This window comes from Saccharothrix sp. NRRL B-16348 (assembly GCF_001280085.1).
Classification (GTDB): Bacteria; Actinomycetota; Actinomycetes; order Mycobacteriales; family Pseudonocardiaceae; genus Actinosynnema.
The window spans coordinates 1-57671 of record NZ_LGED01000276.1 but is presented as its reverse complement, the minus strand read 5'-3'; the positions used below and the strand labels follow the sequence as shown (position 1 = coordinate 57671).

Below are 57671 nucleotides of genomic sequence, written 5' to 3'. Positions count from 1 at the left end.
ACGTCGTCTTCGAGGTTGTTGATGTGCGCTGCGATGTTGCGCAGGCGCTTGAGCATCTTGCCCTCGCCAGCGCGGAGCAGTCGGGACAGCACCATCCGGGTCGACCTCATTACCTCATCGCGACGCGCCCGGGGGACGGGCGCCTTCCACAGGGGCTCACCACGGCCATGGCGAGCCTTCACCACTAGCCATCGTAGGCAAGTCGTGAAGGTGTGTGCACAGACACAGGTAGGAAGCCCTCCCGAAGACGCCTCCGGGGCGCTCCGGAGACGTCCGATCCGAGCGCCACGGGGCGGCCGAAGATCGCGTTCCGTGACCAGGGCACGTCGACCCGCCACCCGGACGGACGCAAGACGGCCGGTCTCCCCCGGTGCACGCGGCGAGATCGGCCCAATTCGCCCGATTTAGAGACAAATCCCACGCCGGCCGGCCCGGCGGACTTCGACGGTCGTCCAAATACGCCGCCGGTGACCGGTTCGCAAGGTCACACCGGTCGTTCGTGACACATTTTCCGGCGATCACGGCTTTCGATCACGGGAAACGCGGTTCGCGCATCGCGACCCCCGGCGCTCAAGACGCCGGGGGTCGCGTGAAGGTCGAGTGAGGGGACCGTGGTCAGGCGGCTCTCAGGCCAGCCTGATCACGCCGTAGTCGAACCCCTTCCGGCGGTAGACGACGCTCGGACGGCCGCTGTCGGCGTCGGAGAACAGGTAGAAGTCGTGGCCGACCAGTTCCATCTCGTAGAGGGCCTGGTCGACGGTCATCGGCTTGGCCGTGTGCTCTTTCTCGCGCACGATCTGGCCGGGCAGGTTGTCCTCGATGCCGTCTTCCCAGCGCTGCGCGGGCACTTCCGCGATGCCCTCGCGCGAGGATTGCGGCTCGGCCGCTTCGAGCACGGCGGTGTGGCCGAGCCACATGCCCTGTGCCTGGCCGCCGTCGCTGTCGGGGCGGAGGGGGAGGGACTCCCCGAGTCCGCTGGTCGCCTCGGCGACCGATGCCGGGGCACGTCGCCCGTGGTGCACGCGCCTGCGGTCATGCGAGCGCCGCAACCGGTTCTCGAGCTTGCTCACCGCGGAGTCCAGGGCGGCGTAGAAGTCGCCCGCACATGCTTCGGAACGAACCACCGGACCGCGTCCCTTGCCGGTGATCTCGACACGCTGGCAGTTCTTCGACTGCCTGCGGTTCGGCTCGTGGAAAAGCTCCACGTCGAAGCGGATGACCTTGCGGTCGTAACGCTCAAGCCTGGCCAGCTTTTCGGCGACGTGAACCCTGTAGTGATCGGGCACCTCGACGTTGCGGCCCTTAACGACGATGTCCATACACGACCTCCCTCGCTTTGCTGCGAGCAATGGCTTTGGATCGCTTGGGCGCCGGATTCGCGATCATGTTCGCGGACTTTGTCGCTGAGGGTGGCCCCTCAGCGCCTCACCGGCGCCAGGGTCATGGGCTGTTCGCCTCCTCCCCGCGTGCCGGGAACGCTGATAGCGGTGCACGTTAGCCCGGTATTCGCCGCTGCGACAGCCCCCGGGGCGGGGGAACTCCAAGATTTTCTTGTCGTAACGCAGAGCGACGAAAAACTGCCGCCGACGGCGCGCCACGCGGGCGCGCTCGGACGCCACACCGCCGGCCGCTCACCCGAACGGCCGAGACCGGCACAGGCACCCGTCAGCAGAGTGGTTACGGCGAACGGCCTCTGCGCGGGCGTCATAACCGGCCAACGGGCGAGCGTCCCGGGAGGTTCCCGGTGGGATTCACCCGTGTGGGTGGGTTCTGCGTGCTGTCGTGAGCGTGAGAACGGCGGGTACCCCGAATCCGGCCGCTTTCAACACCGAAACGCAGGCGCGTGCCGTCGAACCCGTCGTCACCACGTCATCCAGCAGGACGACCGGTGTGCCCGGTGGTGGCAGGCGATACGGGACGAGTCGGACACGGCCCGCCAGATTCGCCTGTCGAGACGCCGCGTCGAGCCGCACCGAATCACGAACTCCTCTCGTGAACGCGAGCGCGGGCGCCGTGGCCAAGCCGGACGCACGGGCCATTCTCAGCACGTGGGAACCGCCGCGGGCGCGGGCGGCCGACGCGCGCGACGGGGCGGGCACGAGCCACGGGTCGGGCCCCACGCCGGGCAGCCGGGGCACGGCGGCGGCGACCAGCGCGCCGAACACGGCCGCCAGCTCGCGACGGCCCCGCTCCTTGAACGCGAGCACCAACTCACGCGCCGCGCCCGCGTAGGCGGCCAGCGCGAACACTGGCGGACCGGCGCCGGGCACGCGCTTCGGCATCCCGAAGAGGGCCAGGCAGCGGGCGCACAGCCGCACTCCCCACGTGCCGCAGCCGGGACAGCGGGGCGGGAACAGCAGGTTGATCAGCATGGCCGCGACGATGCCGGCGACCACCGACAATCCAGACCCCTTCGCCGAGGTCCTCGCCTTGCACGATGGGGTGAACTCGCGAGCGTTCGCGAAGTGACCCGCGAGTCACCACCCCGCGAGGTCACGCCGCCGGAGGCGGCGCCATCCAACTCAGCCTGGGTAGAAGGCCTGGGTGCCCGCGTCCACCTTGGTCGTCGACGCACGCCACACGTCGCCCACGTCGTTCGCGCTCCACAGCCCGCTCTGGTCGACCGCCAGCACGTTGCGACCGGGCGCGGCGGTCACCGAGGCGACCGGGACGGTCAGGTTCGACGTGTTGTACCGCTCGACCCGGACCCCGTCGATGTTGACCTTCGCGATCGGCCACGCGGCCAGTGACGTGCTCACCACCAGCACGTCCTGCGCCAGCCAGTCGAGCGCCAACGCGCTCGTGCCGAGCTGCGACGGCTGCAGGTGACGGGGCGACCGCAGCGACACCGCCGAGTCCTGGCCGCCCACGACCGCCGCCACGACGAGCTTGCCGTCCACCACAGCCGCCACGCGCGTCCCGTCGCGGGACAGCCGCAGTTCGGTGATCCGCCCCAGCTCCGCGAGCTCGGAGGCGTTGACGGCGTTCGCCGTCCACCCGCTGTCGGTCTTGATCACACGCACCACGTTGGCGCCGTCGGCGACCGTCCACACCTCGGTGGCCGGCTCGCCCTGACGGCCGCTGAGCAGCCACGTCGGCCTGGTCAGCGTCGACGCGCGCAGGTCGACCTCGGGCAGCTGCTCCTGCACCGGCCCGACCCGCAGCCGCACGGCGTCGCCCGCCACCCGGCTCACCACGGCCAGCCGGCTGCCGTCCAACGACTGCGCCGCGCTCAGCACCTGGTAGTCACCGGCGCCCGCCGGTCCGGGCGCCGGGTCGCCGTTGATCTGCTTGACCCGCCCGTTGCCGACCAGCATCCCGGTCAGGTCGGCGTTGGGCGTGGTCAGCTCCTCACCGGTCTGCACGTCCGCGGGCCGCCACTCGTGCTGCTCGTTGCTGATCGACTGGCCCTCGACGAGCAGCCTGATCCGGCTGCTGGTCACGCCCGCGAGCGACTTCACCACCTGCGCCGCGATCTGCTTGCCGACCTGGAGCGTGATGTCGCCGACCTTCGTCAGGTCGACTTCGAGCGCGCCGTCGTCGGCCTCGGAGGTGTTCTTGCGCTGCGCCGCGCCGTTCGGGACGGCCGTCGCCAACGCGCCGCGCATCCCCACCGACGGTCCCTTGAGCAGCAGGCTGGTCACCCGGCTGGGGATCGACGTGGACGGCGCGATGACCACCCACCGCGGGTCGGGCACGAGCACGCTGAAGTCCGGGCTGTAGAAGAACAGCGTCACCCGCCGGTAGTTCTGCTGGAACCCGCCCAGCGGCACGTAGATGCCGTCGGGCGGCGCGGAGATGCGCCACTGGTCCTCGGCGTCGCGCTCGATCCCGATCGGCGTGTCGAGGGGGCCGATGAGCTGGATGAACGAGTTGTCCTCCAGCTGCAGCCGGCCGACGTTGCGCCCTTGCAGCAGCACGATGCGGTGCTTGTCGTCGGTCGTCACGCCCGGCGTCGGCACGGTGTTGAACGTCGTGTCGATGATCGTCGGCGTGCCCTTGGTGTTCCACGCCTTCTTCGCGTCCTCGGTCAGGTACGCCTTGGCCGCCGCGTAGTCGCCCTCGGGGTTGGCCGAGGCGTTGACGAACTCCCGGACCAGCGTCAACGGGTCGATGTCGTTGATCGGCTTGGGCGCGGCCGCCTCGCTGGCGTTGCCCACCGACGGGTTGACCGCGATCGGCGAGGTCTCGGTGGGGATCGCGGCGCAGCCGGCGGCCACGAGCACGGCCAGGAGCACCGCGAGGAGCCTCACCGGACCTCCTCGCGTTCGCCGGTGACCGGTTGCGCGGGCTGCCACGTGATCTCCTCCTCGGTCAGCTCGACCTCCTCCACCGGCTCGGGCGCGCCGGGCTCCGGCTCGACCACGGGCGGCAGGTCGGGCGGTTCGAGCGGCAGCGGGCTGGACGTCAGCTCGTGGCCCAGCCGGCACGGGATGGTGAGCCGGAACACCGCGCCGAGGCCGCGTTCGCCCCACGCCTCCAGCCAGCCGCCGTGCAGCCGCGCGTCCTCCAGGCTGATGGACAGGCCGAGGCCGGTGCCGCCGGTGCGGCGGTTGCGGGACGGGTCGGCGCGCCAGAACCGGTTGAACACCAGGTCGGCCTCGCCGGCGCGCAGGCCGACGCCGTGGTCCCGGACCGTCACCGCGACCGCTTCGCCGTCGCCGCGCAGCGTCAGCTCGACCGGCAGGCCCTCGCCGTGGTCGATGGCGTTGGCGAGCAGGTTGCGCAGGATCCGCTCGACGCGGCGGGAGTCCAGCTCGGCGGTGACCTCGTGGTCGGGCAGGTCCATCACGATCGTGGTGCCGCTGCTGTTGGCGATGGCGCGCACCGCGTCGTGGGCGCGCCGGGCCAGCACGCGGATGTCCACCAGCTCGGCGGCCAGCTCCTCCACGCCCGCGTCGAGCCTGCTGATCTCCAGCAGGTCGCCGAGCAGCGACTCGAACCGGTCCAGCTCGTCGACCAGCAGCTCGGTCGACCTGGCCAGGCCGCCGGGGAACTGCTCGCGCGAGGCGTGCAGCACGTCCGCGGCCATCCGCACGGTCGTCAACGGCGTGCGCAGCTCGTGCGAGACGTCGGACGTGAACCGGCGTTGCAGCTGGCCGAACTCCTCCAGCTGGTGGATCTGCCGCTGGATGCTGGCGGCCATCTCGTTGTACGACTCGGCCAGCCGCGCCACGTCGTCCTCGCCGACCACGGGCATCCGCTGGTCGAGGCTGCCGTCGGCGAACCGCTCGGCGATCTCGGCGGCCTGCCGCACGGGCCGCACGACCTGCCGGGTGACCAGGTTCGCGATCATGGCGAGCAGCAGTAGCAGCACCACGCCGCCGACGACCAGGGTGCTCTGCACGACGTCCGCGGTGGCCTGCTCGCTGGTCAGCGGGAACAGCAGGTACAGGTGCATCGGCCGGGCGGAGCTGTTCACCGGTTTGCCGACGACGAGCAGCGTGGTGGGTCCGGCCTCGCGTTCCACGGTGGTGATCTGGTAGCCGGCGCTGCCCCGTTCGAGCATCTTGAACAGCCCGTCCGGCACGTCCTCGTACTGGCCGACGGCGACCGGCATGCCGTCGGAGCCGGTGCCGACGGGGTCGCGGAGCACCGGCTCGAACGCGCCCGCGCCGGAACTGGTCGGGTCGAGGTCGACCCCCGACGTGTTGATCTTGTTCAGGGCGGTGGTGAACCGGGTCTTCACGCTGTCGGGGCCGGGGTTGAGGCCCGCGAGGTCCGGCTGGATCGCCGCCGCGCTCGCCTCGGCCTGCCGGACCGCCGCGTCGATCTTGGTCTCCAGCAGCTGGCCGGTGATCTGCACCTGGAGCACCATGCCGAGCACGAACACCACGGCCGACGACAGCGCCAGCGTGCTGACCACGACGCGCAGTTGCAGCGAGCGCCGCCACAGCTCGCCGAACGAGATCGCCTGACGACGAGCGCGCTCGACCCCGCGGCGCACTTCGCGCACCACGGGGTCGAACCAACGCTGCGTCATTTCCAGTGCGTTCCGATCACGGAGGGCCGGCCTTGTACCCGACGCCGCGCACGGTCAGCACCACCTCGGGGTGCTCCGGGTCGCGCTCGACCTTGGAGCGCAGCCGCTGCACGTGGACGTTCACCAGCCGGGTGTCCGCCGCGTGCCGGTAGCCCCACACCTGCTCCAGCAGCACCTCGCGGGTGAACACCTGGCGCGGCTTGCGGGCCAGGGCCACGAGCAGGTCGAACTCCAGCGGCGTCAGCTGGATCGGCTTGCCCTCGCGCAGCACCTCGTGCCCGGGCACGTCGATGGTCAGGTCGCCGATCTGCAGCACCTCGGCGGGCTCCGCCTCGGTGCGGCGCAGGCGGGCGCGGATGCGCGCCACCAGCTCCTTCGGCTTGAACGGCTTGACCACGTAGTCGTCCGCGCCCGACTCCAGGCCGAGCACCACGTCCACCGTGTCACTCTTCGCGGTCAGCATCACGATCGGGACGCCCGACTCGGACCTGATCGCCTTGCAGACGTCGATGCCGTTCATGCCGGGCAGCATCAGGTCCAGCAGGACCAGGTCGGGCTTCAACTCCCGCAGCGCGGGCAGCGCGCGGGCGCCGTCGGCCACCACAGCGGTGTCGAAGCCCTCGCCCCGCAGCACGATGGTCAGCATCTCCGCCAGAGCGGGGTCGTCGTCCACGACGAGCACGCGTGCCTTCATACTCAACATCGTCCCACTAGTGGCCGGGAGTCCACGCACCGCCCAGCGGTCATCGCTGCTGGTCGTCGTGCGCGTCCACTCCGTAGCCAGTCTCTGCCGCCGATCCACGTGCCCACCTCGTCCCGCCGAAACGCGAATCCTCTGCGACTCATCGGCGGAGTGGTGACGTTTTGTTACTTTCTTACACTAATGGGTGAACCACCGGTCGAGGATCGCCTCGACCCGCAGGTCAGCGGTGCCGTCCAGCACCTCCCACGGCGAGAGCCACCCGGCCGCGGCCAACCCGTCGTACACGGCGGCGCAGCGCTCTTGCAGGCCGCCGTCCGACTCGTACAGGTCGCGCCCCCTGGCCTCCGCCGCCTCGCGGTGGGCCGCGCGGTCCGCCGCCACGCCCGCGGGCACGCGCAGCAGCAGGTGCAGATCCGGGATCGGCAACCCGAAGCGGTCCACCTCCAGCGACCGCAGCCACTCGACGAACTCGCCGTCCGCGCCCTGGTGCAACCGGGCCGCGCCGTAGGCCGCGTTGGACGCGACGTACCGGTCGAGCAGCACCACGTCGTACTGGTCCAACTCGGCCCGGATCCGGTCGGCCGCCCCGCGCCGGTCCAGCGCGTAGAGGACCGACATGCCGTACACCGAATCCGTCAGGTCACCCAGCCTGCCGTGCAACGCGTCGCGCACGAGGTCGGCGTGCACGTCCTCGTCGTACCGCGGGAACGCGCCCGTGGCGACCTTCGCGCCGCGCGCGTCCAGCGCGTCGGTCAACGCCTTGGCCAGGGTGCGCTTGCCGGCGCCGTCCAGGCCCTCGATCACGACGAGTTTTCCCACGGGAACACCCTAAGGGGCACTGTCCGCTCACGATCGGCCGCATCACATCGCCCAGTCGGGTGACAAGAGATCCTTTGCGTCACCAGATTGAGTGACTACGGTGAAGCCCATTTCCGGTTGCGCGAAAGGGTGGTGCCGCGGTGACCGCGGATTCCGGGCACGCCAGACCGGTTGACGAGCAGCCGGCCCACCCCACCGGGACCCTGCCCGGCGGCCTCACCGAGACCCTCCGGTACGGGCCGTTCCACCGGGCCCTGCACGACGCCATCGCGCACCGCGGCCTGTCCCTGGCCCGCCTGCGGGCGCACCTGGAGCAGCTGGGCGTCCAGGTCGGACAGTCGACGCTCAGCTACTGGCAGCGCGGTCTGCGGCACCCCGAGGTGCCCCGCGCCATCGCCACCGTGCGCGCGCTGGAGACCGTGCTCAAGCTGCCGCCGGAGTCTCTGGTGGCGCTCGTCGGCAACCGGCCGCAGCCCCGGCTGACCCGCCCGAGCGGCTGGGTGTCGCCGGTGCCGGTGCTGTCCGAGTTCGAGGCCGTCAGCGACGTCGGCGCGAACACCGACATCGAGGTGCTGTCCGTGCACGACACCGTGCTGATCGGGCCGGAACGCGAGCAGCGGTCGATCAGCACCCGGCTGGTGGTGCGCGCGGCGAAGGCCGGACCGGACCGGTACCTGGCCGTGCACCAGGGCGACGAGGGCTGCCTGATCGACAACGCGCTCGTGCGGCCGGGCGAGGGGTGCCGGCTCGGACGGCTGCGCCGGCAGCTGGCCACCCGCGGGCTGGCGTTCGAGCTGCTGTTCGACCGCAGGCTCGCCGAGGGCGAGGAGCACGTGTTCAGCTTCACCGTGGTGGACGACACAGGCGGGCCGACACCCGGCCACCGGCGGGCGTTCCGCGAACCGTGCCGCGGTTACCTGCTGCAACTGGCGTTCAACCGCCGCGCCCTGCCCGCGCGGTGCACCAAGCAGTTCCGGCTGGACGCCGAGGCCGTGCCGGTGGACCTGGAGGAGCTGGTGTGCGGGCTGGGCGGGTTCGCCAGCGCCTACTTCGAGGACGTCGGCCCGGGCGTCGCCGGGATCAGCGTCGAGTGGACCTAGCGGAACGGCCGGGGCGCTGAGAGCACCCCGGCCGTTCGCACCGAACAGCGGCAGTTAATAGCGGTAGTGCTCGGGCTTGTACGGGCCCTCGACGTCGACGTCGATGTACTCCGCCTGGTCCTTCGACAGCTTGGTGAGCTTGCCACCGAGCGCCTCGAGGTGGATGCGGGCGACCTTCTCGTCCAGCACCTTCGGCAGGCGGTACACCTCCTTGTCGTACTCCTGGTGCTTGGTGAACAGCTCGACCTGCGCGATCACCTGGTTGGAGAACGAGTTGGACATCACGAAGCTGGGGTGACCGGTGGCGTTGCCCAGGTTGAGCAGGCGGCCCTCGGACAGCACCAGGATCGAGTGGCCGTCCGGGAACACCCACTCGTCGACCTGCGGCTTGATGTTGATCCGCCGGATGCCGGGGAAGCGGGTGAGGCCGGCCATGTCGATCTCGTTGTCGAAGTGGCCGATGTTGCCCACGATCGCCTGGTGCTTCATGGCGGCCATGTGCTCGATGCGCACGACGTCCTTGTTGCCGGTCGTGGTGATCACGATGTCGGCGCGGTCGATCACGTCCTCGAGGGTCTGCACCTCGTAGCCGTCCATGGCGGCCTGCAGGGCGCAGATCGGGTCGATCTCGGTGACGATGATCCGGGCGCCCTGGCCGCGCAGCGACTCCGCCGCGCCCTTGCCGACGTCACCGTAACCGCAGATCACGGCCACCTTGCCGCCCATGAGCACGTCGGTGCCGCGGTTGATGCCGTCGATCAGCGAGTGCCGGATGCCGTACCGGTTGTCGAACTTCGACTTGGTCACCGCGTCGTTGACGTTGATCGCCGGGAACAGCAGCTCACCGGCGGCGGCCAGCTGGTACAGCCGCATGACGCCGGTGGTGGTCTCCTCGGTGACGCCGCGGATGCCCTCGGCGATCTTGGTCCACTTCCCGTTGTCCGCGGCCAGCGAGGCGCGCAGCGTGCCCAGGAAGATCTTCCACTCCTCGGAGTCGTCCGCCTCGGGCTGCGGCACGACACCGGCCTTCTCGTACTGCAGGCCCTTGTGGACGAGCATCGTGGCGTCGCCGCCGTCGTCCAGGATCATGTTGGGGCCGCCGCCGTCCGGCCAGGTCAGCATGGACTCGGCGGTCCACCAGTACTCCTCCAGCGTCTCGCCCTTCCAGGCGAAGCACGGGACGCCCTTCGGCTCCTCCTCGGTGCCGTGGGGGCCGACCACGACCGCGGCGGCGGCGTGGTCCTGCGTGGAGAAGATGTTGCACGACGCCCAGCGCACCTCGGCGCCCAAGGCGACCAGGGTCTCGATCAGGACGGCCGTCTGCACGGTCATGTGCAGTGAGCCGGAGATCCGCGCGCCCTTGAGCGGGTAGACCTCCGAGTACTCGCGGCGCAACGCCATCAGGCCGGGCATCTCGTGCTCGGCCAGCCGGATCTCTTTGCGGCCGAACTCGGCCAGGGAGAGGTCCGCCACGGCGAAGTCGATGCCGTTGCGGGTCTGGAGCCTCTCGGCGGTCATCGCGGGTTCCTCCATCTTCGGGTAGGACGACCCGACACTACCGCCCGCCACGCCGTGCCACGGCGGTCGGCGGCATCTGCGCGCCAATGGACCAGTATGGCGAGGCTCAAGTGATGTTCGCGGGAGGATCTGTGCTGATTCCCGGCCCCGACACACGGGTGGTCGAACTGCGGGTGCACGGTGTCCAGGGCACCACCCCGCAGTCGCTGGTCGACGCGGTGGCGGCGGTGGACGTGGCGGGCGACGGGCTCGGCCGCGTCGTCCGCCCGGCCGACCGACTCCGCAGACCGGCGCCCGGCCCGGTGCTGCAGGCCGCGGGACGCCCGGTCACCCGGGTCGTCGAGGGCTACGTCTGGGGTGCGATGACCTCGGGCGGCTGGGCCAAGGCGACGTGGGCGCTGCTGTTCCCGTTCTCGCTGGCGAACGTGGCGCACTGGATGCTGCCGCCGGTGCCGTCCGGTTCGGTGCCCGCGCACCTGCTGGGCATCGCGCTGCGGGCGTTGCTCCGGTTGGCCGCGCTGCTGCTGACCGTGCTGCTGATCGCCCAGCTGGAGGTGATCAGCCTCGACCTGGTGGCCACGCAGTGCCTCGCGCCGACCGCCACGTGCCTGTGGGGCCCCTCGTGGCTGAGCACGACGCCGTGGGTGCGCGCCGTCGTGGGCCTGGCGCCGATCGCGCTGGCCGTGTTCGTGCTGCACCGGATGTCCAGTGTGGACTGGCGGATCGAGCGCAAGGAGGTGCCCGCGGCCGAGGGCGGGCGGTCCGGGCTGCCCGGCGCGCACGTGGCCACCGACCCGGACACGCCCGCGTTGCGGGTGCTGCACGTGGTCGCGGGCCTGGGCGCGGCCGTGGTGATCGCGTTGGGCGGTCCGGCCGGCCCGCTGCTCGCGCCCGGCTGGCACGGTGGCGCGATCACGGCGTGCTGGGCGCTGGGTGTGGCGCTCGTCGCGGTGTCAGCGCTGGGCGCGATGCTGCTGGACGACCCGACCGGCGGCGCGCCGCACCGGGGTGGCCGGTGGCTGCGGGCCGCGCTGGGGCCACGGCCGCGGCGCGTGCTGCACGCCGTCGCGTGGGTGTCGTTGCTGGTCGCGGTGGCGTTGCTGGACCGGTTGCCGGTGCGGCTGCCCGGCGCGGACCTGGCCGTGCAGATGGTGGCGGCGCTGGTCGCGCTGGTGTGCGTGCTGATCGCGTTGCTGCTGGTGCCGGCCGCGTTGCTGGCCCGGCGCGCCTGGTCGGCGCAGCCCCGTGAGCTGCGGCCGTGGGCGGGCGGGTGGATGGCCGCGCCGGTGGTGGCGGTGGCCGCGCTGCTCGGCGGCGGGTTCGGCGCGGGCATCGCGCTGAGCGTGCGGCAGGTGCTCGGGCACGGCGACCTGCCGCGCGGGTACGACTACATCGCGCTGCTGTGGGGCGTGGCCGGGGTGCTGGCGTTCCTGGCCGGGGTGGCGATGGCGGTGACCACGGGGATGATGCGGTGGAGCTCCCTCCGGCGGGACAAGGAGTGGGCACGTGAGGCGTCCTTGTTGCACGCGGGGCGCGCACGGGACGCGAAGCGCGCCGCGCGGGCGTGGTGGTGGGCGCGGTGGCAGCGGCGGCACAGCCACCACGTGGTGCTGATCATGTCGACGGTGCTGGCGGTCGGCGCGGTGCCGTCGGCGTTCCTGCGGCTGCGGGAGGTCGACCCGCCGACGTGGGCGCGGCCGGTCGTCGGCCTCGGCGTGGCCGTGCTGGCCGTGCTGGCGTTGTCGCTGCTCCGGGCGGTGTACCTGGCGGCACGGCGGCCGGACAAGGCGCGGCAGGTCGGCGTGCTGGCGGACCTGGCGGCGTTCTGGCCGCGCGAGGCGCACCCCGTGGTGCCGCCGTGCTACGCGTTGAAGGTGGTGCCCGAGCTGGTGGCACGCGTGCGGGAGCACCTGGCCGACCCCGGCACGCGGGTCGTGCTCGCCGGGCACAGCCAGGGCAGCCTGCTCGCGGCGGTCGCGGCGGCCCGGCTGCTGGAGGAGCTGCCACCGGCCCAGGCCGAACGGGTGGGCTTGGTCACGGCGGGCTCGCAGTTGCAGTGGGCATACCCGCGGGCGTTCCCGGCGGTGGTGCCGCACAGCTCGCTGGAGTCGCTGGCCGGCGGGCTGGCCGGGCGGTGGCGTGCGCTGTGCCGCGGCACGGACGCGCTGGGCGGCGCGGTGATGACGTGGGACCGGCAGGTGTTCGACGGGATGCTGCTCGGCGCGGGCTTCCGGCCGGACGGCACGTCGGGCGCGTTGCCGCCGGCGTTGCGCGGCCCGACCGGCGCGCTGGTGCTCGGCGGCGACCACTGGCTGCCGGACCCGCAGCGCGGACCGTTCCCGGGCAGGCGGTGGGCGCCGGGCGTGAACCGGCACGCCGACTACACGTCCGACCCCGAGTGGGACCGGGCGATCGCCATCGCGGCGGGCCTGGAGACGACGGACCCGCCGGCGGCGCCCGTGCTGCCGACCGCGCGGCAGGCGCCGCTCAGGTCGCCGTCGCCGTCTCCCGAAACGCAGTGAGCAGGCGGTCGGCCGCCGCCGTGCGGCCGGTCTCGGCGAGCAGACCCGCCGGCGCCAGCACGTAGTCGCGGTCGACCGTGACGGCCGCGGTGCGCAGGACCGGGCGCAGGACGGGGTCGGCGCGCAGCACGCGTTCCACGTCGTCGGTCGACTCGGCGTGCCGGAAGACGCCGCCGGACAGCACCAGCAGCCCCGCTCCCCGCGGTCCGAGTTGGCCGTCGACGAGCCTGAGGTGCCGGCGGACGGCCAGCACGGCGGCGAGCGCGGCGAGCCGCCGGTCCACGGTCGGGTCGTCGGGCAGCCACGTCACGTCGGCGGCCCGTGCGGCGGCTTCGCGGTGCAGCACCGCGGCTTCGCCCTTGTCGATCAGCTTCTCCGCCAGCGCTTCCGCCACCACGCCGGGCGCCGACCAGCGCAGGCCGAGGTCGCCTTCGACGGTGCGGCGGTCGGGCGGCAGCGCCACCGTCCGCTCCGGACCTTCCACAGTGGACACCGCGGAGTAGACGTCCGTGGTGGCGCCGCCGACGTCCACGACCAGCACCGCGCCCTCCCGGTCCTGCGCGGCCAGCCGCGACACGCCCCGCAGCACGGCGTCCGGGGTGACCGCGCGCACGAGCCCGCGGAACCTCCGGCCCCGGGACAAACCCTTGCCGCCGATCACGTGCCGGAGGAACACCTCCCGGATCGCCGCACGTGCCGGGCCCGGTGCGAGCTCGCCCACGTCCGGCAGCACGTTCGCGGTGCGCACCACGGTCCGCGCGGCGAGCAGCCCGGCGGCCTCCGGCTGCGCCTCGGCGTTGCCCGCGAGCACGATCGGGCACGCGACCCGGCTGAGCTTGCCCGCGTTGTGCAGGAGGACCGACGCGTCGCCGCCGTCCGTGCCGCCGACCAGGAGGACCAGGTCCGGCTCGGCCGCGCGCAGCGCCCGCACGCCCGCGCCGTCCAGCGGACCGGCCGACACGTGCACCACCTTCGCGCCCGCCGACAACGCCACCCGGTACCCGGCCTCGGCGCTGACCAGCCGTTCCTGCCCGACGACCGCGAGCCGCAACCCGCCGCCCGCGGACGAGCACGCGAGGGTCTGCTCGGCCGGGCCCAGGGCATCGGCGACCGCGTCGATGCCTTGAAGCACCTCCGGCGGGGTAGTCGTGTGCTGTGCGGTGCCGAGCAACTCGCCGGCGTGCGACACGAGGGCGCCCTTGGTCCACGTCGAGCCGACGTCCAGGCAGAGCACTGTCATGGGCGAAAACTACCGGTGCCGCGAATTGTCGGTACCCACCTTTAGTCTGAACGGACCAACAGGCGACCAGGACGCTGGGCGTGTCGGAGCAGCGGCGATCAAGCACAGGAGGGACCACCGTGCCGGGCAACGGGCTGTGGCGCACGAAGTCGGTCGAGCAGTCGATCGCGGACACCGACGAGCCGGACACCAGGCTCCGCAAGGACCTCACCGCGTGGGACCTGACGGTCTTCGGCGTCGCGGTCGTGATCGGCGCGGGCATCTTCACGCTCACCGCGTCCACCGCGGGCAACCTCGCGGGGCCGTCGGTGTCGCTGGCGTTCGTGCTGGCGGCGGTGGCGTGCGCGCTGGCCGCGCTGTGCTACGCGGAGTTCGCGTCGACCGTGCCCGTGGCGGGCAGCGCGTACACGTTCTCGTACGCGACGTTCGGCGAGTTCATGGCGTGGATCATCGGCTGGGACCTGGTGCTGGAGTTCGCGGTCGGCGCGGCGGCGGTGGCCAAGGGCTGGTCGCTGTACCTGCAGACGGTGCTGGGCCAGCTCGGCGTGTCCGTGAAGACGACCGCGTCGGTCGGCGGGGTCGACGTCGACTGGGGCTCGGTGCTGCTGATCGTGGTGCTCACGGCGCTGCTGGTGCTCGGGACGAAGCTGTCGTCGCGGGTCAGCGCGGTGATCACGGCGGTGAAGGTGGCCGTCGTGCTGCTCGTGATCGTGCTGGGCTTCGGGTACGTCAAGGCGGCGAACTACAGCCCGTACATCCCGCCCGCCGAGTCCGGCGGCACCACCGCGTCCGGGCTGGAGCAGTCACTGTTCTCGCTGGTCACGGGCTTCGAGGGCAGCACGTACGGCGTGCTGGGGCTGCTGGCCGCCGCGTCGCTGGTGTTCTTCGCGTTCATCGGCTTCGACGTCGTCGCGACGACCGCCGAGGAGACCAGGAACCCGCAGCGCGCCGTGCCGCGCGGCATCCTCGGGTCGCTCGCCATCGTGACCGTGCTGTACGTGGCGGTGTCGCTGGTGATCACCGGGATGCTGCCGTACGACCAGCTCAAGACCCAGCCCGACGGCACGCGGGCGACGTTGGCGACGGCGTTCTCGGCCAACGGTGTCGACTGGGCGGCCACGGTGATCTCGGTGGGCGCGCTGGCCGGTCTGACCACGGTGGTGATGGTGCTGATGCTCGGCCAGTCGCGGGTGCTGTTCGCGATGTCGCGCGACGGCCTGCTGCCGCGCGGGCTGGCGCGCACGGGCGAGCACGGCACGCCGTTCCGGATCACCGTGATCATCGGTGTGCTGGTCGCCGTCGCCGCGGGCTTCTTCCCGGCGGGCAAGCTGGAGGAGATGGTGAACGTGGGCACGCTGTTCGCGTTCATCCTGGTCTCGGCGGGTGTGCTGGTGCTGCGCAAGACCCGGCCGGACCTGCCACGCGGCTTCCGCGTCCCACTCGTGCCGCTGGTGCCGGTGCTGGCGATCCTGGCGTGCCTGTGGCTGATGCTGAACCTGACCGCGCTGACGTGGGTCCGGTTCCTGGTGTGGATGGCGCTGGGCGTGGTCGTGTACTTCGCGTACAGCCGGCGGCATTCGCTGCTGGGCCGCAAGGGCGCCACCGCCGTGCCCGTGGTGAAGCACGACGAGATTCCGTGACGTCGGCCGCGCTGCCGTTTCCTGGGTGCGCGGCAACCCATTCGAGTGATCTTGCAGAAGGGATCAAATAAAACGCCGTTATTGCCCGCCTCGAACGTCGGTTGAAACAACGAGGCCGCCAACCAACCGCGGCCCCCGTCCGCCCAACCGATCACCAACCAGCACCCACTCGCCCCCGCCCTGCACCGGCCGCCCCACCCACCTACCAGCCCTCCCGCCCCACACATCCCGCAAGCACGACCGCACGTTGGCCGGTGACGAAGGACTTGGCCGAGCGGGAACTGGCCGGGTTGCCCGCCGAACACGGCCGGCACGGCGAACTGCTCGACCGCACGAGAAAGGGCGACGAGCACTGCGCACAGCAGCTCGTCGCCCTCGCCCACAGCGGAACGCTCCCGAACGGCGAGCGGTTGCTCGCCGCGCCGGAGGGGTTAGGACTTGGCCAGCGAACGGTCCAGGTCGGGCTCCAGGTAGATCAGGCGGGCCGCCGGGACCTTCTCCCGGACCCGCTGCTCCGCCGCGTCGATGGCCTCGGCCACCTCCGTGATCGACAGGCCCGGGTTCAGCGCGATCTTCGCCGCCACCAGCAGCTCGTCCGGCCCGATGTACTGCGTCTTGATGTGGATGACGCGCTGCACCTTGCCACCCGTCAGCTGGTCCACGATCACGTCCAGCTCCGCGGGCGCCGCGCCCTCGCCGATCAGCAGCGACTTCATCTCCACGATCAGGATGATCGCGATGACGCCGAGCAGGGCGCCGATGCAGATCGTGCCGATGGCGTCCCACACCGGGTCACCGGTCAACGTGGACAGACCCACGCCCATCAGCGCCAGGACCAGGCCGAACAGCGCGCCTGCGTCCTCCAGCAGCACGACCGGCAGCTCCGGCACCTTCGACTGCCGGATGAACTGCCACCACGTGGCGTCGCCCTTGATCGCCTTCGACTCCACGATCGCGGTGCGGAAGCTGTAGGTCTCCAGGCCGATCGCGACGACCAGGATGAGCACCGCGACGATCGGGCTGCTCAGCTCCTCGTGCGACTCCAGCTTGTGGATGCCCTCGTACAGGGCGAACACCGAGCCGAGGCTGAACAGCATCAGCGCGACGATGAACGAGTAGAAGTACCGGTCCCGACCGAACCCGAACGGGTGGTTCAGGGTGGCCTTGCGCCGGGCGGTCTTCTGCCCGAGCAGCAACAGGCCCTGGTTGGACGTGTCCGCCACCGAGTGCACCGACTCGGCGAGCATGGACGACGATCCGGTGATCAGGAAGCCGACGAACTTGGCCACCGCGATCCCGGCATTGGCCACCAGTGCGGCGATGATCGCCTTGGTCCCGCCCCCTGCTGACACGGTTGCTCCCTTTGCGCCCAAGTCCGATTTGTCGGTGTGACCCTACTCAACGCCGGGGGTGGCCCGGAAAAGCTGGGTGTCGACGTCACCGGTGACCAGCACCGCCGGGTCACGCGAGGGCAGCCACACGGACTGGCCGCGCTCCAGCTCCAACGTCTCGTCGCCGCACGTCAACCGCGCCCGGCCGCGCGTGCACAGCAGGATCTGCGGCCCGCTGTGATCCACCCGGACCTCGACGGACGGCCCCACCTCGAGCCGCGACAGCTCGAACTCCGGGCACGGCGTCCGGTACGCCCACAGCCCCGGCGACGTCTCCGCGCCGGTCTGCACGGGCATGTCGCCGCACTCGAAGTCCAGCACGCGCATCAGCTCGGGCACGTCCACGTGCTTGGGCGTCAACCCGCAGCGCAGCACGTTGTCGGAGTTCGCCAGGATCTCCACGCCGGTGCCGTGCAGGTACGCGTGCAGGTTGCCGGCGGGCAGGTAGATCGCCTCGCCGGGCTGCAGCACGAGCCGGTTGAGCAGCAGCGCGGCCAGGACGCCCGCGTCACCGGGGTACGCCTCGCCGAGCTCCAGGATCGTGCGGCACTCCAGGTCGAACTCGCCGTGCTCCTTCACGTGCAGCACGCACGCGTCCAGCACCTGCGGCAGGAGCATGTCCAGCGCGGTCTGCGGCAGCGTGATGAGCGTGGTGAACATGGCGCGCAGGCCGTCGGCGTCCGGCTGGGCGGCCAGCAGCTCGGCGTACGGCGCGAAGTCCGGGGCGTCCAACGACCGCAGCAACGCGACCGTGCGCGCGGGCTCGCGGAACCCCGCCAACGCGTGGAACTCGGTCAACGCGCAGATCAGCTCGGGCTTCGCCGACGGGTCCTTGTAGTTGCGGATCGGCGAGTCCATGGGCACGCCCGCCGCGTCCTCGGCGGCGAACCCGTTCGCCGCCTGCTCGGCCGACGGGTGCGCCTGCAGGCTCAGCGGCTCGTCCGCGGCGAGCACCTTGAGCAGGAACGGCAGCCTGCTGCCCCACCGGTCGGCGTGGCGGGCGCCGAGCTGGCCGTCGGGGTCGTCGGCGAGCAGGTCGAGCAGCGACCGCGGCTCGCCGTCCGGGCCCATCAGCTTGGACGGGTCGCCGGGGTGGGCGCCCATCCACAGCTCGGCCTCGGGGTGCGGCGTCGGCACCTCCCTCCCGAGCAGCTCGGCGATGGCGGTGCGCGATCCCCACGCGTACGCGCGCACCGCGTTGTGCAGCAGATCCACAGTCATCCCCTCACACGGCCGGCGCGTACAGCCCGGGTCCGCCCAGCGTTCCCGCCGCCAGACCCAGGTACAGCGCGGCCAGCTCGAACCGCAGGGCGAGCAGCGCGGCGCAGACCGCCTCGCCGCCGCTCACCTCCTCGGCCGGTTCGAGCACGTCGGCTCCGGACAAGGTCTCCATCGCGACCCGCCGGGCGAAGTCGGCCTGCGGGCCTCGGCGCGCGGCCACCAGCAGCACGCGGACCAGGCCGTCGTGCTCGTCGTCCGGGTCGGCGAACAGGTCGGCTCCGGACGTGCCGCGCACGGCCCGGCGGTGCAGCACCGACCGGGTCAGGGCCTGAGGATAGCCGGCGACGTCGCTGACGACGCCCGCGTACGTCGCGAGCACGCCCGCGCCGTGCGCCGCGACCGCCGTGGCCAGGTCGTCCAGTCCCCACAGCAGCGGGGTGCGGTCGGCGATCCGCAGGGCGAGCGTCTTGGCCGGGTTGACGAACGACTCGTGCATCGGGTGGCACCGCTCGGCCTCGCGGTCCAGCTCGTCCGCGATGGCCTGCACGTCCACGTCGAGCAGCCCCAACGACTTGAGCGCCACCACCCAGGCGGCGAAGCCCCGGGCGAAGCCGAAGCCCTGCGGCACGGGCACGCGCGGCGGGATGAGCAGCGCGTGCTGCGCGGCGGACGCGGCCACGGGGCCGTCCGGTTCGGCGGTCAGCAGCACGTGCGCGCCGCGCCGGGCCGCCCGGTCGATCGACTCGGCCATGAGCACGTCGCCGGGGTCCTCGGTGTGGGCGAGGACCACGTCGAGCGCGCCGACCCACGTCGGCACGTCGTCGGCGACGACGACCGGCACGGGGCAGCGGGTGCCCAGCAGGGCGGCCACCACGCCGGCGATGGCCTGGCCGACGCCGGGCCGCGTGACCAGCACCAGCGCCCGCGGGCGTTCCTGGAACGCCCTGGCGACGCCGAGCTCGTCTGCCGCCTCGGCGGTGGCCCTGACCTGCGCGCCGGCGCGTGCGGCGGCGCGCAGCAGACCTTCCCGGTCGGCGTCGGTGAGCCGGGACTGGTCGTCGAGGAGGCTGTCGTCAAGCACCCGAACTCACCCGGCCGTCGGCTCGACAGCCTCGTCCAGCAGCAGCACCGGGATGCCGTCCCGGACCGGGAACGACCGGCCGCACGAGGTGCAGGTCAGGTAGTCCGCGAGCGGGTCGGACGCGGTGCCTGCCTTCAGCGGCGCGTGCTCGGGGCACGGACAGGCCAGGATTTCCAGCAACTGCGGGTCCAGTTGGACGGCCACGGCGCTCATCCCCTCACGATCGCCAGGACCTCGTCGCGCAACGCCGCGACGGAGGCCGCGTCGGCGGCTTCGACGTTGAGCCGCAGCAGCGGCTCGGTGTTGGACGCACGGAGGTTGAACCAGGAACCGTCCGGCAGGTTCACCGTGAGGCCGTCCAGCTCGTCCAGCTCGACGCCTTCGCGCCCGCCGAACTCGGCCTTGATCGCGGCCAGCCTGCCCTGCTGGTCGTCCACCGTGGAGTTGATCTCGCCGGACGCCGCGTAACGCGAGTAGTCGCTGGTCAGCGCGGACAGCGTGCCGTCCTGCTCGCCCAGCGCGGCCAGCACGTGCAGCGCGGCCAGCATGCCCGTGTCGGCACGCCAGAAGTCGCGGAAGTAGTAGTGGGCGGAGTGCTCGCCGCCGAAGATGGCGCCGGTCTTGGCCATCTCCTCCTTGATGAACGAGTGGCCGACGCGGGTGCGCACCGGCACGCCGCCGTGCTCGCGGACGATCTCCGGCACGCCGTGCGAGGTGATCAGGTTGTGGATGATCGTGCCGCCCGGGTCCTTGGCCAGCTCGCGCACCGCGACCAGGGCCGTGATGGCGGACGGCGACACCGGCTCGCCGCGCTCGTCGACCACGAAGCAGCGGTCCGCGTCGCCGTCGAACGCGACCCCCGCGTCCGCGCCCTCTTCCTGGACGCGTTTCTGCAGGTCCACGATGTTCTTGGGGTCCAGCGGGTTGGCCTCGTGGTTCGGGAAGTTCCCGTCCAGCTCGAAGTACATCGGCACGATCTCGATCGGCAGGCCCTCGAACACCTTCGGCACGGTGTGGCCGCCCATGCCGTTGCCCGCGTCGACCACGACCTTCAACGGCCGGCTGCCGCTCAGGTCGACCAGTTGCCGCAGGTAGGCGGCGTAGTCGGTGAGCATGTCCTGCTCGGTGACGGCGCCCTTCGTGACGCCCTCGGCGTCCGGCACGCCCTGCTCGGCGTCCTGGCGGATCTGGCCGAGGCCGCTGTCCTGGCCGACGGGCGCGGCGCCGGGGCGGCAGAGCTTGATGCCGTTGTACTTGGCCGGGTTGTGGCTCGCGGTGAACATGGCGCCGGGCAGGTCGAGCTTGCCGGAGGCGAAGTACAGCATGTCGGTGCTGGCCAGGCCGATGTTGACCACGTCGACGCCTTGCGCGGTGACGCCGTCGGCGAACGCCGCGGCCAGGCCGGGTGAGGAGTCGCGCATGTCGTGCCCGATGACCACGGCCGGGCCGCCGACCAGGCGGGCGAACGCCGCGCCGAAGTCGCGCACGACGTCGGCGTCGAGCTGTTCGCCGACGACACCGCGGATGTCGTAAGCCTTGACGATGCCGGACAGATCGCGCACGGCCACACTCCCAAGTTGGCTCTTGACACTGCCTTGGGAAGCCTACCGGCGCGCGCGTGAGCGTCGTGTCCGGTCGTTGAGTCTTCGTTCAGTCTTCGTTCGGGTCGGGGAGAACGCGCAGGTGGCCGCGCCGGATCGTGCCCGCGGGCAGCTCCGGCAGCTCGACCTGCGGTGTGGCCCGGCCCGCTTCCCGGACGGCCTCGGCCAACGCGGTCAGGTCGTCGACGGTGGGCTCGGGGGCGCGGAACTCGCCCTGGTGCCGGACGACCTCCCAGCCGCGGGGCGCGGTGAGGCGCAGGGCGTGCTCTTCGCAGAGGTCGTAGGAGTGCGGTTCGGAGTACGTCGCCAGGGGGCCTACCACCGCGGTGGAGTCCGCATAGGCGTACGTGAGCGTGGCGACTGCCGGGTTCGCGCACCCGGTTCGCGAGCACCGTCTCACGCTCCGCACGGCGGGGACGATATCGCGTCCCGCGCGGCGTGTGTTGGATTACCTCCGGCGCGGCGTTGGCGGTGGTGGCGCGCTTCGGCAAGTTGCCTGGTCGCGGAGGTCCGGCTGTACGGGGTCCACGGGTGGACAACTACCCTCTACCTCGTGGTGATGGCTCGGGGTTCACGGCGGCAGGGCGCTCCGCGGCGACGCAACCGCGACCGGCACGGTCGAGGGCTGCGCGGTCCCCTCTACCCGGCCACGTTGCCGGCGGCCCGCAGCCGGGCGGAGCGGTTCGACGCGCTGGTGCTGGAGGCGTTGGAGCCGATCGAGGCGCGGTGGCGGACGGAGCTCACGCAGCTGGACGTCGCGGTGGACGACGTGCCGGACATCCAGTCGGGCGACGACGGCGACGTGGTCGAGGACGGCAACGTGCCGTTGGCGCGGCTCGTGCCCGCCGGTGCCGACCGCCGTGCGCGGATCGTGCTGTACCGGCGGCCGCTGGAGGCGCGGGCCAAGGACGGCGCGGACCTGTCCGACCTGGTGCACGACGTGCTGGTCGAGCAGGTGGCCAACTACCTGGGCCTGGACCCGGACGTGATCGACGGCGACTGACCGTCCCGAGCGTTGAACTCACCCACCCTGAACGTAGGACTCTCGAACCCTGAACGTAGGACTCTCGCGCTCTGAACGTTCGACACGCGCGTTCTGGATGGACGTAGGACACGCGCGAGAGTCCTACGTTCGCGTCGCGTGTGTCGTACCTCCAGGTCGCGCGTGTCCTACGTTCGGAACGCGCGTGTCCTACGTTCAGGACACGTGAGTTCAACGTTCAGGTGCGGCGGCGGGAGGGGATCGCGGTCAGGAGGGTGAAGAGCCCGGCGGCGGCTTGGAGCATCAGCAGCAGTTCGCGCAGGGTCGAGGACGCCTCCACGCGCACCTCCGAGGCCGTGGTGGGGACCGTCACACCGACCAGGTGGTCCCAGGCCCGCACGATCGTCACCTCACGGCCGTTCACCCACGCCCGCCAGCCCGGCTCCTCCTCCGCCGCCAGCACGAGCAGCCGCCCCTCGGGCCCCTCCGACACCTGAACGCCCACGTCCGGCGGCGCGGCCTCGACCGGGGCGATGCCGGGCGCGCCCAGCTCCACCGGCGGGTTGCCGCCCGTCCGGGCCCGCCGCGCCAGCTCCGGCGACAGCAGCACGGCGTTGCCCGCCGCCAGCTGCACCCGCAGCACCGGCCGGCCGTCCGACATCGCCGGCGTCACGGCCACCAGCTCACCGACCGCGTCACGCACCCGCTGCGCCGTCCCCAGGTCCGGCACCACCACGAACGCCACCCCCGAAGCCGCCGCCTGCGCCAACGCCACCCGCGCCGCCGACGACGACCCGCCGGTCAGGTCGCGCGACCACCGCTCCAACCGCGCGGCGGCCGTCGGCACGGGCACGAGGTCGTCGTCCCCGAACGCGGGCAGCCGCCCGGCCACCAGCCGCGTCGGCGTGCCCAGCACCAGCACCGACCGCCCGGTCCGCGGCAGCTCCTGCGCCAACGTCGACGGCAGCCGCGCGCCGTCCGCCGTCAACGCCCCACCCGACCCCAGCCCGACGAACGCCGCGCACGCCAGCCCGACCACCGACAGCACCCCGACCACCGACACGACCCGCCGCACCGGCGCCGTGCCGACGTCCCGCCGGAACGCCGACAGCACCACCCACAGCAGCCCCCACCCGACCAGCACCAACGGCCCACCGGCCCACCCGGGCGACGCGTCACCGCCGGGCAGCGGCGCGACCGGCACGGTCCGCAGCACGATCACCGCGAACCCGCCGAGCACCACCACCGCGAACCCCGCCGCCATCGACCGCGACGGCCGCAGCACCGCCGCGAGCAGCGCGAACCCGACCACCACCAACCCGACGAACGGCAACGCGCCCGTGCCGCCCGGCCGCAGCGACAGCAGGTCCAGCAGCCCCACGGCGGGCGGCTCGACGTACGCGCCGATCCCGTGCAGCACGACGGTCGGGTGCTGCAGCACCACCGCAGGCCACGGCAGCAGCAACGCCATCGGCAGCAGCACGACCATGAACAGCGACGCCACCCGCCGCCGACCGTCACCGTGCCGCCCGGGCACCACCACGAACCCGACCAACGCACCCAACGCCACCAGCGCGTGCACGAACGGCGAGAACGCGCCCACCGCCGCCAACGCCAACGCCGTCCCCGACGCCACCGGCAGCCACGACGCGCCCGCCCCACCCCGCAGCACGGACACCACCCCGGCGAACACCACCGGCGCCAGCACGTGCACCACGACGACGTCCAGCCGCCCCTGGCTCACCGCCGACGTCGCCGCCGGCAGCACCGCGTACGCCGCCGCCACCAGCGCGCGCACGGGCCGCCGCACCGGCATCCGCCGTGACGCCGCGTACGCCAGCAGCCCGGCCAGCGGCGCGTCGCCGATGAACAGCAGCGCCACCAGCGCGGCGGGCGACCCGACCAGCACGCCGACCGTCCCCAGCACGGCCAACGCGGCCGGCGCGGGCGCGGTCGTCCCGCCCGCCACCGGGTGCCACGCGGCCAGGTACGACGACCAGGTGCTCTCCAGGTCGCCCACCGGCAGCAGCCGACCGCCGCTCAGGTCGAGCCCGATCCGCGACGCGTTGGCCAGGATTCCGAACACCGCCAGCCCCAGGACCAGCAACAACGGCGGTCCGAGCACCAGCGACCGCAGTACCCTGGCCCGGTCGACCTCCACGAACACGACACGCGGCGAGCCCGGGCCGCGCGGCACCGGCGAAGGACGCGGGCGTGGCGTGGGCCGCCGCCCGGACGGCGCCTCGACCGGCACCATCACCGCGGGCCGGCGCAACCCGCCCGTCGCCCGCACGGGACGCCGCCGTGACAGCACACCGGCGGGCAGCGCCGCCGGGCCGACCGCCGGACGCTCCACTTCGGACGGTAGGGACCACGCGCCCGGCGTGTCGTCCTCGGGCAGCCGGCCCAACGCGAGGTCCGCCTCGACGCGCCGCCGGACCAACGCGGCCGACGCGCTGCGGATCGCGTTGCGCGACCGCGTGATCCGGCTGGTGAACAGCCCGCGCACCACACCGTGCGCCGGCCGTTCGGCACGTCCGGCCAGCAGCCGCGCCCGTCCGCTCAGCAGGTAGCGCAACGCGCCCAGCTCCGCGCGGGCGTCGGAAAAACGGCGCAGCACCAAGAAGCCGAGGGCGCGCAGGAACGCGAGCACGGCGATCCGCGGCAGCCCCAGGACGAACGACGCCGTGCCGCAGTTGACCAGGAACGTGCGCAGCCCGTGCGCCCGGTCGACGCCCCGCAACGCCGGTCCGGGCCGGCCCGCCGCCGCGTCCAACCGCCGCGCGCCACGCCCCACCGCACGCGCGTGCCTCATCCGCGCCACCGGCACGGACAGCACGAGGTGCCCGGCGAGGTTGGCGCGCCAACCGAAGTCGATGTCGTCGCGCAGCAACGGCAGCGCGCGGTCGTAGCCGCCGAGCGATTCCCACGCCGTGCGGCGGATCAGCGAGCCGGCCGACGGCACCGCCAACGCCTCGGTGCTCTGCTGGAACGACCCGGCCAGCTCGACCCGGCCCATGCCGGTCTGCCGGTGGCCGGACGCGTCGGTCGACAGCCCCGCCTCCACCACCAGGCGCGGGTCGGTCCAGTCCAGGCTCAGCGGACCGAGCACGGCCGCCGACGGCGACACCTCGGCCGCGGTCAGCAGCGCGGACAGGCAGTCCGGTTCCGGCGCGCAGTCGTCGTGCAGCAACCACAGCCACGCGCCCGGATCGCCCCACCGCTGCACGGCGTGGTCGACGGCGGCCTGCACGGCCGCGCCGAACCCCGTGCCGCGGGGCAGCGTCAGCACGCCGTCGATCACCCGATCGGGACCTTCGGCGGCTTCGGCGAGCAGCTTCGCGGTGCCGTCCACGGAACCCGTGTCGACCGCGATCACGTGCCGCGGGCGCGGCTGCTGGCGGCGCAGCGAGGACAGCGCCGTGCCCAGCCACCGGTCGCCGTCGTGGCAGACCAGCACCGCCAGGACGGGCGCGGTGCGCAGCCTGGGAGTGGCCCCGCTCGTCAAGTGCCGCTCCTAGGTCGCTCCGACTACGCCGTGGGACGACCACGGTAAGCCAGAGCAGGCGCGCGGGCGATCACCCGTGCGCCACGATCACACCGCGCGCTTTTTGAGCTTCCTCCGCTCACGCTCGGACAGCCCGCCCCAAATGCCGAAGCGCTCGTCGTGCTGCAAGGCGTACTCCAGGCATTCCGAGCGCACCTCGCAACCGAGGCAGATCCGCTTGGCCTCCCTGGTCGAGCCGCCCTTCTCCGGGAAGAACGCCTCGGGGTCGGTCTGCGCGCACAGGGCGCGCTCCTGCCAGTCCTGCTCATCGGCCGCGTCGAACAGGTCGAGTACGACCGGCTCCGGTGCCGGGACGTCCCCGTCCACGATGCGACCCCCGTCGAATTCCTGCATAGTCCGCCTCCTCGCCTTCCGCTCTCCCCGGTTGGCGGACACCACTCGCCGTCCCCACAACGACGAATGACACCGATGTGATTACACCTGTGTCACAACACGCGGTCAAGCGGAGTCCACAGGACGGGGGATATTCCCGCAGATGGCGCGAAAAGCCTTGACTAGCAGCACAGACGGTGATTGGGACGGTGCGCCGAGCGATAACGGCTGCGCGGATGGCCTACCGGACGGGCTGTGAGCCACCGGTCCGGAGAGGCCACACTGGAAGGGTGAAGCGATCAGCGGTGCGTCCGAGTCCACTGTTCCTCAGCCTGCTCGCGGTGACGGTGGCAGGCGCCGTGCTGACCCTGTTCGACGACTCCACGGCCGCGCTGACGGCGGGCACGGTGCTGTTCGTGCTCGGCGGCTGGGCGGTTTCGCTGTGCCTGCACGAGTTCGGCCACGCCATCGTCGCCTACCGCGGCGGCGACTACGCCGTGCAGGCCAAGGGCTATTTGACCCTCGACATCCGCCGCTACACCGACCCGGTGTTCAGCATCGTGCTGCCGTTGGTGCTGCTGGCGTTCGGCGGCATCCCGCTGCCCGGCGGCGCGGTGTGGATCAACCACCACGCCTTGCGCGACAAGCGGGTCGAGTCGATGGTGTCGCTGGCCGGACCGCTGAGCAACCTCGTGCTCGGCGTGCTGCTGTCGCTTTCGGTGATCCTTTTCACGCCGCCGGCGGGTTTGGCCGCCGCTTTGTCGTACTTGGCGGCCGTGCAGATCCTCGCGTTCGTGCTCAACATCCTGCCGATCCCGGGGCTGGACGGCTGGGGTGCGATCGAGCCGTACATGTCGTACTCGGCGCGGCAGTTCGGCGCGAAGGCCCGGATGTGGGCGCCGTTCGTGCTCTTCGCCGTGCTGATCGGGTTCCCGACGATCGGCCGGTTGTTCTTCGAGGCCGGGTACACCGTGTTCGAGTTGATCGGCGGCGACCGGTGGCTGGCCGCGCGCGGGCAGGGCACCTTCCTGTTCTGGCGCTGACCGCCTGGTGGGAGGATGGCGACTCGTGAAGGTCGTCGTACTGGTTGGCGGGGTTGGCGGGGCACGGTTCCTGGTCGGGCTGAAGAGCCTGCTGACCGGTCCGGAGCACGAGATCACCGCGGTGGTGAACACGGGTGACGACGTGTGGATGCACGGGTTGCGGATCTGCCCCGACCTGGACACCTGCATGTACACCCTCGGTGACGGGATCGACAAGGAGCGCGGCTGGGGACGTGCCGGCGAGACGTGGTCGGTCAAGGAGGAGCTGGCGGCCTACGGCGCCGACCCGACGTGGTTCGGGCTGGGTGACCGGGACATCGCGACGCACCTGGTGCGCACCCGGATGCTGCGCGCCGGGTACCCGCTGTCGGCCGTGACCGAGGCGTTGTGCCACCGCTGGGAGCCCGGCGTGCGGCTGCTGCCGATGTCGGACGACCGGGTCGAGACGCACGTCGTGGTGACCGCGGACGAGGGCGAGCAGGCGATCCACTTCCAGGAGTGGTGGGTCAAGCACAAGGCCCAGCTGCCCGCGCGGTCGTTCGCGTCGGTCGGGGTGGAGACGGCGACGCCCGCCCCCGGTGTGCTGGACGCCGTGCGCGACGCCGACGCGGTGCTGATCGCGCCGTCCAACCCGGTGGTGAGCGTGAACACGATCCTCGGCGTGCCGGGGATGCGTGACGCGTTGCGCAAGACCGAGGCGGGCGTGGTGGGGCTGTCGCCGATCGTCGGCGGCAAGCCGCTGCGCGGGATGGCGGACGCGTGCCTGTCCGCGATCGGCGTGGAGACCTCCGCCGAGGCCGTCGGCCGGTACTACGGTTCGCGCAAGACGACGGACAAGGGCGTGCTGGACGGGTGGCTCGTGCACACCGGCGACCGGTGCGACGTGCCCGGTGTCGCGGTGCGCGCCGTGCCGCTGTTGATGTCCGATGTGGACGCGACGGCGGCGATGGCGCGGGCGGCGCTGGAACTGGCCGGTGTCGACGTTGGCTGACCACGCGGCGGCTTCGCCGATCACGGTCACGCCGGTGGCCGGGCTGCCGGAGTTCCGGCCCGGTGACGACCTGGCGGCGGCCATCGCGGGCGCGGCGCCCTGGTTGGCGGACGGCGACATCGTCGTCGTGACGTCCAAGGTGTTGTCCAAAGTGGAAGGTCGGCTGGTATCGGTGCCCGCCGACCCCGAGGCGCGCGACGCCGTGCGGCGGGAGTGGGTCGAGGCCGAGTCGGTGCGCGTGCTGGCGCGGCGCGGGCGGACGTTGATCACCGAGAACAAGCTGGGGATCGTGCAGGCGGCGTCCGGTGTGGACGCGTCGAACGTGAACGGCGACGAGATCGCGTTGCTGCCGGTCGACCCGGACGGGTCCGCGGCGGCGTTGCGGGCGGCGTTGGCGGCGCGGTTGGGCGTGTCCGTGGCGGTCGTGGTGACCGACACGATGGGCCGGACGTGGCGGGTGGGTCAGACGGACGCCGCGATCGGGGCGTCCGGGCTGGCGGTGCTGCACCGGTACGGCGGGTCGGTCGACCGCTACGGGAACCCGCTGGTGGTGACCGAGGTCGCGGTGGCCGACGAGATCGCGGCGGCGGCCGACCTGGTGAAGGGCAAGCTGGGCGCGGTGCCGGTGGCGGTGGTGCGCGGGTTGCCGGTGGCCGACGACGGGTCCACGGCGCGTGACCTGACCCGGCCGGTGGCGGAGGACCTGTTCCGGCTGGGCACGGCCGAGGCGGTGGCGCAGGGGCGGGCCGAGGCGGTGCTGCTGCGGCGTTCGGTGCGGGCCTTCTCGGCTTCGCCGGTGTCCGCGGACGTCGTGCGGCGGGCCGTGGCGGCGGCGTTGACCGCGCCCGCGCCGCACCACACGCGGCCGGTGCGGTTCGTGCGGTTGATCGCCCGGCGGGACGTGCTGCTGGACGCGATGGCCGACCGGTGGCGGGCGGACCTGCGTGGCGACGGGTGGTCGGAGGAGCGGATCGCGGCACGGGTGGGGCGAGGTGACATCCTGCGGAACGCGCCGGAGGTCGTCGTGCCGTTCCTGGTGCGGACCGGGGCCCACGACTACCCGGACTCGCGCAGGGCGGCGGCGGAACGGACCATGTTCACGATCGCGGGCGGCGCGGCGGTGCAGGGGCTGCTGGTGGCGTTGGCCGCCGAGGGGCTCGGGTCGTGCTGGGTGTCGTCGACGATCTTCTGCGCGGACGTGGTGCGCGAGGTGCTGGAGCTGCCGGCCGAGTGGGAGCCGTTGGGCGCGGTGGCGATCGGGCACCCGGCGGAGGAGCTGACGCCACGGGCGCTGCCGGAGTTGGACGAGAGGTACCTGGACCTGTGACTTCCGCACTGCACGCGGACGCGGTGGCCACCTTGGGCGCTTGGCGTCCCGCCGACCGGACGCAGGAGTCGCTGCGGCAGGCGTACCTGGGGTTCCTGGCGGCTCGGGAGGACGCGTGCGCGCGGTCGTGCGAGCCGGGGCACATCACGGCGTCGGCTCTGGTGCTCGACGACTCGGGCTCCCGGACGTTGCTGACCCTGCACCCCCGGGTGGGGCGGTGGCTGCAGTTGGGCGGTCACTGCGAGGCGTCGGACACGACGTTGGCCGGTGCGGCGCTGCGTGAGGCGACGGAGGAGTCGGGCATCGCGGGGCTGCGCATCTCCCCCGTGCCGCTCCACTTGGACGTGCACCCGATCACGTGCTCACTGGGCAAGCCGACCCGTCACTTCGACGTCCGCTTCCTGGTCCGCGCCCCGGCGTCCGCCGAACCGTCCCGCAGCTCCGAATCCCTGGACCTGCGCTGGTGGCCCCTGACTGCCCTACCTCCCGACGTCGACGACCTGCACCCCATGATCGCCGCCGCCACCCCCCACCTCTGACCCCGCGCGTGTCGAACCCTCGCGTCCCGCGTGTCGAACCTTGCGGTCGCGCGTGTCCTACGTTCGCGTCGCGCGTGTCCTACGTTCGCGTCGCGCGTGTCCTACGTTCGCGTCGCGCGTGTCCTACGTTCAGAACAGGCGAGTTCAACGCTCAGAACACGTCGCGGTTGTTCTGAGCGTTGAACTCGGGGTACCGGAACGTAGGACACGCGCGTTCTGAACGTAGGACACGCGGGACGTGAAGGTTCGACACGCGGGTGGGTCAGGTGTCGCCGTTCAGGCGTTGGGAGAGGCCCGGGGGGTGTTGGGGCTGGCCGCCGGAGAGGCGTTGGGACAGGGACGGGCGGGCGGCCGGGACCTGTTGGACGGTCGGGACCGGGCCGGGGGCCACGCGCTGTTCCGGTTCGGGTTCCGGGGCGGCCGGGGGCGGTGGTGGCGGCAGCGGTGCGGGCTGACCTGCGGCGACGTGCGCGGCCAGCACCATGGTCGAGTCCGGGTCGTCGCCGCGCGGGTCGACCGCGTTGACCATGGATCTCGGGATCTGCTGGGTCGCCGACGAGTCCATGGGCGACGTCATGTTGTCCGGCGTCACGACGTGGCGGCCACGTGCACGAGCACGGGCCAGCGCCGCGTCGGCCCGAGCGCGGGGGTCCATCCGGATCTCTCCTGCGTGTGCCTTGGGCCGGCTGGGGGAACGCCGGCGTGCCGATCGATGACGCTCGTCGACACGGACCACCGCCCGTGCCGCCGGAGTGCTCGTGCCAGAGTATTCGCAAACTACAGGTGGAAGTAAGCGGAGGAGGAAAAACGGCATGTCGGAGCTGCAAGGCGCCGAGGCAGTGGTTCTGGTCGGGGGCAAGGGAACCCGGCTGCGACCACTGACCCTGTCCGCGCCCAAGCCCATGCTGCCGACCGCCGGGGTGCCGTTCCTCACCCACTTGCTGTCGCGGATCCGGGAAGCAGGCATGACGCACGTCGTGCTGGGCACGTCCTACAAGGCCGAGGTCTTCCAGGAGCACTTCGGTGACGGCGCGGCGCTCGGCCTGGAGCTGGAGTACGTGGTCGAGGACGTGCCGCTGGACACGGCGGGCGCGATCCGCAACGTCGCCCACAAGCTGCGCGAACGCGACGTCGTGGTGTTCAACGGCGACATCCTGTCGGGCGTCGACCTGCGTGCCGTGGTCGACACGCACCGCAGGGCCGAGGCCGACGTGACGCTGCACCTGGTCCGGGTGGACGACCCGCGCCGGTTCGGCTGCGTGCCGACGGACGAGGACGGCCGCGTCACGGCGTTCCTGGAGAAGACGGAGAACCCGCCGACGAACCAGATCAACGCGGGCTGCTACGTGTTCCGGCGCGAGGTGATCGAGGACATCCCCGCAGGTCGGCCGGTGTCGGTGGAGCGGGAGACGTTCCCGGGGCTGCTGGCGGCGGGCGCGCGGGTGCAGGGGTACGTCGACGCGTCGTACTGGCTGGACCTCGGCACGCCGGCCGCGTTCGTGCAGGGTTCGGCGGACCTGGTGCGCGGGATCGCGCCGACGGCCGCGCTGGCGTTGCGGGGTGAGGCGGTGATCCTCGACGGCGCGTCGGTGGACGAGAGCGCGGTCGTCAAGGGCGGTGCGACGGTGGGCACGAACTGCACGGTCGCGGCCGGCGCGGTGGTGGACGGCTCGGTGCTGTTCGACGGCGCGGTGGTCGGCGAGGGCGCGCGCGTGGAGCGCAGCGTGCTCGGGGCGAACTCGCTGGTGCAGGCCGGTGCGGTCGTGTCGGACGCGGTGATCGGCGACAACGCGGTCGTCGGCGCGCGGTGCGAGCTGATCAACGGCGCCCGCGTGTGGCCGGGTGTCGTGCTGCCGGAGGGCGGGGTGCGATTCTCCGCCGATGTGTGAGGTCGACCATGGCCGGTGAGGTCCGGTGACGCTCTCCAGGACGTGGACGCCGACGTTCCCGCTGGACGTCGGCGCGCTGCTGATGCCGTTGCGGCGGGGCGCCGGCGACCCGACGTTCCGCGCGGGCGCCGACGGGGTGTGGCTGGCCGCCAACACCCCGACCGGCCCGGGCACCCTGCACGTCCGCGTCACCGACGTGGTGGAGGCGGACGCGTGGGGTGACGGCGCGCAGTGGCTGCTGGACGGCCTGCCGGCGTTGCTGGGTGACGGTGACGACGACTCGGCGTTCGAGTGCCACCACCCGTTGGTCGCGGAGGTGCGACGGCGACGTCCGGGCATCAGGCTCGGCACGACGGGCCGCGTGTGGGACGCCGTGCTGCCCTCGATCCTGGAGCAGAAGGTCACGGGGATCGAGGCGTTCCGGTCGTATCGGGAGCTGGTCCGGAGGTTCGGCACGCCCGCGCCCGGCACGACCGGCCTGTACGTCCCGCCGACCCCTCGGTCGATCTTGGGCATCACGGACTGGGAGTGGCACAAGGCGGGGGTCGACGGCGGCCGTCGCCGTGCCCTGATCGCCGCGGCCCAGGTGGCACACCGCTTGGAGCGGGCGTCCGAGCTGGGCGGCGAGGAAGGCCGCAACCTGCTCCGGAAGGTGCCGGGGATCGGTGTGTGGACGGCGGCGGAGGTCGCGCAACGGGCGTGGGGCGACCCGGACGCGGTCAGCTTCGGCGACTTCCACCTGGCCGGCATCGTCGGCTGGGCGTTGGTCGGACAGGCCGTGGACGACGACGGCATGGCCGAACTCCTCGCCCCGTACACCCCTCAACGCCACCGCGCCGTCCGCTACATCCTCGCCTCGGGCGTCACCAAACCCCGCCGAGGCCCCCGCTTCTCCCCCCGCGACTACCGCGCCATGTGATCGCCGAGCCCGATCGACTCCAACGCCCGCCGCAGACGGACAAGCAGGTGCTGGTCGGCTGCGGCGATCGCGGCCAAGTCAAGTTCGGCGATCAGCTGCGGAATGTCCTGGAAGGCAACGATATCACTCAGATTCAAGTCGAGTTCGATGAAGCAGATCAACACCTCGACCACAGAATACGACCCGATACGGTAACGTGCCCCTCTGTCGAGCAAAGCATCGAGTAGAAAAACCGTGTCGCGGTGCATGCCGGTGATCCTGATCAATCGCAATGCGCATCTGACCAACGATTCGTACTCATCCTCGATCACCCTGCGGAATCCAACAGCCTCTTCAAGCAATGACACAGTGGTCGCCGGATCCCTCGCCAGGGCGTCGAGAAGCACCGGCCAATAACGCCTACCCAGCTGCGGCACCGTTCGCAGCGTTGACAGGGCCGATGTGTAGGCCGACACCCGAGCATGCGGGTCAGCCGAGGTCAGCACGGTCAGCAGCAGGTACCAGGACGTGACCAGCCGCCCTTCGTGCGGCACGAGCACCCCCAACACTGTATCCATCTCGGCCTTGAGGGGCTCTAGGTTGTGGAGCAGCAATCCGCCGCGCCACGACGTGTGGACGGTCTCCCACCTGCGAATCTCATCAAAGTAGTCCGACGGCTCGTAATTCACGATTCCCGGCGCTATTCCCAGTAACCACTCCGGGTCGACCGGACGAGTCGACTCTTCCCCGCGGAGCACGACCGCTCCTCGCAGCGACTGCTCGACGGTCAGCACTTGGGTGATGCTATCCCAGCCCTCCATGCCCAATTGTGACTGCCACAGCAGGGTCAGGGATTGCCACTCCGATCGATCGGAGCCCGACAGCGCCATTCGGCCACCCACCACGACGGCGAGGGTGACCAGGTTCGCCGTGAACGCGGCGATGCGGCCGGCGATCGGCAGGGCGCGCGGGAGGTAGTCGGGGTGGTCGGCGCCCGGCGGCCGGTGTTGGGCGGTGGCGACCAGAGCGGTGAACAGTTCGTGCAGGTCCGTGCGGTCGGCGGCGGGGGTTTCGGCGAACAGTTCCCGCAGGAACGCCACCACGGGGGTGCGCGTGGTCAAGGGTGTGAAGGACAGGACCGGCTCCAGCCAGCCCGTGCCGTCCTGACGGCCGTACAGCGACGTCGCCGCCCGTTCCTTGGCCAGCACCTCCAGCGACAACCGGTGGACGAGCCGGGCGACCAGGTACTCGCCGAACGTCGCGTGCAGGAACTCGTAGGTCCGCGAGACCTGGTCGTCGTGCGCGGCACGGGCGGCGTGGACGAAGAAGAAGCGGCCCACCGCCAACTGCGCCGAGCTGAGCCGGAGCTTGTCCCGGACACCGCGGGGGCCGCCGGGGAGAAGGGCGTTCAGGTCCTCGTCCAGCTCGGTCTCGTCGATCCACTGGACGCCGCGGTTGAACATCGCGAAGGCCACGACCGACAGCCGGACCAGCTCCTCCTCCACGGCCTGCTCGACCCGGTCGTCCAACGCGTCGCGGAGGCTCTTGTCGACCTCACGGCGGGCGAACCTGGTCAGCAGCCGCTCGTACAGGCGGGCCTTGGCCAGTTCCGCCCCTTCGGCGTGCAGCGCGTTCCCGTCGGCGTTGTAGAGCGCCAGCATGAACAGCAGCAACGGCTGGCCCGCGAGGTCCGGGAACCGCAGGGCGACCTCGGGCGACAGCACGGCACGGGGGTTGACCGCGTTCCACACGTCCAGCCAGCGGCAGACCTGGTCGGCGCCGAACGGCTCCAGCCTGAGCACCATGGTCGGACCGACGAATCGCGCACGGTTCGCCACCGCGACACGGGTCGTCACCACGACGATCACGGCCCGTCCCTGGTCCAGCTCGCGCTGCTGGAACTCGCGCACCCTGGCCAGGTAGTCCGACTTGCTCGTGCCGGTGGCCTGGAGCAGTTCGTCGAAGCCGTCGAGCAGCACCACCGGGATGGCGGGCTTCGCCGAACGGGCCAGGTCCGGCCAGGTCAGCCGGTCACCGGTGGCGTGCGTGATGGCGGCCTCGACCTGGTCCTGCAACGTCGTGTCGGCGGCCACGTCCCGCAGCACGACCCGGATCGGCAGGTAGTCCTCCGCGGGCAACTGCGCGGCCAGCATCTTGGTCAGCAGCGACTTGCCCGCGCCCGGCTGCCCCAGCACGATCAACGGCGCGACCACGGCCTGCGAGGACGTGAAGTAGCCGGCCAGGTAGTCGTCCAGGTCGGCGCGGACCGGCACCTCGGACCACCGGCCGTCCTGGCTGACGTCCTCGCCCTGGTCGGCTTGCACGACCTTGAAGCGCGGCGGCACGTACGCCTGCCCCAACGACGGCAGGACCAGCCCGGACGGCACCTCGCCGTCGACGATCGGCCGGTCCAGCTCCGCCCGGTACCCGCGGGCCAGGGCGTCGCGGCGGTCGTCGGGCGGCTGCGCGCCCGCGAGCTGCGTCAACAGCCCTCGCATGTCCTCCAGGGCGGTCCGGACTTCGGCACGGGTCGCCGCGTGCTCGATGCCGGAGGTCCACACCGAGAACTCGGGGCAGTCGACCGCCAGCTGCCGGTACCGCGCCCGGTAGAGGGCCACGGCCCGGCTCGGCAACTCCTGTGCGTCCACGGCGAATTCGTCGCGCCTGCGCATGGGGAGGTCGCCCCAGGTTTCGAAGCCGGAGACGAAGTCGATGAGCTTCGCGACCGTGTTCCGGTAGAAGTCCGCCAGCTCGTCGGCGATGACCTCGGGAGGCTGTTCGGCGCTCGGCAGGGGGATCGCCGTGTCCAGCAGCGCGACGACGACGCCCGCCTTGCGCTGGGGCGCGGGCCCACCGCCTGCGAGGACCAGCTGCTCATCCCGGGACAACCTGATCTCGAACGGCAGCCCCAGCTCGTCCAAGGCCTCGAAGAACGAGGTGACGACGAGGATGCCGTGGGCGGCTTCGAGTAATCGGGTCCGGTCGACCCGGTGCAGGCCGGAGACCCTCTCGCGCACGGACGACAGCACCTGCTTGCCCACCCGCACGACTTCGGTGCGGGCGTCCAGCAGGTCGATCCCGCCCGTGGCCAGCACGGCTGCCGCGGAGGCGTGGTCGAGGAGCTTCACGAGCCCGGTGTCGCCGCCGAGCAGCTTCACCGCGTCGCGGTAGGAGAAGGAGCGGCGCATCGGGACATCATCCACGGGAACGGCCCGTGGCAGGGCGTGGTCAGCGGGTCATCAGGCGAAGCCGCAAGGCCAGGCCAACGCGCACGGCCAGCATCACCGGGGCCCACAGGGGGCCGCGGTGGCGGTCGGCCAGGTAGCGGTAGGCGCTGGAGTGGTGGGCGGCGAGCATGCGCTTCGACGCGCGCTGGGTGGAGTGGCCGCCGATGTGCACGACCTCCGCCTCCGGCACGTACACGTTCAGCCAGCCCGCGCGGCCGAGGCGGTCGCCGAGGTCCACGTCCTCGAAGTACATGAAGTACCGGGGGTCGAAGCCGTCGACCGAGTCGAACGCCTCCCGCCGCATCAGCAGGCACGAGCCGGACAGCCAGCCCGCGGTGCGCTCCTCCGGCGTCGCCGCCGCCTGCCGGTACTCCCGCGACCACGGGTTGCCCGGCCACACGACCGCGAACAGCGCGTGCCCCAGGCCCCGGCCCAACGACGGCAGCAGCCGCGCGGACGGGTACACCGCGCCGGACGGCTCGCGGATCAGCGGCCCGAAGGCGCCGCCGCGAGGCCACCGCTTGGCGGCCTCCAGCAGCGTGTCCAGGCTCCCGACGCCCCACGACAGGTCCGGGTTGGCGATCACCACCCACCCGACGGAGTCGGGCAGCGACGCGACGCCGCGGTTCACGCCGGCGCCGTAGCCGAGGTTGCCCCCGGTCGGCACGAACGTCACGTGCCGGTGCTCGGCGGCGGCGCGTTCGGGCACGCCGTCGGTGGACCCGTTGTCCGCGAGCACCACCGACACCGGTCGTGTGGTGGCCGTGGACAACGTGGACAGGAAGGTGTCCAGGGTCTCACCGGGCGAGTAGGTGACGGTCACCACCGCCAGCTCGTCTCCGTAACGCGTCACGCCGGCCACCCTAGTGGTGGTGGGTGTGGTGCACGACGGCGTGCCCCTTGCCGCGCGAGATGAGCCACCGGTTCACCGGCACGGTCAGCACGAACGCCACCGCCAACGAGAACGCCAGCGCGCCCCAGAACAGCAGGCTGGACACGCCCGCCTCCATCGCGCCCGGCACCACCAGCATGATCGCGTTGTCGACGATCTCCATCACCGCGATGGACACGGTGTCCGCGGCCAGCGCCACCTTCAGCGCCGCGCCGAAGCCCAGACCGGTCTTCAGCACGCCGCGCAGGGTCAGCGCGTAGCCGAAGAAGAACGCCAACGCCACGGCCAGCACGACGGTGCCCCAGTTGGGCAGGCCGATCGCGGTGCCGATGACCATGCCGAGCACTTCGCCGATGGCACAGCCGGTGAGGCAGTGCAGTGTCGCCGATACAGCCATTGACCAGGATGCCTTCATGCGGAGGACTATACCCACGGGGGGTATGCTCGGCGCAAGTGGACAGACGAAATGAGCAGAGGTGGGATTTAACGCCGGCGGTGCGAGCGCGCCGCGCGCTCGTAGGCCAGCCGGTGCCGGGCCGCCGACGTCGACCAGGAGAAGTCCTTCGCCCGCACGACCGCCGCCGCAGCCAGCTCGGCGCGCCGGGCCGGGTCGTCCAGCAGCTCGCTGAGCGCCGCCGCGATGTCACCAGCGCCGACCCCGCAGTACGCCACCGCGTCGCCGCCGACCTCGGGCAGGCTCAGCCGCCGGGTGGTCAGCACGGGCGCGCCGCAGGCCATCGCCTCCAGCACGGGCAGCCCGAACCCCTCGCCGAGCGACGGGTACGCCACCAGCTCCGCGCCGCCGAGGAACCCGGCCAGCGACGAGAACGGAAGGTAACCGGCCCGGATCACGCGGACCCGGTGCGGCACGGCGTCGAGCGCCCGTTCGACCTGGCTGTCCCAGCCGGGCTGGCCGGCGAGCACGAGCGCGGGCGGGTTCGGCCGGTCGCGGCACGCCTGCGCGAAACCGCGGATCAGCGCGGGAACGTTCTTGCGGGGCTCCAGCGCGCCCAGGAAGGCCACGTAGGGCGCGTCACCCAGCGACAGCATCTGCCGGACGGACGCCACCTGCTCGGGCGTCGGCGGGTGGAACCGCTCGGTCTCCACGCCGTGCTGCGCGATGTGCAGCAACCGCCGGTCCGCGCCGGCCACCCGGGCCAGTTCGTCGGCGGTCGCCCGCGACGGCACGACGCACAGCGCCGCGCGTCTCAGCGAAGCCCTGGTCCAGGCGCGGAAGAAGCGTGCCTTGACCGACGAGTGCAGCACCGCGTCGGTGAAGAACGTCGCGTCGTGCAGCGTCACCACCGACGCCGCCCGGTTCGCCAGCGGCACGGTGTAGTGCGGCGAGTGCACGACCGCCACGCCGAGCCGGTTCGCCAGCCTCGGCAGGGTCGTCTGTTCCCACGTCAGCCGGGCGGTCCGCGTCGCCACCGCGTCCGCCGCCGGGATGACCCGCGAGTCGGGCGCCAGGGCCGTGTAGAGCGCCGCGTCACGGGGTTGGCACACCACGCTGAGCCGTGCGCCGTCCGCGTCCAGCGCGGCCACCAGGGAGTCCACGTACCGTCCGACGCCACCTCGGTCGGCTGGGACGGCGGTGGCGTCGATCAGCACGCTGGGTTCGACGGGTGACACGCGGTGAAGGGTACGGCGGGCAGCCGACAGGTAGACCGGGAATGGCGCAAACGGTTCATTAACGAAACAGCGCCAAGTGGATCTTCCACACCGAACGCGCGGCGTTTTCCCAGGTGAACGCCTCGGCCCGGAGTCGCCCCGCGGCGATCAGGCGTTCGGCGGCCCCGGGATCTGCCAGCACCGAACGAAGTCCTGTGACGAGCGCCGCACTTTCACCGCGTGGCACGACCACCCCGGCGCCACCGGCGACCTCGACCAGCGCGGGCGCGTCCGAGTGGACGACCGGCACGCCGGCCGCCATCGCCTCCACCACGGGCAGCCCGAAACCCTCGGCCAGGCTGGGCGCGGCCAGCACCGCCGCGCGCCGCAGCACGAACGCCAGCTGCGCGTCGCTCAACCGTCCCAACAAGTGGACGTGCGGCGCGCGCAGGTCCACCCCGCCCCACCCCTGCGGCCCGACCACGACCAGCGGCACGTCCAGCTCGGCGGTCGCCGCCACCAGCAGGTCGAAACCCTTGCGCGGCTCGATGGTGCCGATCGCCAGCACGTACCGGGGCGGCACGTCCACCGGCTCCTCCGCCGGGAACTCCGTCACCCCGTTTCCCACCACGTGGACCGGGGCCGGTCCGGGCGCGTACCGCCGCAGCTCCTCCGCGACGACCGACGTCGGCACCACGATCGCGCCCGCCCGCGCCACCGCACGGCTGATCACGCGCTGGTGCCACGCCACCCCGCGCGGCGTCAACGTCGACGGGTGCGTCCACGGCACGGTGTCGTGCACGGTCACCACCACCCGCCCGCGCGGCGGCGCGAACGGCGTGAACGCGTGCACCGAGTCACCGCCCGGCCAGTACGGCACGCCCCGCTCCCACGCGGCGATCAGCGCACGTCGGGGCAGCGGCAGCACGCGCGGGCCCAGCACACCGGGGATCTCGGCGGGCGAGGGGTCCGCGTGCCTGCTCACCACCCCCGTCACGGTCCACCCGGCGGGCGCGGTGGCGGCCAGCGCGGCGGCCAGCTCGCGCGTGTACCGGCCGGTGCCGCCGGGCACCGGCGCCAGCAACTGCTCGGTCAGCACAACGAGGTCGGGCACGTCGCGTACCGTCTCACGCCGTGTCGATCCCCAGCACGACGGTGGTCGTGGTGACGTGGCGTGGCCGCGAGCACATCACCGCCTGCCTCGACGCCCTCGCCCGGCAGCGTCCACACAGGACACTCGTGGTCGACAACGCCTCCGACGACGGCACCGCCGACCTGGTCGCCGCGCACCCGAGCCGCCCGGAGACCCTGCGCCTGCCCGTCAACCGCGGTTACGCGGGCGGTCTCGCGGCGGCGCTGCCCGGGATCACCACCGAGTACGTGGCCTGGCTCAACGACGACGCGGCCCCCGACGACGGCTGGCTCGCCGCCCTCGAGGACGCCCTGGACGCCAACCCCGACGCCGCCGCCGCGACACCGTCCATGCTGCTGGCCGACGGCTCGACCCAGTCGGTGGGCGTCCGACTCACCGCCGACGGGCACGGCGCCGACCTGGTCCTGGCCGGTCGCGACGTGTTCGGCTTCTGCGGCGGCGCGGCCCTGCTGCGCCGGGAAGCGCTGGAACGCGCGGGCGGCGTCCCGGCCGGCTTCTTCTGCTACTACGAGGACACCGACACGGCCTGGCGGCTGCGGCTGGCGGGGCACCGGGTGCTGTCCATCGGACCGGCCCGCGTCCGCCACCGGCACGGCGCGAGCACCAACCCCGGCTCCCGCCTGTTCCACCGCTGGAACGAGCGCAACCGGCTGCTGATGCTCCTGCGCTGCGCGCCCGCGGGCACGGCCCTGCGCGAACTGGCCAGGTTCGCGGCCATCACGGCCCTGCTGCCGGTCCGCCGCGGCACGCCCGACGCGGCCAACTTCCACGTGCCGCTGCGCCTGCGCGTGCTGCTGGAAGTGCTGGTGAGACTGCCTGCCACGCTGGTACAGCGGTGGCGGATCGGCCGACGCGCGACCGTGGACCGGCGCGTGGTGTGGCGGGAGTGGGCGGGCCGTCAGGGCCGTTAGACCGGTCGGGAAGCCCGGGTGGGAGCCCGACGCGGAGGCGTAGGACACCTTGACCGCACGCTGCGGAGCGTGATGAGGCAGAGTTAGCCCGTGGAGCACGGAACCCTGCCTGACGTGTCGGTGGTCGTCGTCAACTACCGCGGCGCCGACGACACCGTCACCTGCCTGCGCGCGCTGTTCGGCGACCTCGACTACCCGGCGGAGAAACTCCAGGTCATCGTGGTCGACAACGCCTCGGGCGACGGCAGCGCGGACCGCATCAAGGCCGCCGTGCCCGACGCCGAGGTGATCGAGGCGCCGGCCAACCTCGGCTTCGCGGGCGGCTGCAACCTCGGCGTGCGCGCCGCGCGCGGCTCGGTGGTCGCGTTCCTCAACAACGACGCCCGCCCCGACGCCAAGTGGCTGCGCGAGGCGGTCCGGGTGCTGCGCGCCGAGCCCACCGTCGGCGCGGTGGCGAGCAAGGTGCTCGACTGGGACGGCCGCGAGATCGACTTCGTGGACGGCGGCCTCACGTGGTTCGGCATGGGCTACAAGCGGCACGCCGGTCAGCCGGACGACGGCACCCACGACACCCCCCGCGACGTGCTGTTCGGCACCGGCTCGGCGCTCGTGGCGCGGACCGCCGTGTTCCGCGAGTTGGGCGGGTTCGACGAGCGGTTCTTCATGTTCTACGAGGACGTCGACCTCGGCTGGCGGATGAACCTGCGCGGCTGGCGCGTCCGCTACGTGCCGACCTCCCTGACCTACCACAAGCACCACGCCTCGATGTCCACTGTGGACACGAGTCGTGAGCTGTACCTGTTGGAGCGCAACGCCCTCGCCGCGCTCTACAAGAACTTCTCCGACGAGACGCTGGCCAAGGTGCTGCCCGCCGCGCTGGCCCTGGTGGTCCGCCGGGCCACCGCGCGCGGCGAGCTGGACGCCACCCAGCTGGAGATCACCCGCCGCCCCGACAACCCCGCGAACGACCGCGCGCCGGTGCCGGTGTCGCGGCAGGCGCTGGCCGGGTTCCTCGCGATCGACCAGTTCGTCGAGCTGCTGCCGTCGCTGGCCGAGTCGCGCAAGGCCGAGCAGGCCGCGCGCCGCGTGACGGACACCGACCTGGTGCCGTTGATGCGCAAGGCGATGGAGCCCGCCTACCCCCTGCCCCGCTACCTGGCCGCGCACGACGTGCTGGTCGAGGTGTTCGGGCTGGAAGAGGTGTTCGGCCGGCCGCGCCGGGTGCTGGTGGTCACCGGCGACGCCCTCTCCGAGCGCATGGCCGGCCCCGCGATCCGGGCCTGGAACATGGCCGACGTGCTGTCCGCCGAGCACGACGTCCGGCTGGTCACGATCAACGCGCTGTGCGACCCGCCCGAGTCGTCGTTCCCGGTGAGCCGCGCCGTGCCGCGCGAGCTGGTCGAGCACGCCAAGTGGGCCGACATCATCGTGCTCCAGGGCCACGTGCTGGAGAACGTCGGCTTCCTCAAGGAGCCCGGCAACACCAAGATCGTCATCTGCGACATCTACGACCCGATGCACCTGGAACTGCTGGAGCAGGGCAAGGACTCGACCGACGAGCAGCGCTCGCTCGACCTGGTCGGCGTCACCCGGATCCTCGACAACCAGCTGCGGCGCGGCGACTTCTTCCTGTGCGCCTCCGAGCGGCAGCGGCACTTCTGGCTCGGCCACCTGACCGCGATCGGCCGCCTCACCCCCGCGCTGTACGACAACGACCCCACCGTGCGCTCGCTGCTGGCCGAGGCGCCGTTCGGGCTGCCGGGCAAGCCGCCGCAGCGCACCGGGCCGGGGCTGCGCTCGACGTTGGGCATCGCCGAGTCGGACAAGGTCGTGCTGTGGGCGGGCGGCGTCTACAGCTGGTTCGACCCGCTGACCCTGCTGCACGCGATGGACCGGCTGCGGACCCGCCGGTCAGACGCGCGGCTGGTGTTCCTCGGTATGAAGCACCCCAACCCCGAGGTGCCGGACATGGACATCGCCGGGCAGACCCGCGCGCTGGCCAAGCGGCTCGACCTCGTGGACTCGCACGTGTTCTTCAACGAGACCTGGGTGCCCTACCACGACCGGCAGAACTGGCTGCTCGACGCGAACGCCGGCGTGACCACGCACTACGAGCACGTGGAGACGACGTTCGCGTTCCGGACCCGGGTGCTGGACTACCTGTGGGCCGGGCTGCCGATCGTCACCACGGACGGCGACTCGTTCGCCGACCTGGTGCGCCGCGAGAACCTGGGCGTGGTGGTGCCGTCGGAGGACCCGGACGCGTTGGCCGACGCGTTGGAGAAGGTCATGTACGACACCGCTTTCGCCGCCGGGTGCGTGGAGCGGATCGCCGCCGTGCGCGAGCGGTTCACCTGGGAGAACGTGCTCGCGCCGCTGGTCGAGTTCTGCCGCAACCCGCGGCCCGCCGCCGACCGGCTGACCGGCACGTCGTTCATGGTGTCCAACCGGGCACTGGGCCGGTTGGAGAAGGTGCAGCGGGACGTCGCACTGGTCAAGGAGTACATGACCGCCGGCGGCGCGGGCGAGGTGGCGCGGCGGGCGACCGGTCGGGTGCTGAAGAAGTTGCGCGGCCGTGGCTAGGCCGCTGCGGGTGCTGATCGACGGCACCCCGCTGCTCGGGCAGCGGACCGGGATCGGCCGCTACACCGCGGCGTTGGCCGAGGAGCTGGCGTCGATGCTGGACGAGGTCGACGTGCGCGCGGTCGCGTTCACGTTGCGCGGGTGGCGCGCGCTGCGGACCGTGCTGCCGCACGACGTGGTGGCCCGCGGGCTGCCGGTGTCGGCGCGGCTGCTGCGGCAGTTCTGGCTGCGGATGCCGTTCCCGCCGGTGGAGTTCCTGGCCGGGCCGACGGACGTCATGCACGCGACGAACTTCGTCCTGCCGCCGGCGCTGCGGGCAGGCGGCGTGACGACCATCCACGACCTGGCGTTCCTGGACACGCCCGGCGACCTGCCGCCGTCCGACCGCCGGCTGCCCGAGCTGGTGCACAAGTCGGCCACGCGGGCGGACGTCGTGTGCACGCCGACCCGTGCGGTGGCCGAGGTCGTGATGGAACGGCTCGGCGTGCCGGAGTCGAAGATCGTGGTGACGCCGCTCGGCGTCGACCCGGCGTGGTTCGCGGCCCGTTCGCCGTCGCCGGCGTTGCGCGCGCGGCTGGGGCTGCCGTCGGAGTACCTGCTGTTCGTCGGCGCGGGTGGGCCGCGCAAGGGCCTCGGGACGTTGCTGACCGCGCACGCCGCCCGGCCGTCGTTGCCGCCGTTGGTGCTGGCCGGGCCGCACGTGGTCAGCTCCGACGACCGGGTGATGCGGACCGGGTACCTGACCGACGTGGACCTGAGGAGTGTCGTGGCGGGTGCGGCGGCGTTGGTGCTGCCGTCGCGCGACGAGGGGTTCGGGCTGCCCGTGCTGGAGGCGTTGGCGTGCAACGTGCCCGTGGTGTGCACGGACGTGGCGGCGTTGCGCGAGGTCGCCGGCGGGCACGCGGTGCACGTGCCGGTGGGTGACGTGGAGGCGTTGGCCACGGCCATGGTCGATGCGGTCGAGGCCCCGCCCACGCCCGCCGACCAGGCGGCACGGCGGACGCACGCGGCGGAGTTCACGTGGCGGCGGACGGCCGAGAAGACGCTGACCGCCTACCGGCGCGCCGCGGGGCAGTGACAGGAGCCGAGGCTCACCGCGCCCGGTGCCATGGGCGTCCACTGCTGGCCCGTGTCGTGGCAGTCGTCGCAGTCGAAGCCGGTCGGTTCGAGGATCTTCAGCTCGCGCTGGACCGCGTCGAGTAGCCGGTCCGCGCCGTTCGCGGTGAGGCCGAGCACGACTTGGCCCGGCGGTGGGCCGACGGAGAGGCACACGGTCCCGGTCTCGTCGTCCACCCACGCGCGCAGCGGCGTGTCACCCCGGACGTAGGCCACCTGAACAGCCACAACACCCTCCTCGATCGTGTGGAATTCGGTTCTGCTAGGTTGCTCGGGCCCTGGCCAGGATGCAAGCTTGATTGGAATCAAATTCCAATCTTCACCCGATCGAGGGACCTGATGACTCCCAAGCAGCGCCGCCTGGCCCGCCGCCTCCGCCAACTCCGGGTCAACTCGGGCACGTCGCTCGAAGACGCCGCCAACCACCTCGGGTGCAAGCAGCCCAAGATCACCAAGATGGAGATCTGCCAGTTGGGCGCGAAGCCCGACGAGGTGCGGATGCTCTGCGAGTTGTACGGCGCGGGCCGGGCCACCGTCGAGAGCATGGTCAACCTGGCCCGGACCGCGAAGACCCGTGGCTGGTACCAGGTCTACGACGAGTCGGCCAATCCCGAGAACATCGACTTCGTGGAGCTGGAGACCGATGCGGTGGCGGTGTCCAACTTCGAGATCGACCTCGTCCCCGGCCTGCTCCAGACCGAGGACTACGCCCGCGCGGTCATCCGCGCCGCCAACCCCGGAATCAGCGGCCAAGTCCTCGACCAGCGCGTCGAACTGCGCACCAAACGCCAAGACCGCGTGCTGGCCGGTGAACTGGCGGTGTGGGCGGTCATCACCGAAGACGCCCTGCACCGCGCGATCGGCGGCCGGGACGTGCACGTCGCCCAGCTCTCACACCTGCTGGAGTCGGCCTCGCTGCCCAATGTGCAGTTCCAGGTCATCCCTTACCGCGTGGGCGAATACATCGCCATGGGTGTGCCGTTCTCCTGCTTCCGCTTCGACGACGGCTACGGCACGGTGGCGATCGACCACCTCACCGGCACTCTCTTCTTGGAAGAAGAAGCCGAGGTGGAGCGGTATAGGCTGGCATTCCAGCACTTGTGCGGCACCGCACTGAACGGGCCGGACTCGCTGGCCCTGCTGCGGAAGTACGTCAAAGAGGAGCACAGCGAATGGGAGCGTCGGAGCTGACCTTCGGGACGTGGCGCAAGGCCAGCTACAGCGGCGGCAACTCGAACTGCGTCGAGGTGGCGCACTCGGCAGCAGCCGTCGGCATCAGGGACAGCAAGTCGCCGGACACCGGCACCCTCACCGTCCCCCGTGCCGCCTGGATGGCGTTCCTCGCTACGAGTGCCCGGGTTGCCGGTCTACCTGAGCGGGCTTGAGGACGCTCCACGAGATCTGCCGTGAACCGGTCACGGCACAGACGCGACGCAGGAACCGCTGCCGCTCGCCATCAGGACGAGGTGCGGTCGCTTCAGGGGTTCGCCCCAGCGCGGACATGGCGGAAAGGTTCTCGCACCGGTTGAGCGCAAAACCAGTGCGATAAACCTACTCCACCCCAACGGCCCAACCGACCCCTCCGGTGGTCACTCAGCGCGTCCACTGGGATGATGCCGGCCATGAGCTTCACGGCTGTGTGGCCGATCATGAAAGAGCACGACGCCGACGCGGCCGACGAGATGACCGTCGGCACGCCGGAGGACGTCGACACCCTCCTGACCCGCCTGGCGGAACCCGGCGCGGGCCCCGCCGTGATCGAACACCAGGACCGCGAGCTGATCACCGACACCGAGGGCCTGCTGGGCGCACCCGGCACCACCAAGATCCCGGACCACGACGTCGCCGCCGCCATCCACCAGGGCTACGGCTACCTCACCTACGCCGACCCGGAGCACGACTACTCGACCCTGGAAGGCGACCCGGCCTCCCCCGAGTACCGCTCCGAGTACGTCGACTACCCGGCCGGCGCGGGCGTCCCGGTAGACCTCCTGGCGACCGCGCTGAAGGAGTTCCTGGCCACCGCCAAGCGCCCCGAGGGCGTCACCTGGCAGGCCGCGTAGCCGTCCCGGGGCTCCCGGAAGGTCCGATCACCGGGCGTGGCCGCTGTCCCGCCGCGAGCACCGGCACTCGACGTCGTGCCACGAAGTCGTGGTGAATCGACTTGCCATCGGCAAGATGTGCGAGTAATTCCCATCCCCGATCACCTGGAATAAGTGTCGGAACCCCGCAGACGGCCCAGTCGACGTGCCGACCGCATTCGGAGAGTCGGGTGAAACTCCGAGTACACCGGACCGCGCCGGAATGCACCTCCCGATAGCCGAAGCCCGTGACGGTGGTCACAGGCGGTGTTTGCGCTCATCATCTTCGCACACCGGGGGTAACGTGACCCGGAAGGTGATTACTCACCGACGTCCAGCACGTCACCGGTTCATTCCCGGGGGGATCCATGAACATCAACCCGCTTTCACCTGTCCCGATAACGGGGGAATCCGAGCGCCAGATCATCATCTACACGAAGAACCTCCCGTTCCGGGCGGGCCTCGCGTCGGTCCTCGAAGTCGGGTCTAACCTGTCCGTGATCGGCGCCTACGACACCGTCGAATCCGCATCGGCCGCGAGCGACGAACTGCCCTCCAGCACGGTCCTGGTCGACGCGGGACCACAGGAGTCCGACGCCCGACAGGTCGCGGACCAGGTGATGTCGCACTTCCACGACAGCCGCGGTCGGGTCGTGGTGCTGATCGGCGCCCTCGACCTGCCCGCCACGGTGGACCTGATGCGGTCCGGTGTCCGCGCGGTGATCAGGCGCGAAGGGCCCTTGGAGTCGTTCCACGCCGCCGTCCGGGCGGTGCACCAAGGCGACGCACTCGTCGCGGGCGGCGTGCTGGACGCGATCCTGGAGAAGCTGCCGGACCCCCTCCCGGCGCAGGCAGAGGGCATTCCGGCGTTCGAGTCCCTGACCAACAGTGAACGCGCTTTGTTCGCGATGGTCGTCGAAGGGCTCTCCAACGTCGAGATCGCGCGACGCCGCTCCATATCCGTGCGCACGGTCAAGTACCACATCTCCAACGTCATGCGCAAACTTGATTTGCACGGTCGCGCGGAGATCATCGCGTTGGCGTACCGGACGGGCCACACCCCCGACCGATGGACAGCAAAAATTCAGCCCGGAAGTACAGTGGGCAACGAATAGACCCCGCGATAGCTTTCTGCCACCGGCAATGTCAACCCGGCCGGTCGAAAGTTGAGCCGGAGGCAGCCCGCGGGCACCGCCTCCGTTCTCCTGAATCGAACGAGGGAGTTTCGTGCGCAGATTTCTGGTATCCCTTGCGGTGACCGTCGGCCTGATGGCCGGTGGTGCCGGGATCGCCACGGCGGCCGAGGCCGTCGCGGCGCCCAACCGGTCAGTGGCCGTAGTCCAGTCCGCGCCCGTCGCCGCGGAGGTGACCTTGGTGCCGGCGGGTGCGACGACCTCCGGCGTGCAACTGGCGACCGGTGTCCCGGTCGATGACGGCACCGTGCGTCCCGCGGGTATCGGGCGGTGGATCGTCGACGCGCTGATCGCGATCGGCAGGTGGGTCTACGACCAGGCCGTCGCGGCGGTCAGGGCCGGCTGGAATGCGTTCATCACCTGGTGGAACAACCTGCCCGGTTGGGTCCGCTTCCTGATCCCCGTCGGCGCGGAGGAGGTGTTCCGCGCGGTCGGCTGTCACGTGCTCAACCAGACCTGGCTCTGCTGAGACGCGGTGGGGTGGACCCGCCGGCTGCTCTCCGGCGGGTCCACCCGTCCAGCGGTCGCCTCACCGCTCGTCCGCAGTGTGCACCACCGAAGGCGGTCCCGAAGTTCCTGTTGGTCTCCGACCTATGAGCAGTGAGGAACCATGATCGAGGCATTCGGCCTCACCAAGGTTTACGGCGCGCGCAAGGCCGTCGACGATCTGAGCTTCCGAGTGCGGTCCGGACTGGTGACCGGCTTCCTCGGACCGAATGGCGCAGGCAAGTCGACCACCATTCGGATGCTCACCGGTTTGGACCGGCCGACCGCCGGCTCGTCGACGGTCGATGGTCGGCCCTACGACGAACTCGACCACCCGTTGCGCGAAGTGGGGATGCTGCTCGACACGCGTTCCGCACATCCCGGGAGAAGCGCGCGCAACCACCTCCGCATCCTGGCCGCCTCGAACGGCATACCGTTCAGCAGGGTCGACGAAGTCCTCGGCATCACCGGGGTGGAGGACGTCGCGGACAAGCGGGTGAAGTCGTTCTCCCTGGGCATGAGCCAGCGGTTCGGCTTGGCCGTGGCCCTGCTCGGCAACCCGCACACGCTGCTGCTCGACGAGCCGTTGAACGGGCTCGACGCCGAGGGGATGCGCTGGGTGCGCAACCTGCTGCGTGGCATGGCCGCCGAGGGTCGCGCCGTGCTGATCTCCTCGCACCTCATGGCCGAGGTCGAGGGCACCGCCGACCGCCTCGTCGTCATCGGGCGTGGCCGGTTGGTCGCGGACACCGACACACGTGGCTTCATCGACGGCGCGACCGAAAAGCGCGTCCGCGTGGAGACCCCGCACGCGGACGCGCTCACGGCCCTGATCGAGGCCGCGGGCGGACGGGTGGAACGCCAGGCGGTCGACGTCCTGCTCGTGAACGGGCTCGCGCGCAGCGAGATCGGTGAGCTGGCCGCGGCGAACTCGCTCGCCTTGCACGGCTTGGGCGACGAAGTCGCCTCACTCGAAGACGCCTTCATGAACACCACCCGCGACGACGTGGAGTACCACGGGAAGGAGTACTGAGGCATGCCCGCGCTCCGCGATGAGATGCCTCGCCTGATCCACGCCGAGTGGGTGAAGCTGCGCACCCAGCGCTCCGTCTGGTGGACCCTGGCAGGTTTCACGGTGCCGACCGCAGCGTTGGTGATCGGCATGGCGCAGACAACCGCGAACGTGCCGGCCGGCGGTGATTCGCTGCTTGCCCCGATCGTGACGACGATGTTGCTGATGCAGATCGGCGTCGCGGTGATCGGCGCTCTGTTCGTGTCCAACGAGTACAACCACGGGATGATTCGCACCTCGTTCACGATGGCGCCGCGCAGGCTGCGCTTCCTGGGCGCGAAGCTCACCGTGATGACCGCCCTCGGCCTGGCACTCGGCCTCGCGTCCGCCTCGATCTCCGTCGTGCTCTCCACCGCGTTCGGCGGCGGGTCAGGCTCGGTCGACGCGACCGTGCTCCGAGCGGTGCTGGGCGCCGGCTGCTACCTGGGCACGTTGGGCGCCTTCGCGACCGCCACGGCAATGCTCCTGCGGCACACCGCCGGTGTGGTGCTCACCATGATCGGCGTGGTCTACGTGCTCCCGCTGGTCGTCTTCCCCCTCGTCCCGGCGCTCGCGACGGCAGGCGAGTTCTGGCCGACCGTCATCGGCCTGAGCGTCGTGCTCCCCGACGGCGTCTCGAAGGTCGAGCCCTGGCTCGGCTGGGTGGTCTTCGCCGTGCAGACGGCAGCACTCGCGGCGCTGAGCGCGGCGGTGGTCAACCGGCGTGACGCCTGAACCAGAAGGAGAAAGCATGGCTCCGGACGACTCGGCCCGGCTCCCCGTGGTCGCTTGGCTGATCGGCTTCGCCGTCCTGGCGGCGACCAGGGTGACCCTCCGGGCGATCTTCCCGGAGGCACCCTGGTACGTCCTCACCGCCGCCGCGGTCGCGGTGTTCGCCGGTGTGCTGCTGGTCGCGCGGGAGGTGCGCAAACGGCGGCGGTAGCAGCGCGGCGTCAGGCAGCTCTCAGGCGTCCCGGCGGCGGTCCCGGACTTCGGGGAGTGCCGTGAAGCCGGCGGACTTGTAGGTGGCGACAGCGCCGACGTTGGAGCTCGGGGTGCAGACCAGCACGCTCGACGAGCCCAGTTCCCGGAGCGCCGCCGCCGCGGCGACCGTGATCGCCTTGCCGTAGCCGTGGCCGCGGTGGTTCGCGTGCACGCCCATCGGCTCGATCAGGCCGGGACGGCCCGCACCGGCCGACCACACCGTCACCGTGGCCACCGCGTTGTCCTGCTCGTCGTACGCGACCAGGCAGCGGGCGTCGGCGTACGGCGATCCGGCCGCCATCGCGCGCCAGCGGTCGTCAGTGAACGTCGAGCCGGCGAACGACGCCCGCTGCACGGCGGTCCGCACGTGCGCCCGCTCCGGCCCGACCACCTCGACCCGCACGCCCGGGTCCTCAACCGGCTCCGCCAGGTCACGGCGCAGCGGCGTCCACGGGTCGTCGGTGTCCCAGCCGGCCTCGAACAGGAGGTTCTGGAGCAGCGCGTCCTTCGGCGCCTCGATGTACACCTTGCCCGGGACCAGCACACCGCGTGCCGGATCGGCCACGTCCTCGATGACGCGCCGGGCCAGCTCCTCGTCCTGCTGGGCGTCCGGTGCGATCGTCATCCGCAGCAGGTCGGGCTCGTCCAGCAGGCCGACGGCGACGATCCGACCGTCCCGGCTCCAGGTCCGGACCGCCGCGGCCGTCGCCTCCGCGCCGTACCGCCAGAACCAGCCGAGGTCGCCGGGGTGCAGCTGCATCGGCGCGCCGTCGTGCTGCCAGTCCCGCAGCGCGGCCACCGCGTCGTCCAGATTGTCGACGCCCGGCGTGCCCAACTCGATCACCATGCCCGAGATCACACACCATCGGGCCGGCCGTCCGCACGTCGGTTTCCGCACCGTTCGGCGACCCGCCGGCCCCGTACGAGGAGGGACGCCAGGTTGCCCCGCATGTTCGGGGCAGGCCAAAGCCGGGCAGGCCTGGCGGGAAGAGCGTCCGCCAAGCCTGCCCGGCTTCGACCAGCCTAAAGCACCCGAACCCATGTCAAATCGGGCCTAGGTGCGGGCGTTGCGGGTCCGATGTGGTGCGGCTGGGTGAGGATCCGGTGGGGTGCTGCGCCGGGTCCGTTGTGCGGCCGGTCGGTGAGGAGCCGGTGGTGTGGTTCGGGTTCGTTGTGCGGCGGTTGGGCGGGTCGTGTGGCGCGGGTCAGGGCACGGCGTGGGTGGCGACGGCGGCGGTCAGTGCGGTTTGCCAGTGGCGCAGTGGGGTCAGGCCCGCGTCTGCCCAAGCCTTGCCCGACAGCACGGAGTAGGCCGGGCGGGGGGCGGGGCGGGGGAAGTCGGCCGTGGTGCACGGGTGGACGCGGGTTGGGTCGAGGCCCAGTTCGGTGAAGATGGCGCGGGCGAAGCCGCACCACGTTGTCTCGCCGCCGCCGGTGGCGTGCAGGACCCGTGGGGGTGTGCTGCCGGAGGAGACGGCGGCCGCCAGTTCCAGCAGGCCGTGAGCCAGGTCGAGGGACCACGTCGGCGAGCCGACCTGATCGTCCACAACGGACAGGGTGTCGTTGGTGGTCGCCAGGCGGGCCATGGTCTTCACGAAGTTGTTGCCGTGTTGGCCGTAGACCCACGCCGTGCGGACGACCCAGGAACGGTCCCAAGTGGACAGGACGCGCTGTTCGCCGTCGAGCTTGGTGCGGCCGTAGACCGACTTGGGGCCGGTCTCGTCGGTCGGCTCGTACGGTCGTGTGCCGTCGCCGGGGAACACGTAGTCCGTGGAGACGTGCAGCAGCGGGACGTTGTGCTCGCGGCAGCTCGTCGCCAGGTTCTCCGGGCCGGCCGCGTTGACCTCGGACGCACGCTCGGCGTCGGTCTCCGCGGCGTCGACCGCCGTGTACGCCGCCGCGTTCACGACCACCGGGCGGAAGCCGGCGTCACGAGCGGTGGAGGCGAAGACGGCTACGGCGTCGGCCACCGCGGAGGCGTCGGTCAGGTCCAGTTCCGCGGACGACGGCGCGTGCACGAGGCCGTCGTCCGGAGCCGCCGCCGCCACGTCCCGCCCGAGTTGGCCGCGGCCGCCGGGCACCAGCAGTGCGAGCGCCATCAGCGGGCCAGGGCGGCGCGCTGCTTGAGGGGCTCCCACCACGACCGGTTGTCGCGGTACCACTGGACGGTCGAGGCGAGGCCCTCGGCGAAGTCGACGCGGGGGGCGTAGCCCAGCTCGGTGCTGATCTTGGTGATGTCGACCGAGTAGCGCCGGTCGTGGCCCTTGCGGTCGGTGACGGGCTCGACGAACGCGTCCCAGTCGCGCCCGGTGGCCTCCAGCAGGCGCTCGGTCAGCTCCCGGTTGGTCAGCTCGGTGCCGCCGCCGATGTTGTAGATCTCACCGCCGCGGCCGCCCTCCAGCACGAGCTGGATGCCCCGGCAGTGGTCGTCCACGTGCAGCCAGTCGCGGACGTTGAGCCCGTCGCCGTACAGCGGCACCTTCTTGCCGTCGACCAGGTTGGTCACGAACAGCGGGATGACCTTCTCGGGGAACTGGTACGGACCGTAGTTGTTCGAGCACCGGGTGATGGTCACCGGCAGCCCGTGGGTGCGGAAGAACGACCGCGCCAGCAGGTCCGACGACGCCTTGGACGCCGAGTACGGCGAGTTCGGCTCGAGGATGTGCTCCTCGGTCCAGGAGCCCTCTTCGATCGTGCCGTACACCTCGTCGGTGGACACGTGCACGAACTTCGCCACGCCGGCCTCCAGCGCGCCCTGGAGCAGCGTCTGGGTGCCGAGCACGTTGGTCAGCACGAAGTCGGCGGAACCGGAGATCGAACGGTCCACATGGGACTCGGCGGCGAAGTGCACCACCACGTCCGTCCGGCTCATCAGGTCGGCGACCAGCTCGCGGTCGCAGATGTCGCCCCGGACGAACGTCAGCCTCGGGTCGTCCGCGACCGGCGCCAGGTTCGCCTCGTTGCCGGCGTAGGTGAGCTTGTCCAGCACCACCACCTCGGCATCGGCGTAGGCCGGGTAAGCGCCGGCCACCATCTCCCGCACGTAGTGCGAGCCGATGAACCCGGCCCCACCCGTTACCAGTACCCGCATGCTCAGTGTCCTCCTGAAGGCGGTTGCTCATCGCAGTCTGTCACGAGTGCCTTTCGTGCAACCCACCTGGTTGTTACAGCGTCTCCCGTATAAGAGGAATGTCCGGCGCGGTTCACCGCCGCGCCACTAATCTCGGCCAGGCACGCCTGAGCGCACGGGGGAGGCAGGCAGTGGACTCCAGTCCGCCAGGAACAGCCGGTGGATCGGCTGCTCTTCGTGCTCTCGCGCTCACCGCGCGTTCACTGCTGGCGCTGGTCTCGGCGGCTGTGCTCGTCGTCACGTGGTACGGCTGGTACTACCTCAGCGACATCGACGAGGGCATCACGACGACCGACGTCATCGCGTCCTCCGTGACCGAGGACGAGAACGGCGTGGCCCGCACGCCGCTCGACGGCGCGGTCGACATCCTGCTGGTCGGCGTCGACAGCCGCACCGACGCGCAGGGCAACCCGCTGTCGGACGAGGTGTTGGCGCTGCTCAACGGCGGTGTGGCGGACGGCACGCAGAACACCGACACGATGATCCTGGTGCACGTCCCGAGGGACGGCACGCGTGCGGTGGCCATCTCGTTCCCGCGTGACGCGTACGTGGAGATCGCGGACGGGTTCGGCAAGCACAAGCTGAACTCCGCGCTGGCCCGGCAGAAGAACGAGACGGCGCAGCGGCTGCGTAACGAGGGCGTCACCGACGAGGCCCGCATCGAGCTGGAGTCGACGCTGGCCGGCCGCAAGACGTTGATCAAGACGATCGAGGGGCTGACCGGCGGCTCGGTCACCGTCGACCGGTACGCCGAAGTCAACCTGGCCAGCTTCTACGAGGTGACGAAGGCGCTCGGCGGCGTCGAGGTGTGCCTGAACGAGGCCACCCGCGACCGCGACTCGGGCGCCGACTTCCCGGCCGGGCGGCAGACCATCGAGGGCGCCAAGGCGCTGTCGTTCGTGCGCCAGCGCGGCGGGCTGCCCGGCGGCGACCTGGACCGGATCGTGCGGCAGCAGGTGTTCATCGGCGCGTTGGCCCGCAAGGTGCTGTCCACGGGCACGCTGACCGACTTCGACAAGCTCGACCAGCTCGTGACGGCGGTGAAGAAGTCCGTCGTGCTGAGCGAGGGGTGGAACATCACCGAGTTCGCCACCCAGATGCAGGGCCTCGTGGGCGGCAACATCCAGTTCCGCACGATCCCGGTCGGCGACCCGATGGACACGTGGGGTGACGGCAACGTGCTGCCGGTCGACCCGGGGCAGGTGCGGCAGTTCATCAAGGGCCTGGCGACCGACAACGAGCCGTCGACGGCGCCCGCCGGCACCACCACGAGGCCGTCCGGCCCGCCGCCGTCGGCGATCACCGTGCACGTCTACAACGCCGCCGGGGTGAACCGGCTGGCCGCGACCGTGCTGGAGATGTTGGTGGAGAAGGGGTTCCGGCGCGGTCTCGCGAACTCCGGGGCGTACGCGGAGACGACGTCCGTGCGGCACGCGCCGGGTGAGCGGGCGAGCGCCGAGCAGGTGATCTCCGCCCTGGGCGGTAACGCCGAGGCCGTCGAGGACGACTCCGTGCCCAGGGGGCAGGTCCTGGTGTACGCCGGCGCCGACTACACGCCGCCGGACCAGACCGACCCCGCGTCGGCCGACGTCACCGGCACGGGGAACGCGCCCTCGACGAGCTCCACCCCGCCGATCACCGCCGACGGTGTGGTCTGCGTCAACTGAGACACCCACCTCCGGTGAACCCGGACGTCCGACCGGTCGAAGGTGGTTAGCCTGGTCGGACACCCATTCGTAGGAGGACGTCGGTGAAGGCTGCGGTGATCGCCGGACGCGTGCTCGTCGCGCTGCTGTCCGCGGCCGTGCTGGCGGCGGCCGGGTACGGCTGGTCGGCGCTGCAGCGCGTGCAGGAGAGCGTGAACACGACGGACGTGCTGACGGCGTTGTCGGACGTGCCGAACGCGCCGCCCGCCGCCGACGGCGCGACGGACATCCTGCTGGTCGGCAGCGACAGCCGCACCGATGCCCAGGGCGTGCAGCTGCCGGACCACGTGCTGCGGAAGTTGCGCACGGAGGCGACGGACACGCTCAACACGGACACGATCATCGTGATGCGCGTGCCGCACGACGGCAGCAAGGCGCACGCGGTGTCCATCCCGCGCGACACGTACGTGCCCATCCCCGAGATCGGCGACGAGAAGATCAACTCGGCGTACGGGCTGACCAAGTTCTTCACCATGCAGCGGCTGGCCGAGGCGGGCATGTCCGACCTGACCGAGCGCTCCATCGCGGGCGACCAGGCCGGGCGGCGGGCGCTGGTGCAGGTGGTGCAGGAGCTGACCGGCGTGCGGGTCGACCACTACGCGGAGATCAACCTGTACGGGTTCTACCTGCTCACCGAGGTGATCGGCGGCGTGGAGGTGTGCCTGAAGCAGGCCACGTCCGACCCGGACTCGGGCGCGAACTTCCGCGCGGGCGTGCAGACGATCGCCGGTGGCGACGCGCTGGCGTTCGTGCGGCAGCGCAAGGGCATCCCGAACGGCGACCTGGGGCGGATCACGCGGCAGCAGGTGTTCATGTCGGCGGCGATGTCGAAGCTGCTGTCGGCCGGGACGCTGGCGGACCCGGCGCGGCTGTCCGGGCTGCTGGACGCGGTGAGCAAGTCGATCGTGGTGGACGAGAAGCTGGACCTGGCGACGTTCGCGGGGCAGGCGCGCGGGCTGGCCGGCGGGAACGTCGAGTTCGCGACCATCCCGGTGACCGGCGTCGGCGCGCGCAACGAGCGCGGTCAGAGCATCGTGACCGTGGACCCGGCCGCGGTGAAGGCGTTCGTGGCGGAGCTGCTGGGCGAGAAGACCCCCGTGCCCGCTCCGTCGACCACTTCCAGTGCTCCGCCCACCCAGCGCTTCGGCGCCGACCGGCTGGTGAGCCTCGACGGGCCGCGCCACCGCGTCGTCCAGGCCGGCCCGGTCTGCGTCGACTGACGGCCGATCCGTTCAAGACGCTGGGCGGTGCGGGTGCCAGCATCGTCGGCATGGACCTCGCCCGCGCCCGCGCCTTCCTCGACACGCACGCCCGGTTGCTCGAACGGCGGCTCGCCCTCCTGTGGTCCGCGCCGGACCCGGTCGCAGCCGGCGCGGTCGTGGACGCGCTCGCGGGCTACCGCAACGCCGACGGCGGGTTGGGCCACGCGCTCGAACCGGACGTCCGGGCGCCGCACAGCCAGCCGCTGGCCGTCGACTTCGCGCTCGGCGTGCTCACGCAGGTGCTGGACTCCCCCGCGGCCGACCCGGACGTGCGGCGGAAGGTCGCCGGGTTCGCCGGGAGCCTGGTGCCGTACCTCGAATCGGTGACGTCGCCCGACGGCGGGCTGCCGATCGTGCTGCCCGACATCGCCGACCACGCCCGTGCCGACCACTGGGGTGACGGCCGGTTCCCGGTGGGCCTGAACCCGACCGCGGGCATCGTGGCGGGGCTGCGGAAGGCCGGCGTGTCCGCGGCCTGGCTCGACACCGCCGACGAGTTCTGCCGCACCCGGATCGAGGCGCTGTCCGGCCCCGTCGACGCCCACACGGCGGTCAACGTGCTGCACTTCCTGGCGACCACGCCGGACCGCGACTGGGCAGGTCGGCACGGGCTGTCGGTCGAGGACCTGACCCTGTTCCACCTCTACCCGGGCGAGGGCTACGGCCTGACCCCGCTCGACTTCGCGCCGCTGCCCGACGACCCGCTGCGCTCCCTGTTCCCCGCCGACGCGATCACCGCGCACCTGGACGCGCTGGCCGCCGCTCAGGAGGCCGACGGCGGCTGGCCGGTGTCGTGGCAACCACCCGGCCCGGCCGCGCTGCTGGAGTGGCGCGGCGTCGTCACCACCCACGCCCTCCGCATCCTCACCGCCAACCCCCGCTAACCCGCGTGTCCCACGCTCAGAACACGCGTGTCCTACCTCCAGAACGCGCGTGTCCTACGTTCAGGTCGCGAGAGTCCTACGTTCAGAACGCCTGAATTCAACGCTCAGGACGGGCTCGCCGTGTTCTGAGCGTTCAACTCGGGTGTTCTGAACGTAGGACACGCGTGACGCGAACGTAGGACACGCGGTGATCGGGTCGATGGGCGCGGGTGTGGCGGGGCGTGGCAAGGTTGGCGCATGACCGTCACGGATGCCCTGTTCGCGCCCCTGTTCGCGGCGAATCCCGGCCGTCCCCTGATCACGCACTACGACGACGCGGCGGGCACCCGGGTCGAGCTGTCCCGCGCCACCATCCGGAACTGGGCGGCCAAGACGGCGAACTGGCTGCGTGACGAGCACGACGTCGAGCCGGGCGACCCGGTGGCCGTGCTGCTGCCCGCGCACTGGCAGACGGCCGGCGTGCTGCTGGGCGCGTGGTGGTGCGGCGCGGCCGTGACGGACGACCCGACGGGCGCGAAGGTGGCCGTCGTGGCGCCCGGCGTCGAAGCGCCCGGAGCCCTGGTGACGGCCGTGGCGTCGTTGCACCCCATGGGGTTGGGCAGCGGCGCGCCCGTGGACTACAACGACGACGTGCGCGTGTTCGGCGACGACTTCTCGCCGTGGGAGCCGATCCCCGGCACCACCCCCGCGCTGCTGAAGTCCACTGTGGACGAGGTGGTGGAGGAGGCGCACCAGCGGGCGGCGACGTTGGGCATCACCACGACGTCCCGCGTGCTGTCCACTGTGGAGTGGGGCCTGCCGGACGGCCTGCTGAACGGTTTCCTGGCCGTGCTGGCGGGCGGCGGCTCGCTGGTGCAGTGCAGCAACGCCGCACCGGACCTGCTGGCCGCGCGCCGCGCCAGTGAGCAGACGACCCTGGACCTGGTCGGCTGACGCCTAGGCCGTGTTTCAAAGGTGAGGTGACTGCCGGCGTGTCGGTGCCCGGAACGTGGCGAGGTCTCCGGTAAGTGGGTTGGCGACCAAGCAAACCCGA

General features: G+C 71.7%; 52 protein-coding genes (1 of these 52 running past the window's edge). 25 read left to right on the top strand and 27 right to left on the bottom strand.

Annotated features, from left to right (window positions below; all coding sequences use genetic code 11):
* From secA to ADK67_RS47805, 7 genes are all read right to left on the bottom strand, one after another.
* Window positions 1-95: the 5' portion of a preprotein translocase subunit SecA gene (gene secA, locus ADK67_RS47835; RefSeq protein ID WP_053723284.1), read on the bottom strand. Its footprint begins 2776 nt before the window's first position; only the first 95 of its 2871 coding nucleotides appear in the window; it begins with the start codon at window positions 93-95; its stop codon lies off the left edge, out of view.
* A 531-nt stretch (window positions 96-626) separates the two neighbouring features.
* On the bottom strand, window positions 627-1319 hold the full coding sequence (hpf, locus tag ADK67_RS47830; RefSeq protein WP_053723283.1) for a ribosome hibernation-promoting factor, HPF/YfiA family: 693 nt from the start codon (window positions 1317-1319) through the stop codon (window positions 627-629).
* 432 nt (window positions 1320-1751) lie between these two features.
* Window positions 1752-2396: a ComF family protein gene (locus ADK67_RS47825; protein WP_331459446.1), complete on the bottom strand. Its 645-nt coding sequence runs from the start codon at window positions 2394-2396 to the stop codon at window positions 1752-1754.
* 126 nt (window positions 2397-2522) lie between these two features.
* Window positions 2523-4253 (bottom strand): LpqB family beta-propeller domain-containing protein, encoded by a 1731-nt coding sequence (locus ADK67_RS47820; RefSeq protein WP_053723282.1) that lies wholly within the window; start codon window positions 4251-4253, stop codon window positions 2523-2525.
* Entirely contained in the window at window positions 4250-5983 is a 1734-nt protein-coding gene (gene mtrB / locus ADK67_RS47815; protein ID WP_053723281.1) for an MtrAB system histidine kinase MtrB, read from the bottom strand. Before mtrB ends, ADK67_RS47820 begins: the two co-directional genes overlap by 4 nt.
* A 16-nt stretch (window positions 5984-5999) precedes the next feature.
* On the bottom strand, window positions 6000-6677 hold the full coding sequence (gene mtrA / locus ADK67_RS47810) for an MtrAB system response regulator MtrA (protein WP_015104936.1): 678 nt from the start codon (window positions 6675-6677) through the stop codon (window positions 6000-6002).
* A 186-nt stretch (window positions 6678-6863) separates the two neighbouring features.
* On the bottom strand, window positions 6864-7505 hold the full coding sequence (locus ADK67_RS47805; protein WP_053723280.1) for a dTMP kinase: 642 nt from the start codon (window positions 7503-7505) through the stop codon (window positions 6864-6866).
* A 140-nt stretch (window positions 7506-7645) separates the two neighbouring features.
* Between ADK67_RS47805 and ADK67_RS47800 the strand changes: the two genes are divergently transcribed.
* A complete protein-coding gene (locus ADK67_RS47800; protein WP_053723279.1) occupies window positions 7646-8605 on the top strand; it encodes a hypothetical protein in 960 nt (319 codons plus the stop codon).
* A 54-nt stretch (window positions 8606-8659) separates the two neighbouring features.
* Here the strand turns inward: ADK67_RS47800 and ahcY are convergent, their stop codons facing one another.
* The gene (gene ahcY / locus ADK67_RS47795) at window positions 8660-10123 is read right to left on the bottom strand and encodes an adenosylhomocysteinase (protein WP_157621659.1); all 1464 of its coding nucleotides are present in this window, start codon (window positions 10121-10123) and stop codon (window positions 8660-8662) included.
* 131 nt (window positions 10124-10254) lie between these two features.
* Here ahcY and ADK67_RS47790 point away from each other — a divergent pair, with 131 nt between their 5' ends.
* Window positions 10255-12645 (top strand): hypothetical protein, encoded by a 2391-nt coding sequence (locus tag ADK67_RS47790; RefSeq protein ID WP_231648716.1) that lies wholly within the window; start codon window positions 10255-10257, stop codon window positions 12643-12645.
* On the opposite strand, the gene ADK67_RS47785 is transcribed toward ADK67_RS47790, so the two are convergent.
* Window positions 12611-13885: a glutamate mutase L gene (locus ADK67_RS47785; protein ID WP_053723276.1), complete on the bottom strand. Its 1275-nt coding sequence runs from the start codon at window positions 13883-13885 to the stop codon at window positions 12611-12613. The genes ADK67_RS47790 and ADK67_RS47785 overlap by 35 nt on opposite strands.
* A gap of 119 nt (window positions 13886-14004) precedes the next feature.
* Between ADK67_RS47785 and ADK67_RS47780 the strand changes: the two genes are divergently transcribed.
* Window positions 14005-15525 carry an amino acid permease gene (locus tag ADK67_RS47780; RefSeq protein ID WP_053723275.1) on the top strand — a complete coding sequence of 507 codons (1521 nt, stop codon included), beginning with the start codon at window positions 14005-14007 and terminating at the stop codon, window positions 15523-15525.
* A 431-nt stretch (window positions 15526-15956) separates the two neighbouring features.
* Here ADK67_RS47780 and ADK67_RS47775 read toward each other — a convergent pair whose 3' ends face one another.
* The 6 genes from ADK67_RS47775 to ADK67_RS47750 all read right to left on the bottom strand — a co-directional run bounded on the left by ADK67_RS47775 (window position 15957) and on the right by ADK67_RS47750 (window position 21228).
* Window positions 15957-16877 carry a cation diffusion facilitator family transporter gene (locus ADK67_RS47775; protein WP_053723274.1) on the bottom strand — a complete coding sequence of 307 codons (921 nt, stop codon included), beginning with the start codon at window positions 16875-16877 and terminating at the stop codon, window positions 15957-15959.
* Between the two features lie 42 nt (window positions 16878-16919).
* A complete protein-coding gene (gene manA, locus ADK67_RS47770) occupies window positions 16920-18131 on the bottom strand; it encodes a mannose-6-phosphate isomerase, class I (RefSeq protein ID WP_157621660.1) in 1212 nt (403 codons plus the stop codon).
* Between the two features lie 10 nt (window positions 18132-18141).
* Window positions 18142-19218: an SIS domain-containing protein gene (locus tag ADK67_RS47765; RefSeq protein WP_053723272.1), complete on the bottom strand. Its 1077-nt coding sequence runs from the start codon at window positions 19216-19218 to the stop codon at window positions 18142-18144.
* Window positions 19219-19224: 6 nt separating this feature from the next.
* The gene (locus ADK67_RS47760) at window positions 19225-19422 is read right to left on the bottom strand and encodes a Trm112 family protein (RefSeq protein ID WP_053723294.1); all 198 of its coding nucleotides are present in this window, start codon (window positions 19420-19422) and stop codon (window positions 19225-19227) included.
* Between the two features lie 5 nt (window positions 19423-19427).
* A complete protein-coding gene (locus tag ADK67_RS47755; RefSeq protein WP_053723293.1) occupies window positions 19428-20780 on the bottom strand; it encodes a phosphomannomutase/phosphoglucomutase in 1353 nt (450 codons plus the stop codon).
* 88 nt (window positions 20781-20868) lie between these two features.
* Complete coding sequence (locus ADK67_RS47750; protein WP_073885657.1) at window positions 20869-21228, bottom strand: DUF3499 domain-containing protein; 360 nt, start codon at window positions 21226-21228, stop codon at window positions 20869-20871.
* 150 nt (window positions 21229-21378) lie between these two features.
* Here ADK67_RS47750 and ADK67_RS47745 point away from each other — a divergent pair, with 150 nt between their 5' ends.
* Window positions 21379-21822 (top strand): metallopeptidase family protein, encoded by a 444-nt coding sequence (locus ADK67_RS47745; protein ID WP_053723291.1) that lies wholly within the window; start codon window positions 21379-21381, stop codon window positions 21820-21822.
* A 217-nt stretch (window positions 21823-22039) separates the two neighbouring features.
* Here ADK67_RS47745 and ADK67_RS47740 read toward each other — a convergent pair whose 3' ends face one another.
* Together ADK67_RS47740 and ADK67_RS47735 are read right to left on the bottom strand one after the other, a co-directional pair.
* Window positions 22040-25309 (bottom strand): glycosyltransferase family 2 protein, encoded by a 3270-nt coding sequence (locus tag ADK67_RS47740; RefSeq protein ID WP_053723271.1) that lies wholly within the window; start codon window positions 25307-25309, stop codon window positions 22040-22042.
* An 87-nt stretch (window positions 25310-25396) separates the two neighbouring features.
* Complete coding sequence (locus tag ADK67_RS47735) at window positions 25397-25702, bottom strand: WhiB family transcriptional regulator (protein ID WP_053723270.1); 306 nt, start codon at window positions 25700-25702, stop codon at window positions 25397-25399.
* 269 nt (window positions 25703-25971) lie between these two features.
* On the opposite strand from ADK67_RS47735, the gene ADK67_RS47730 reads away from it, so the two are divergent.
* The 4 genes from ADK67_RS47730 to ADK67_RS47715 are packed head-to-tail and all read left to right on the top strand — an operon-like array spanning window position 25972 to window position 29581.
* Window positions 25972-26724, top strand: coding sequence for a site-2 protease family protein (locus ADK67_RS47730; protein ID WP_053723269.1), 753 nt, complete (start codon window positions 25972-25974; stop codon window positions 26722-26724).
* A gap of 25 nt (window positions 26725-26749) precedes the next feature.
* Window positions 26750-27715, top strand: a complete 966-nt coding sequence (gene cofD / locus ADK67_RS47725; protein ID WP_053723268.1) for a 2-phospho-L-lactate transferase — start codon at window positions 26750-26752, stop codon at window positions 27713-27715.
* The gene (locus ADK67_RS47720) at window positions 27708-29042 is read left to right on the top strand and encodes a coenzyme F420-0:L-glutamate ligase (protein WP_053723290.1); all 1335 of its coding nucleotides are present in this window, start codon (window positions 27708-27710) and stop codon (window positions 29040-29042) included. Before cofD ends, ADK67_RS47720 begins: the two co-directional genes overlap by 8 nt.
* Entirely contained in the window at window positions 29039-29581 is a 543-nt protein-coding gene (locus ADK67_RS47715) for an NUDIX hydrolase (RefSeq protein ID WP_053723267.1), read from the top strand. Before ADK67_RS47720 ends, ADK67_RS47715 begins: the two co-directional genes overlap by 4 nt.
* Before the next feature lie 262 nt (window positions 29582-29843).
* Here the strand turns inward: ADK67_RS47715 and ADK67_RS47710 are convergent, their stop codons facing one another.
* Window positions 29844-30236, bottom strand: coding sequence for a hypothetical protein (locus ADK67_RS47710; RefSeq protein ID WP_063797965.1), 393 nt, complete (start codon window positions 30234-30236; stop codon window positions 29844-29846).
* Window positions 30237-30393: 157 nt separating this feature from the next.
* Here ADK67_RS47710 and ADK67_RS47705 point away from each other — a divergent pair, with 157 nt between their 5' ends.
* Entirely contained in the window at window positions 30394-31470 is a 1077-nt protein-coding gene (locus ADK67_RS47705) for a nucleotidyltransferase family protein (RefSeq protein WP_053723265.1), read from the top strand.
* Window positions 31471-31552: 82 nt separating this feature from the next.
* Window positions 31553-32389 (top strand): DNA-3-methyladenine glycosylase family protein, encoded by an 837-nt coding sequence (locus ADK67_RS47700; RefSeq protein WP_053723289.1) that lies wholly within the window; start codon window positions 31553-31555, stop codon window positions 32387-32389.
* Here ADK67_RS47700 and ADK67_RS47695 read toward each other — a convergent pair.
* The 5 genes from ADK67_RS47695 to ADK67_RS47675 all read right to left on the bottom strand — a co-directional run bounded on the left by ADK67_RS47695 (window position 32374) and on the right by ADK67_RS47675 (window position 39212).
* Complete coding sequence (locus ADK67_RS47695; protein ID WP_053723264.1) at window positions 32374-35556, bottom strand: NACHT domain-containing protein; 3183 nt, start codon at window positions 35554-35556, stop codon at window positions 32374-32376. The two genes, ADK67_RS47700 and ADK67_RS47695, sit on opposite strands and share 16 nt — an antisense overlap.
* Before the next feature lie 40 nt (window positions 35557-35596).
* Entirely contained in the window at window positions 35597-36448 is an 852-nt protein-coding gene (locus ADK67_RS47690) for a glycosyltransferase family 2 protein (protein WP_157621657.1), read from the bottom strand.
* Window positions 36449-36458: 10 nt separating this feature from the next.
* Window positions 36459-36884, bottom strand: coding sequence for a DUF4396 domain-containing protein (locus tag ADK67_RS47685; RefSeq protein WP_053723262.1), 426 nt, complete (start codon window positions 36882-36884; stop codon window positions 36459-36461).
* Window positions 36885-36970: 86 nt separating this feature from the next.
* Window positions 36971-38098 (bottom strand): glycosyltransferase family 4 protein, encoded by a 1128-nt coding sequence (locus ADK67_RS47680; protein ID WP_053723288.1) that lies wholly within the window; start codon window positions 38096-38098, stop codon window positions 36971-36973.
* Window positions 38099-38177: 79 nt separating this feature from the next.
* The gene (locus ADK67_RS47675) at window positions 38178-39212 is read right to left on the bottom strand and encodes a glycosyltransferase family 4 protein (RefSeq protein WP_053723261.1); all 1035 of its coding nucleotides are present in this window, start codon (window positions 39210-39212) and stop codon (window positions 38178-38180) included.
* A 26-nt stretch (window positions 39213-39238) separates the two neighbouring features.
* Here ADK67_RS47675 and ADK67_RS47670 point away from each other — a divergent pair, with 26 nt between their 5' ends.
* The 3 genes from ADK67_RS47670 to ADK67_RS47660 all read left to right on the top strand — a co-directional run bounded on the left by ADK67_RS47670 (window position 39239) and on the right by ADK67_RS47660 (window position 43823).
* On the top strand, window positions 39239-40162 hold the full coding sequence (locus ADK67_RS47670; RefSeq protein ID WP_231648717.1) for a glycosyltransferase family 2 protein: 924 nt from the start codon (window positions 39239-39241) through the stop codon (window positions 40160-40162).
* 90 nt (window positions 40163-40252) lie between these two features.
* Entirely contained in the window at window positions 40253-42745 is a 2493-nt protein-coding gene (locus ADK67_RS47665) for a glycosyltransferase (protein WP_053723260.1), read from the top strand.
* Complete coding sequence (locus tag ADK67_RS47660) at window positions 42738-43823, top strand: glycosyltransferase family 4 protein (RefSeq protein WP_053723259.1); 1086 nt, start codon at window positions 42738-42740, stop codon at window positions 43821-43823. Before ADK67_RS47665 ends, ADK67_RS47660 begins: the two co-directional genes overlap by 8 nt.
* Here ADK67_RS47660 and ADK67_RS47655 read toward each other — a convergent pair.
* Window positions 43799-44089 (bottom strand): hypothetical protein, encoded by a 291-nt coding sequence (locus ADK67_RS47655; protein ID WP_157621656.1) that lies wholly within the window; start codon window positions 44087-44089, stop codon window positions 43799-43801. The genes ADK67_RS47660 and ADK67_RS47655 overlap by 25 nt on opposite strands.
* A 111-nt stretch (window positions 44090-44200) precedes the next feature.
* Here ADK67_RS47655 and ADK67_RS47650 point away from each other — a divergent pair, with 111 nt between their 5' ends.
* From ADK67_RS47650 to ADK67_RS47615, 8 genes are all read left to right on the top strand, one after another.
* Window positions 44201-45052, top strand: a complete 852-nt coding sequence (locus ADK67_RS47650; protein ID WP_053723257.1) for a DUF5753 domain-containing protein — start codon at window positions 44201-44203, stop codon at window positions 45050-45052.
* Window positions 45034-45246 carry a DUF397 domain-containing protein gene (locus ADK67_RS47645; RefSeq protein ID WP_053723256.1) on the top strand — a complete coding sequence of 71 codons (213 nt, stop codon included), beginning with the start codon at window positions 45034-45036 and terminating at the stop codon, window positions 45244-45246. The genes ADK67_RS47650 and ADK67_RS47645 overlap by 19 nt, the downstream gene beginning before the upstream one ends.
* Window positions 45247-45483: 237 nt before the next feature.
* Window positions 45484-45924: an Imm1 family immunity protein gene (locus ADK67_RS47640; protein ID WP_053723286.1), complete on the top strand. Its 441-nt coding sequence runs from the start codon at window positions 45484-45486 to the stop codon at window positions 45922-45924.
* Window positions 45925-46310: 386 nt separating this feature from the next.
* The gene (locus ADK67_RS47635; RefSeq protein ID WP_053723255.1) at window positions 46311-47057 is read left to right on the top strand and encodes a response regulator transcription factor; all 747 of its coding nucleotides are present in this window, start codon (window positions 46311-46313) and stop codon (window positions 47055-47057) included.
* Window positions 47058-47169: 112 nt separating this feature from the next.
* On the top strand, window positions 47170-47604 hold the full coding sequence (locus ADK67_RS47630; RefSeq protein ID WP_157621655.1) for a hypothetical protein: 435 nt from the start codon (window positions 47170-47172) through the stop codon (window positions 47602-47604).
* A gap of 141 nt (window positions 47605-47745) precedes the next feature.
* The gene (locus tag ADK67_RS47625) at window positions 47746-48654 is read left to right on the top strand and encodes an ABC transporter ATP-binding protein (RefSeq protein ID WP_053723253.1); all 909 of its coding nucleotides are present in this window, start codon (window positions 47746-47748) and stop codon (window positions 48652-48654) included.
* A 3-nt stretch (window positions 48655-48657) separates the two neighbouring features.
* On the top strand, window positions 48658-49407 hold the full coding sequence (locus ADK67_RS47620) for an ABC transporter permease (protein ID WP_053723252.1): 750 nt from the start codon (window positions 48658-48660) through the stop codon (window positions 49405-49407).
* A gap of 16 nt (window positions 49408-49423) precedes the next feature.
* Window positions 49424-49615 carry a hypothetical protein gene (locus ADK67_RS47615; protein WP_053723251.1) on the top strand — a complete coding sequence of 64 codons (192 nt, stop codon included), beginning with the start codon at window positions 49424-49426 and terminating at the stop codon, window positions 49613-49615.
* Window positions 49616-49636: 21 nt separating this feature from the next.
* On the opposite strand, the gene ADK67_RS47610 is transcribed toward ADK67_RS47615, so the two are convergent.
* The 3 genes from ADK67_RS47610 to rfbB all read right to left on the bottom strand — a co-directional run bounded on the left by ADK67_RS47610 (window position 49637) and on the right by rfbB (window position 52747).
* Window positions 49637-50503 (bottom strand): GNAT family N-acetyltransferase, encoded by an 867-nt coding sequence (locus ADK67_RS47610; RefSeq protein WP_053723250.1) that lies wholly within the window; start codon window positions 50501-50503, stop codon window positions 49637-49639.
* Window positions 50504-50861: 358 nt separating this feature from the next.
* Entirely contained in the window at window positions 50862-51755 is an 894-nt protein-coding gene (gene rfbD, locus ADK67_RS47605; RefSeq protein WP_053723249.1) for a dTDP-4-dehydrorhamnose reductase, read from the bottom strand.
* Window positions 51755-52747 carry a dTDP-glucose 4,6-dehydratase gene (gene rfbB / locus ADK67_RS47600; protein WP_053723248.1) on the bottom strand — a complete coding sequence of 331 codons (993 nt, stop codon included), beginning with the start codon at window positions 52745-52747 and terminating at the stop codon, window positions 51755-51757. Before rfbB ends, rfbD begins: the two co-directional genes overlap by 1 nt.
* Before the next feature lie 170 nt (window positions 52748-52917).
* Between rfbB and ADK67_RS47595 the strand changes: the two genes are divergently transcribed.
* The 4 genes from ADK67_RS47595 (at window position 52918) to ADK67_RS47580 (ending at window position 57571) form a co-directional block, all read left to right on the top strand.
* On the top strand, window positions 52918-54453 hold the full coding sequence (locus ADK67_RS47595; RefSeq protein WP_063797964.1) for an LCP family protein: 1536 nt from the start codon (window positions 52918-52920) through the stop codon (window positions 54451-54453).
* 83 nt (window positions 54454-54536) lie between these two features.
* The gene (locus tag ADK67_RS47590) at window positions 54537-55712 is read left to right on the top strand and encodes an LCP family protein (protein ID WP_053723247.1); all 1176 of its coding nucleotides are present in this window, start codon (window positions 54537-54539) and stop codon (window positions 55710-55712) included.
* Between the two features lie 50 nt (window positions 55713-55762).
* On the top strand, window positions 55763-56638 hold the full coding sequence (locus ADK67_RS47585; protein WP_053723246.1) for a hypothetical protein: 876 nt from the start codon (window positions 55763-55765) through the stop codon (window positions 56636-56638).
* Between the two features lie 237 nt (window positions 56639-56875).
* A complete protein-coding gene (locus ADK67_RS47580) occupies window positions 56876-57571 on the top strand; it encodes a TIGR03089 family protein (RefSeq protein ID WP_053723245.1) in 696 nt (231 codons plus the stop codon).
* Window positions 57572-57671 lie beyond the last annotated feature (100 nt).

Bases quoted from the DNA above. Each gene is read 5' to 3' on its own strand.
- hpf (WP_053723283.1), bottom strand. From the start codon at position 1,319: ATGGACATCGTCGTTAAGGGCCGCAACGTCGAGGTGCCCGATCACTAC.
- mtrB (WP_053723281.1), bottom strand. From the start codon at position 5,983: ATGACGCAGCGTTGGTTCGACCCCGTGGTGCGCGAAGTGCGCCGCGGG.
- mtrA (WP_015104936.1), bottom strand. From the start codon at position 6,677: ATGAAGGCACGCGTGCTCGTCGTGGACGACGACCCCGCTCTGGCGGAG.
- ahcY (WP_157621659.1), bottom strand. From the start codon at position 10,123: ATGACCGCCGAGAGGCTCCAGACCCGCAACGGCATCGACTTCGCCGTG.
- ADK67_RS47785 (WP_053723276.1), bottom strand. From the start codon at position 13,885: ATGACAGTGCTCTGCCTGGACGTCGGCTCGACGTGGACCAAGGGCGCC.
- ADK67_RS47745 (WP_053723291.1), top strand. From the start codon at position 21,379: ATGGCTCGGGGTTCACGGCGGCAGGGCGCTCCGCGGCGACGCAACCGC.
- ADK67_RS47735 (WP_053723270.1), bottom strand. From the start codon at position 25,702: ATGCAGGAATTCGACGGGGGTCGCATCGTGGACGGGGACGTCCCGGCA.
- ADK67_RS47710 (WP_063797965.1), bottom strand. From the start codon at position 30,236: ATGGACCCCCGCGCTCGGGCCGACGCGGCGCTGGCCCGTGCTCGTGCA.
- ADK67_RS47705 (WP_053723265.1), top strand. From the start codon at position 30,394: ATGTCGGAGCTGCAAGGCGCCGAGGCAGTGGTTCTGGTCGGGGGCAAG.
- ADK67_RS47700 (WP_053723289.1), top strand. From the start codon at position 31,553: ATGCCGTTGCGGCGGGGCGCCGGCGACCCGACGTTCCGCGCGGGCGCC.
- ADK67_RS47695 (WP_053723264.1), bottom strand. From the start codon at position 35,556: ATGCGCCGCTCCTTCTCCTACCGCGACGCGGTGAAGCTGCTCGGCGGC.
- ADK67_RS47685 (WP_053723262.1), bottom strand. From the start codon at position 36,884: ATGGCTGTATCGGCGACACTGCACTGCCTCACCGGCTGTGCCATCGGC.
- ADK67_RS47650 (WP_053723257.1), top strand. From the start codon at position 44,201: ATGACTCCCAAGCAGCGCCGCCTGGCCCGCCGCCTCCGCCAACTCCGG.
- ADK67_RS47645 (WP_053723256.1), top strand. From the start codon at position 45,034: ATGGGAGCGTCGGAGCTGACCTTCGGGACGTGGCGCAAGGCCAGCTAC.
- ADK67_RS47640 (WP_053723286.1), top strand. From the start codon at position 45,484: ATGAGCTTCACGGCTGTGTGGCCGATCATGAAAGAGCACGACGCCGAC.
- ADK67_RS47635 (WP_053723255.1), top strand. From the start codon at position 46,311: ATGAACATCAACCCGCTTTCACCTGTCCCGATAACGGGGGAATCCGAG.
- ADK67_RS47625 (WP_053723253.1), top strand. From the start codon at position 47,746: ATGATCGAGGCATTCGGCCTCACCAAGGTTTACGGCGCGCGCAAGGCC.
- ADK67_RS47620 (WP_053723252.1), top strand. From the start codon at position 48,658: ATGCCCGCGCTCCGCGATGAGATGCCTCGCCTGATCCACGCCGAGTGG.
- ADK67_RS47615 (WP_053723251.1), top strand. From the start codon at position 49,424: ATGGCTCCGGACGACTCGGCCCGGCTCCCCGTGGTCGCTTGGCTGATC.
- ADK67_RS47610 (WP_053723250.1), bottom strand. From the start codon at position 50,503: ATGGTGATCGAGTTGGGCACGCCGGGCGTCGACAATCTGGACGACGCG.
- rfbD (WP_053723249.1), bottom strand. From the start codon at position 51,755: ATGGCGCTCGCACTGCTGGTGCCCGGCGGCCGCGGCCAACTCGGGCGG.
- rfbB (WP_053723248.1), bottom strand. From the start codon at position 52,747: ATGCGGGTACTGGTAACGGGTGGGGCCGGGTTCATCGGCTCGCACTAC.
- ADK67_RS47585 (WP_053723246.1), top strand. From the start codon at position 55,763: ATGGACCTCGCCCGCGCCCGCGCCTTCCTCGACACGCACGCCCGGTTG.
- ADK67_RS47580 (WP_053723245.1), top strand. From the start codon at position 56,876: ATGACCGTCACGGATGCCCTGTTCGCGCCCCTGTTCGCGGCGAATCCC.